This window comes from Methylocystis sp. L43 (assembly GCF_015709525.1).
GTDB lineage: Bacteria > Pseudomonadota > Alphaproteobacteria > Rhizobiales > Beijerinckiaceae > Methylocystis.
This window is the reverse complement of sequence record NZ_JADNRA010000031.1, coordinates 169936-217368: the sequence shown is the minus strand read 5'-3', so window position 1 is coordinate 217368 and position 47433 is coordinate 169936. Positions and strand designations below refer to the sequence as shown.

The window sequence follows — 47433 nt, the reverse complement described above, 5'->3', positions numbered from 1 at the left end:
CGCCGTCGGTCTCGCCGTCGCGCAACATGCCGAGCAGAAAGTCGTCATTGCCGAGCACGGTGAGCGCGCCCTTGTCGATGATCGGCACGTCGTTGAATTCGAGATGGGTCTGCAGGGCGTGATGCGGCGCCATCGCCGGCTCGACGACCGTGGTGAAGCCCATCTGCGCGTAGAGACGGCCGGTCTCGTAGCTCGACCATTTGGCGGTCGACAGCGGCGTGTCGGCGAGCCGGGCGCGAATCGCGCGATGCAGCTCCGGCAGCAGCAGTCGCGCCGTGTTCACATTGCCGCCGGCGATGTGCGAATGGATGTCGATCGCGCCGGCCATGACGATATGGCCGGAGACGTCGATCTCCTTGTCGGCGCTGCGGCCTTCGGGGCGCTCGACGATGCGGCCGTCCTCAAACCACACGTCGCCGATCGCGTCCTGGCCGGTCGCCGGATCGACGACATGGCCGCCGCGCAAAACTGTCAGCGCCATGCGCCCTCCGAAACTTCCGCCATAATGGCGCCGATCGCCTGCGCCACGCTCGGCGCATCCGCCGGCGCGCTTGCCCTGCGCAGCGTCATGCCGCCGGTTTCCTGACTCATCAGCACCGCGTCATGCGTGACGCCGGGCTGACCGACTTTAATGAAAAGCCCGCGAGACGGCGAGCTATGCGCCGGCGCCAGCGTGATGAGCGGGATGTCGGCGCGGGACCAGGCGGGCTTCTCGCCGTCAAAGGCGGAAATCCACAGCGCCGCATCGGCCTCGCCGCTGTCGACGAGCCGCGAGGACTCGAAACGCCACGGGTCGTGCTCCGGATAACCACGGCCAAAGCCCGTGCGCGGTGGAAAGCCCGTCATCCAGCCCGCCGTCTGGGTCACGCCCGAAGCGCCGCTGCGGCCGCCGATATGAACGCCGGTGAATCGGGTCGCGGCGTTGAGCTCGATCACCAAAGCCTGCAGCATTTCGATCGCCAGCGGATCGAGCGTCGACGCCGACCAGACGAAGACGCCAAAGCGCGCGTTTCGCAGCGTCTCCACGAGGCCGTCGATGAGAGCGACTTTTTCGGCGCCCAGCGCCACCGGCCGTCCGCCGAAGCGCGCGCGCCACGCCGCCAACACGCCGGAAAGTTCCTGCTGAGAGGCCGGAATGACCTTTGCGCCAGGGACGGCCTTCGCTTCGTCGCCGTCCGGCCCGACCCAAATCACCTTGCGCGGCTGCTGCGCTTGCGCCCCGCGGCGCGGCGTCTCGGCAAGCGCAAGGCGCTCCAGCATCCCGGACCACGCTTGAGTCAGCCCCGGGCCGATCAGCACGACGCAGTCGCCGCGAAGGCGCGCTTCGTTCGCCGTCGTCGTGAACATGCCGAAGGAACGCTTGACGTCGATATCGGCGAGCGTTTCGCGCGACGCGAGATGATCGAAGGCGCCCTTCAGCCGCTCCGCCAAGAGGATCGCGGCGCGCGCGCCGGCGACGTCGGCGCCAAGGCCGGCGATGAGCGGAAAGGCCGCCCCGTTGAGAATTTTGGCGGCATGTCGATAGGCGTCGCCAAGCGCAATCGCCTTGCCGTCGAGCGTTGCTGTCTCCATTCCTACCCCGATTTGCGACCTGCCCTGGCCAAGCTCGAAAGCTTAACGGCTAAGTGAGCGCTATCCATTTGTTTTTTAGCGCCTACTCGCCGAGCCGGGCGGCTCCTCCCGCGTTTTGCTTATGCCTATCAGCCGTCACGGCGACTGTCGAGACGTTCGGCTGCGTCATTTACATTCGAGGCCCAACAGAAGCGTTCGGCTGTCGTCCGCAAGCGGCCGACATTGTGCGCCGCATCCCATTTGCGAAGCGGCGGCGATCATGTTAAATGCTGCGCCGAGCTTAAACCTGCGGGCGCGACGCGCCACATAAGCAGGCAGAGCCGTAGAGAGTCCTAATACGGAGGAAAAAATGGCCTGGACGACTCCCGTGATTGTCGAAGTTTGCGTCGGCATGGAAATCACCAGCTACGAGTCCGCCGAGATCTAATTTCGGCGCGGCCTTCGCTTCGTCGAAGGCGCCAACGAATTCCCGAATCGAGCCGGCAAGAAGAGCGCTGCGCGCAGCGGTTGCGCTTTTCGTATTGCCGGCTCGAATCATTTTGGCCAGCGTCGGCGAACGAGTGGCCGCGAACAGGAGCGTCGACTTGCGCGCGCCTTCTTTCCTCATCGCCCTCGTCTCTCCCCTTATCATCGCTGCGAGCGCCCAGGCGGAACCTCCGAACGCGAAGACTCTTCTTGAGGACGTGAAACAGAATTTCCAGCCGATCGTCGTTCCCTCCCCTGGCAATGATTCGGTAACGGCGGCGCGAATCGAGCTTGGTCGCCGGTTGTTTTTCGAAAACCGCGTGTCGATGGACGGCAACGTCAGTTGCGCGCATTGCCATTTGCCGGAGAAACAGGCGAGCGACGGGCTGCCGAAGGCGATCGGCGTGTTCGGCAAGGAAAATCCGCGCAACGCGCCGTCGATCTTCAACGCTGCGCTGAATTTCAAACAGCATTGGCGCGGCGAGCGCGAGTCACTTGAGGATCAGGCGGAAAAATCGCTGCTCGGCCCCGCGAGCTTCGGCAATCCCGATCAGGCGACGGCGATGAGCAAGCTGAAGGCGGTTCCCGCCTACGCCGGCGCCTTCGCCAAGGCGTTCCCCGGCGACAACGATCCAATCAACTCGAAGAATTGGGGCGTCGCGGTCGGCGCCTTCGAGCGTACGCTGCTGACGCCCTCCAAATTCGACGCCTTCCTCACGGGCGACGCTTCGGCGCTGTCGATGCAAGAACAAGCAGGGCTACGCAAGTTCATCGATCTTGGCTGCGCCTCTTGCCACAACGGCGCGGGCGTCGGCGGCGATTCCTTCCAAAAATTTGGCGTTGTGAGCGACTACTGGAAAGAAACAGGGGTCACGACGCCGGACAAAGGTCGCGCGGACGTCACCAAGAATGACGCGGACCTTTTTGTCTTCAAGGTTGCGAGTCTGCGCAACGTCGCGCAGACGGCGCCCTATTTTCACGACGGGTCGGTCGCGGACCTGACGAAAGCCGTCAAAATCATGGGCAAGACGCAGCTCGGGCAGGATCTGTCGGAGAAGGACGCCGCCGACATTGTCGCCTTTCTCGGCGCGCTGACCGGTCCGGTTCCGCCGAATTATTCTGCGCCGGAGCCCTATCCGGACGCACAAGGAAAGTAGGCGTGGACGCACCCTCCCCTTGAGGGGGAGGGTCGCATTGCGAAGCAATGCGGGGTGGGGTGACGACGCAAAAGCCATCTAAGAAAAGAATGCATGTCGCCTCCCGAACTCAACTGCGAGGACTTGCGACCCTGCTCCACCCCACCCCGGCGCTTCGCGCCGACCCTCCCCCTCGAGGGGAGGGTGAATGCGCGCCTCTCAGGTCAGCTTGTGTTCGAGCGCGATGCGCATCAGCTCCATCGGCGTGCGGGCGCCAAGCTTTCGTTTCATGATCGAGCAGCTGTTAGCGATCGTCTTGTAGGAGACTTGAGTCGCATCGGCGATCTCGGCCATCCCGAGCCCGCGTCCGAGCATTCGCAAAATCTCCAGTTCGCGCGCCGTCAACGCGGAGAGCGGACTGGTCGCCGCGCCGCTCTTTTCGAAGGCGAGCCGATTGGCGATTTTGGGCATGAGAAATACGCCGCCGGACGCAACCTCGCGCACCGCCGTCAGCAAGAGATAGGGATCGTCGTTCTTCGTCACATAGCCTTTGGCGCCCATCTGAATCGCGCGCGCCGCGAAGATCGGATCGTCGTTCATGCTGAAGACGACGATGCGGGCCTGCGGATCAGCTTCGAGAATCCGCCGCGTCAACTCAAATCCCGAAACCCCCGGCAGGCCGATGTCGACGACGGTCACGTCGGGCTTTTGCGCCGCGAAGACGGCAAGACCCGTCTCGGCGTCTCGCGCGTCGACGACGTCGATGTCGCCTTCGCCGGCGAGCATCGCCGCGCAGCCGGAAACGATGATCGGATGGTCGTCGACGATAAGAACGCGCATATTCGAGATGGCTCCACAAACTAGACTGCTTTAGCGGTAAGCCTGACATTGCCGGCATTGGGGCCTTTCGTAAAGCCGCACGCTTCTCTAGAGAATTGGCCCATGCTCCGAAGGCTCTCGCTTCGCCTTCGCCTGTCGCTGCTGCTCGGCGTCGTGCTCGCGCTGGGACTGGCGCTCGGCGTCGGCCTGCTCGTATTGCATGCGGGCGCGCGCGTTCGCGCCGAGGCCGACGGCGCGACGCGCCTCGCGCGCGATCTGGTCGAAGCGACGCTAACCCGGCTTGACGCCGCGCCAGACCCGCAGGCGGAGATCGCGCGACTGCTATCCGACGCGCGGCGGCTGCGCCATGTGCGCGTCATGCTCGCCGGAGAGGAGACGCCCGCGCGGGAGGACGTCGACCGCGCGCCGCAGTGGTTCACCCGGCTCGTGCTGCCGAACGCCGCCGTGACCCGGATCGAAACCGGCCACGGCGCCGCGATCATGATCGCCCCCAATCCCGCGGATGAGATCGCCGAGATTTGGCAGGAGATCGTTTGGCTCGCGATCGGCGGCGCGGGAATCGCCGTCGCCGCCTTCGCCCTCGTTTCGCTCGCCGTGTCACGAACGCTGCGTCCGGTCGCCACGCTCGCGGAGGGGCTGCAGCGTCTCGAGCGCGGCGAACATTCGATGCGCGTTCCCGCCGATGGCTCTCCGGAGTTCGTCATCATCGCCGAACGGATCAACGCGCTGGCCGCAACGCTGCAACGGCTCGACGAAGAAAATCGCCGGCTCGTGCGGCGCATGATCCATGTGCAGGACGAAGAGCGAAAAGACATCGCGCGCGACCTGCATGACGAGATCGGCCCTTTTCTGTTCACCGTGCGCGCCGGCGTCGGCGCATTGGCGCGCCGGGCCGCCGCCCCTGGGGTCGAGCCGGCGCGTCTGGCCGAAGATTGCGCCCGCATCGACGCGCAGATCGCCGCTCTGCAACAGGTCAACAGGCGCATTCTGGGCCGGCTGCGTCCCGCCGCCCTTGAGGAGATGGGGCTTGGCGACGCCTTACAGGCGCTCGCGCAAGGCTGGCGCGACGCCAATCCGAAGGTCGCCATCGCGCTGTCGCTGGACGGCGCCTCCGGGGACATCGAGGAGGCGACCGCGCTGACCGCCTATCGCATCGTGCAGGAAGCGCTCGCCAATGCGTTAAAGCATTCGGGCGCCAATCGGGTCGAGGTCGTCGTCAAGCGATCGACGGGCGCATTGCATATCGTCGTGCGGGACAACGGGGCAGGTCTCCAAGCGGCTCGTTCTCCGTCTTCAAGCGGTCTCGGTTTGCGCGGCATGGGCGAACGAGTCGGCGCGCTCGGCGGCACGCTCGCGCTTGCGAACGACGCCGGGGGCGGCGCGCGGCTAACCGCGTCGCTGCCGATGCGCGAGGGCGGAGCGGCGCGTCACTGAGCGACAATCCAGTCGCGCGCCTCATCGGCTTGCGCGGTCGGAAACGCCTTCATGTCGCCGGGCATCATGAAGCTGAAAAACTGCATCGTTTGCTTGATCCACTCAACGTCCGTGACAAGCGCGACCCGCTCCCACCGCGTGAGATGCTCCATTCCAACCCTAAAGTCCTCCCAGATCGCGCCCGGATCAAATCCCGAAAAATCAGGTGCGATTTCGTAATAGATCCTGACCTTGTCGTGTTTCTTGAGCGCATCTCGGACCGCCGGCACAAGAACCGCGTCATAATCCGCCTTCGTCACGCGTCCCCTGCAGACGATCGCAACGACGTTCTCGGGAAAGTTCGAGAGCTGTTCGATCACCGGCATTCTCCTCAATCTTTGCCGCGCAAGATGCGGCCATGCGCAAGGCTCCGCTTCGACTGCCGGCATCATCGCTCGAACCTCGCGGCCGACATCGCGTAACTGTGCTGTCCGCCAGAAATTTGAAGATCGCGCCAAAATTTAGGTCGAGCGATCATCGGCTCCTGTCAGGCTGGCGCCGCCTGCGCCACCGTGAGGGTCAAGCGCGTTCCGTCTCGCTTCTGCTCGGCCCTTCGCCTAACTGAGACTCAACTCAACTCGACTCGCATCGCGTCGCCCCTATATGCGGCTTAACGGTCGACGCACCGCATTCATGGGGTGGCGCGTGTACTCACAACATGTTGACTATCTCCCGCTGCCGCCCATCCTCTACGCGGTCTTCACGGGCGCGCTCATCGCGCTGTTCCTGCTGATTCAGTTTGGCGTGCTTCGCTATGCTTTCGGCCGCATAGGCCTGAGCTCCAAATATGCGACGCTCCTCCTCTTCGCATCGCTTCTGGGAAGCTATGTGAACATTCCGATCATGCACTTCGCCGACGAACGCGTCGTTCCTCAAGAGATGATCGACTTTTTCGGGAGGCGCTATGTCGTCCCAGAGGTCGTCGACTGGCCGGGAATGGTATTGGCGGTCAATGTCGGCGGAGCCATTATTCCCCTGTTTCTTTCGATCTATCTGCTCGCCCGCAATCGCATCTGGATCGTGGCGGCGCTTGCGACGGCGATCGTCGCTGTGGTTGTCCATTACTTTGCGCGGATTGTGCCCGGCGCCGGCATTAGCGTGCCGATCCTGGCGCCGCCGTTGTTGTCGGCGGCTCTCGCGATTTTGCTGTCGCGCGATTTCGCTGCGCCAGTCGCCTATGTCAGCGGCAGTCTCGGCACGCTCATCGGCGCTGACTTACTCAATCTTGATAAGATAGAGGGCATCGGGACGCCGATCGTCTCGTTTGGCGGCGCAGGAACGTTCGACGGGATTTTCGTGACCGGAATACTTGCGGTGCTGATCGCGAGCCTACCCTTGCGCCGAAAAACCACAGACGTTTCGGCGGCGACTTAACCCGATCCGCGCCGAGCCAACAAACGCCTGCGAGCCAGCGTGTTCGACGCGCGGAGATCGGGCGTCGATGACGATATTCGCAGTCGGATGACCGATGGCCATCCGCCTTTGCCGACGAGTCGGGAAATATTCCCGACTTATACGGGACCATGTCCGAAGTTTTCCGTTATTTTTCAGAAGTGTAGCCGTCGCGCAACAGACGGGAAATATTGCCGGTTTGTCGCCTTGCGCCACTACCGGCCGCGAGCCTCATAGCTATAAGTCGTTCGACAGGATTGAATGTTCCAGGGCTCTCAATGCGCTACGTCAAGCAGGTCTCGCTCATCGCTCTTTGCGCGTCTCTCGCCACAACAGCCCGCGCGCAGCAGGCGCTGCCGACGATCGAAGTGGGAGGCGCGCCTCTGCGTTCGAGCGCGCGGCCGCCTGTTCAGACGACGCCCTCCACCCAGCGCGCGCCGGCGGGTCGGGCGTCGGTGACGTCAGCGCCCGCGACGCCTGCTCCGCCGGCGTCTCCCATCGTGCGTTACGCTGTTCCAGCGGCGACCTACACGATCACCGGCAATGAGCTGCAGAACACGCGCGCGTTCAATCTCCCGGAGAATCTCGTTCGTCAGGCGCCCGGCGTCACCGTCAATGACGTAGCGGGCGGCCCGTTCCTGCCGGAAATCGATTTCCGCGGCTTCGTCGCCTCGCCCATCGCCGGAACGCCGCAAGGCCTCGCCGTTTATCAGAACGGCATTCGCATCAACGAAGCCTGGGGCGACAACGTCTACTGGGACATGATCCCGAGCGTTGCGATTGATCGCTTTACGCTTGTCACCGGCAACCCGCTGTTCGGCCTCAACGCCATCGGCGGCGCCGTCACGCTCGACATGAAAAACGGCTTCACTTGGCAGGGTTTCGAACTCGACGGGCGCTTCGGCAGCCGCGGCCGTCGCCAAGCATCCATGCAGCACGGTCTCATCTCTGGGCCGTTCGCCACCTACATGGCGATGGAGGCGCTAGGCGACGACGGCTACCGCCAGTTTTCTGGCGCGCACATCAAGCGCTTCTATGGCGATGTCGGCTACCGCGGCGAGAGCGGCGAGATCCACGCCAATGTGACGCTCGCCAATAACAAGTTCGGCGTTTCCGGGCCGGCGCCGGTCGATCTCACCAATCTCGACGAAAGCGCGGTGTTCACCACGCCGCAGACAATCAAGAACACGCTCTCGATGTTCGACATCAATGGCGTGTTTCAGGCGACGCCGACCTGGAAGCTCTTTGGCGACATGCATTACCGCGCCTTCGATCAGGCGAGGGTCGACGGCAATACGACCGAATTCGAATGCGAAGTCGACGAATCGCTCTGCGAGAGCGACGCCGGCGACACAAACATCCCCAATTTTTTCAACGGGCAGGTCGCTCTGGGGGCGATCGATAGAACCTGGACGCGTTCGCGCACCGTCGGCGGCACGGTGCAGGTCACGAACGACGATCTCTATTTCGGCTTCCACAACAAGATCACCTTTGGCGTCAGCTACGATCATGGTTGGACCGCCTTCTCCGCCAATGAGGAACTGGGGATCATTCAGCCCAATCTCGTCGTCGGCGGCTTCGGCTACATCGTCGAAGAGCAGGCGACCGGCATCTCCAGCGTCTCTGTGCGCGCGGCGAACGATTATCTCGGCGTCTATGCGCTCGACTCGCTGGATTTGACCGACGATCTAAAGGTCACAGCGGGCGCGCGCTTCAACCGCGCCAACATCGCGCTCTACGACATGAGAGGCACGACGCTGAACGGCAATGGCGTTTTCACCCGCATCAATCCTGTCGCGGGCCTGACCTACAAAATACTGCCGAACGTCTCCGCCTACGCCAGCTACTCCGAGGCGAACCGCGCGCCAACGCCGCTCGAACTCGGCTGCGCCGATCCCAACCGGCCCTGTCTTATCGACAACTTCCTCGTCGCCGATCCGCCGCTGAAGCAGGTGGAGGCGCAAACGATCGAAGCGGGCTTTCGGGGAGATCTTGCCGTTCCAACGGTCCTGCCGGCCTATGCCGATGCGCTGCCCGGCAATCTCAACTGGAGCCTTGGCGTCTTTCGCACCTATAGCTTCAATGACATTCTGAGCGTGCCGAGCGCGATCAACGGCCGTGGCTATTTCACCAACGCTGGCACGACCCTACGCCAAGGCGTCGAATCGTCCTTCCGCTACACGACCGAAAGGGTGAACGCCTTTTTGAACTATACGCACACGGACGCGACGTTCCGCTCGACGATCGTGCTCGGCGCCCCCGATAATCCGCTGACCGGGACTTTTGGCACCGGCGGCTCCATCCTGGTAACGCCCGGCGCAAATCTGACCTCAGTGCCGCGTCACCGATTCAAGACCGGAATTGATTTCGCCGTGACCCCGCTGTGGAAAGTCGGCGCCGACTTTCAATATTCTTCCGGTCCGTATATTCGCGGCGACGAAATCAACCTCGCCGGAAGGCTGCCGTCATACGGCATTCTCAATCTTCGCACGTCGTATCAGCTTGGCCCGAACATCCAGGTCTACGGCCTGCTCGAAAATGTCACCAACACCCGAGCGCGCAGCTTCGGCACGTTTTTCGACACGAATGACATCTCCTTCCTCGCCTTCAACAATCCGCGCATGGTCTCGCTGGGGCCGCCGCTCGGCGTCTATGGGGGCGTGAAGATCACCTACTGACGCCAGAGGGCACGAATGTCGCGGGCCGCTAGCCGGTGCGGCGGCGCCCGCGCTATATTGCGTGCGATGGCCTTACTCAGAGGGAGTCGCACATGAAAAAAGCATTGCTATTCGGCGCGCTCGCGCTTGCTGGAGTCACGGCGCTGCCGGCGACGTCCGCGCTCGCCAAGGCGACCGGCCCCGTCGCCGCGCTCGACACCGACGACGACGGAACTGTCGATCTCAACGAGATCAACAAGTCTGCGACGGACCTTTTCACGCGTCTCGAGAAGGACTCGGACGGGACGGTCGACATCAAGGAGATGAAGGGACGAGTCTCGAAGAAGGACTTCAAAACGGCCGATCCGGACAATGACGGCACGCTTTCAAAGGACGAATTTCTGGCGATGGTCTCCACCCTGTTCAAGGATGCGGATCCCGACAATGACGGCACGCTCGACGCCAAGGAGCTCGCGTCCAAGAAAGGCAAAGCCCTGCTTCGAGTGACCCGCTAAGCGGCTTTGTCGCAAGCGCTGGAGCCTGCAAAGGCCCTGTATGCCGCTGATTTTTTTGCGTGGGCGGCTTTCAGCCTTGAAGGCGCGCGCTAACTCACCGGCCTCCATCCTGCAACATGGAGGTCGGAAATGAAAACATCCCTTCTCTTTGGCGTCACGCTCGGCCTTGCGTGCGCCTTTTCGTTCGGCGGCGCCTACGCCGGCGCTTCCAGCTTAAACGAGAAGCAGAGCTCTCAATATGACCGACAGAGTCGCGACGACAACAACTATTACGGCTACGGCCGCCAGTCCACGGAACGGGACAGCGTATTGGATCTCGGCGACGTGAGGCGCTCGGCGCGAGAGGCGTTCAACGATAAAAAGGAAAACGGCACCGTCACCCTCCGTGACTTCGCGCCCTCCTCAACCTGGGACCGGTTCCGTTCGACCGAACAACTCAACGGCGAAAATTTGAATCGGCGCGAGTTTCTCTCGGCCATCGACGAGATGTTCGATGAGGTCGACCGCAACGGCAACGGCGTTCTCGACCATGATGAGTTGGATACGCCCAAGGGTCGGGCCCTGCTCCGGATCATCAGCTAGGCTGAGCGCCAGACAGACTTGATCCGGTTGCCCGGAGCGGTCATCTAGGGTGTATGAAACGCCTGGTCGCCGCTTTCTGGCTGCTCGCCGCGCTTCCCGCGGCGAGCGAACCCTTGATGACGAAGGTCGGCATGTTGCGCGAGCAACATTCCCAAGAGACCCTCTCGATCCTCGATCTTCCCGCTCCCGACGACGCGCTCGCCGGCGCGCTGCTCGGCGCGGCCGACAACAACACGACGGGAAAATTCACCAACCAGCGATTCGAAACCGTCGATGAAAGTGTCGATGACAGCGCCGACGTCGGCGCTGCGGTCGACGCGCTACTCGACAAAGGCGTCTCATTGATCATCGCCGATCTTTCGGCGGACCGTTTGCTGGCGGCGAGCGACCGCGCCAAAGCCCGCGGCGCGCTTTTGTTCAATATCTCGGCGCCGGACGAACGCCTGCGTGAGGCGGACTGCCGCGCCAATGTCATCCATGTCGCGCCAACGCGGTCGATGCTCGCTGACGGGCTCGCGCAATACCTCATCTGGAAGCAATGGCGCCGCTGGCTTCTTATCAAGGGATCGCATCCGAAAGACGAACTTTTGGCGCAAGCCTTCCGCAACAGCGCCAAGAAATTTGGCGCAAAGATCGTCGAGGAGCGCATCTATGAAGACACCGGCGGCGGACGCCGCAGCGATTCCGGCTCCGTGCAAACTCAACGGCAGATCCCGGTCCTGACGCAGAACGCGCCCGCCTATGACGTGCTGGTCGCCGCAGACGAGACCGAGGTCTTTGGCGGCTATCTTCCCTACCGCACCTGGGACGCGCGTCCCGTGGCGGGCTCCGGCGGGCTCATGCCGGCAAGCTGGGACGCCTCACATGAGCAGTGGGGCGCGCGGCAGTTGCAGAACCGCTTCACCCAGACGTTCCGGCGCCTGATGAATGCGCGAGACAATGCGGCGTGGGTCGCCATGCGGATGGTTGGCGAAGCCACAACGCGCACGGGCTCGAACGACCCCGAGAAGCTCCGCCTCTACCTGCTCGGCAACGACTTCTCCATCGCCGCATTCAAAGGCGTGCGGCTTACGCTGCGGACCTGGAACCAGCAGTTGCGCCAGCCGATCCTGCTTTCCGACCGGCGGATGATCGTCTCCGTTTCGCCGCAGGAGGGCTTTCTCCATCAAACGAGCGAGCTTGACACGCTCGGAGTCGACCAGCCGGAGTCGAAATGCAAATTGAAGTGAAGAACGCCCCCTCCCCACCCCTCCCCCGTTGCCGCGGGAGAGGGAGCAGATTCGGCCCCTCGCTCCTTTTCGCGAAACGCCGATCGTTAGCGTCCCCTCTCCCGCGAAGCGGGGGAGGGACAGGGAGGGGGTTGTTGGTCGCGGCGCTGCTTGCAACTGCGATCGCGCCCGCCCACGCCTACAAGGCCTACGTCAGCAACGAAAAGGGCAATTCCATCACCGTCCTCGATACGGAGAAGCTGGAAGCGACAGCGACCGTGAAGGTCGGCCGACGCCCGCGCGGCATTGCGCTCAACAAGGACGGCTCCGAACTCTATATCTGCGCCGGCGACGACGACGCCATACAGGTGCTCGACACGAAGACGCTCAAGATCACCGGAAAGCTGCCGTCAGGCCCGGATCCCGAGCTCCTGGCGCTCAGTCCCGACGGCGACGTGATTTATGTTTCGAACGAAAACGACAATCTCGTCACGCTGATCGACGTGAAGAAGAAGGAAATGATCGGCGACATTCCCGTCGGCGTCGAACCCGAGGGCATGGCCATCAGTCCCGACGGCAAGTTGCTCGTCAACACTTCGGAAACGACCAATATGGCGCATCTGATCGACACGCAGTCGAAAGAGATCGTCGCGAATATTCTCGTCGATGGGCGTCCGCGTTTCGCCGAGTTCAAGCGGGACGGGTCGGAGCTGTGGGTATCCTCGGAAGTCGGGGGCACCGTCGCGATCATCGATCCCGCGAAACGTGTGTTGAAGCAGAAGATCAGCTTTGACATTCCGGCGATGTCAAAAGAAGCGATACAGCCGATCGGCATTTCATTCACGCGCGACGGAAAACGCGCCTTCGTCGCGCTAGGGCCAGCCAATCGCGTCGCGGTGATCGACGCCGAGACAAAAAAAGTCGAAAAATATCTGCTCGTCGGTCAGCGCGTCTGGCACCTCGCTTTCACGCCCGACGAAAAATATCTGCTCACCGCCAATGGCGTCTCCAACGACGTCTCGGTGATCGACGTCGCATCGCTCAAAGTGGTGAAATCGATCCCGGTCGGGGCTTTCCCCTGGGGCGTCGTCGTGGCGCCGCAATGATAAGCGGGCCTGTGGCGGGACCGCCTCAATGACCGACGCGCTCGCGATCAGAAACGTCAGCCACGCCTATGGGACGCGCAAGGCCCTCGACGACGTCAGTTTTTCCGTTCCGGCCGGCAGCTTCACGGTGCTGCTTGGATTGAATGGCGCGGGCAAGAGCACGCTGTTCTCGCTGATCACGCGGCTCTTTGCGGCGCGCCATGGCGTGATTGACATCTTCGGCCATAACGTCATGCGCGAACCCGGCGCAGCGTTGCGCCAGCTGGGCGTCGTCTTTCAGGCGCGCACGCTCGATCTCGAACTCAGCGTGATGCAGAATCTCCTTTACCACGCAGCCCTGCACGGCATTGGCCCGATCGACGCGCGCCGCCTTGGCCAGGCGGCGCTGTCGCGTGCGGGCCTCGCCGACCGCGCCAAGGACAAAGCGCGCGCGCTGTCGGGCGGACAGATGCGCCGCGTCGAGATCGCGCGCGCGCTGCTGCATGATCCGCGGCTGCTGCTTCTCGATGAGCCTACCGTCGGGCTCGACATCAAGGCCCGCGCCGATCTCCTCGCGCTCGTCCGCGCTCTGGTGCGCGATCAACATCTCGGCGTTTTGTGGACCACGCATCTGGTCGATGAGATCGCCGACGATGATCAGGTGATCATTCTGCATCAGGGCAAGGTGGTCGCGACCGGCCGGGCGCGGGAGATCGTCGCGGCGCAGGGCGCGGCGACCATTGGCGACGCGTTCGCGCGCATGACCCAGACGCACAACCTCGCCCCGCAGAACGGGAAAAAGGTCGGCTGAGAGGAAGAACTCTTAAATGCTCGGCCTGTTGATCGTCCTTACCCTGATCGTGATCGTCTACGTCATTCTATCGCGGAAGCCGCTGCTCTTCGCGCTCCGTGCGGTAGAAGAAGCTGAAGCAAAGATCGTCGACGCGGAGTTCTGCCGCGATGGTGGCGAAAAGCCGCGAGACTATTTTCGTTGCAAGCTCGAATATGTTGTCGAAGGCAGGAGCTATCATTTTTTTGTTGAGCGTCAGTTCGAGCCTCGCATGGACGAACGGGTTATCATCGCTTATCCAAAAGGCCACCCCAAATTGGCGATCGAAGGTTCTCGACGCGATGTCGCGAGCTATCTGACTCGCTACGCCATTATCTCCTTCATTTTTTTAGCGTTCATTGTGCTTGCCCAGGCCACAAGGCAGTGAAGGGGTCACAAATGAAAACTCTTGCGCTGGCGAGCTTGCCATGACCACGGAAGCCGACCTTCCCTCCCCTTCCTCACTCGACGACGAAAGGGGATTCACCCTTCGCCAATATCTCATCTGTCTCTCCGGAGTCGTCTGGCGCGAGGGCCTGCGCTTTCTGCATCAGCGCGAACGCTTCGTCTCGGCGCTTGTGCGCCCGCTCGTCTGGCTCTTCATCTTCGCGGCGGGATTCCGGCAGGTGCTGGGCGTTTCGATCATCCCGCCTTACGAAACTTACGTCCTTTACGAGGTCTATATCGCGCCGGGGCTGATGGCGATGATCCAGCTGTTCAACGGCATGCAGTCCTCGCTCTCGATGGTCTACGACCGCGAAATGGGCAGTATGCGCACGCTGCTCGTCTCGCCCTTTCCACGCTGGTTTCTGCTCGGCTCCAAACTTATGGCCGGCGTCGCCGTCTCGATACTGCAGGTCTACGCCTTCCTGGTGATCGCCTATTTCTGGGAGATCGAGCCGCCAACGAAATGGGGCTATCTGACCCTGCTGCCGGCGCTCGCGCTCAGCGGCCTGATGCTTGGCGCGCTCGGCATGCTGCTGTCATCGCTGATCAAACAGCTCGAAAACTTCGCTGGCGTGATGAATTTCGTGATTTTTCCGATGTTCTTCGCCTCCTCCGCGCTCTACCCGCTGTGGCGCGTGAAGGAGTCGAGCCCCTGGCTCTATTACGTGTGCGAGGTCAATCCGTTCACGCATGCGGTCGAACTGATCCGCTTCGCCTTTTATGAGAAAGTCGAGTGGACCTCGCTCGCGATTGTCTTCGCCTACACGAGCGCGTTCCTGGTCGCGGCAATCCTCGCTTATGATCCAGGACGCGGCATGTTGATGCGCAGGGGCGGTTGAACGACGAGTTAGTCTGGCGACGTCGGCGCCGCGACTATTTCTTCTCGTCCTTCTTCGTGTTCTCCGCCGCGGCCTCTTCGACCACCCCAGGTGGCAGTTTGACGCCAGCGGCGAGCTGAGCGCCGAGCGCGATGGCGCGGGCTTCCGTCAGTCTCAAGGCGCAATAGCCGAAATCCGGCTCGCGCGCATAGGACCGGCATACTTCCTCGCGCCAGGAGGAGAAGCCCGCCTGCTCCTTCACAATGAAGTTGCGGATGGCTTTTTCCTTCTTGTACTGATCGTAAAGCGCGCGGAACGTGCTTCGCAAAGTCTTCTCGACACGCGCGCGGGCGCCGAGCATCTCTTCGCCCTTTTTGGGGTCGATTTCATCCGCGCTCATCCCCCAGAGTCCTTCGGGATCCGCGCGGCAACCCGCGTCCTTCAGTTCACAGGCCTTGCCCTCGTTGGTGACAAGAATCGCGCCGTCGAGAACGTCGAATGTGAAGGCGCAGGCTGGAAATGCGATCTGATAGCGCCGCAATCCGGTCTCGCTCTGGCGGGCCGTGAGCTTCAACGGCGTTCCGGCCACTTCGACTCGGCAGGCTTCGCCGGAGCGCCGCAAATCATCCCCGACGAGCGTGAGCTTGGCGACCTGCAGATCGGCTCCGGCGCGGGAGAAATTTATGGCGCTGCCCTCGCCGTCGCGTTTGATGATTTTTCCGACGATCGCGTCTTCGGCGGGCGCCTTCGGCATGATGGCCGGCCCCGCGGCCGCTCCCATCTCGCCGCCGACGCTTCTTTTCTTTGCGGGACTGGCGACCGTCCCTTCGGGAGTCGGGGCGACCGCCCCCGGGAGCACAAGCTGCGCTCTGGCCGGCGCGACGCCCACAGCAAGCAGCGCCGCCGCCCCGAGAACGCAAGCGCGACGCGCGGTCATCGTGCGAATCCGAAATTCAAACATAGCGATCGCCACCCCTCGGGCCGCAGCCCGGCCCTGCCCTTGCGGCGAGACGCGCGCTATCGAGGCGCCAGCACCATCACCATCTGCCGTCCTTCCATGGACGGTTCGAGTTCGACCTTAGCCAGCGTGGCGGTCTCAGCCTTCACGCGGGATAGAAGCCGATAGCCAATGTCCTGATGCGCGATTTCGCGGCCGCGAAAGCGAAGAGTGACCTTAACCTTGTCGCCTTCTTCGAAGAAGCGGCGCACCGCCTTCATTTTCACGCCGTAATCATGATCGTCGATGCCGGGCCGAAGCTTTATTTCCTTAACCTCGACGACTTTCTGTTTTTTGCGGGCCTCGGCGGCCTTCTTTTGCTCGGCGAAGCGAAAACGCCCGTAATCAAGAATTTTGCAGACGGGGGGCGTGGAATTGGGCGCGATCTCGACGAGATCGAGTCCCGCCGCTTCGGCGATGCCCAGCGCGTCCGGCAATTGGATGACGCCGTGATTTTTCCCCTCGGAATCGATTAGCTGCACTTCTCGCGCGCGAATTTCCCGATTGATGCGCGGCCCTTCCTTCTGGGGGGCTGCGATGCTCTTCATTGGACGGCGAATGGATCATCTCCTTCTCTTGGTCAAAAGCCGGCCGCTGAGCCAAAGGCGCAAAACAGCGACCGCCGGACGCAGGGGGTCCGGGACCATTGAACAGATTCCCACGCCAGCGCGCCAAGTCAACCGTTACTGGCGCCGACACGCTGCTTTTTGCGTCTGCGAGGGTCGAATATTTTATACAAAGCCCAAAATCAGCTCGTTAACTTTTTCCGGCGCGTCTTCGGGCGTCCAATGCGACACGCCTGGCAGCCGCTCGATCCGCAGATCGCGAACATAGCGTTCCGTGCCGTCAAGACAGGACTCGCCGAGCGCCACATCCTGCATCCCCCAGACCACAAGCGTCGGCGCATCTATCGGTTCATCGAGGTCTTCCGCCGCCAGAATGTCACGTCCGGCGGCGCGATACCAATTGAGCATGGCGCTGGCGGCGCCCGGCGCCGCGACATTGGCGCGGTAGATGTCCATCGCCTCTTTCGAAAAGACGCCGTCCCGGCCTGCGGCCCGTTGCATCAGCCACGCGGCGCCGGCGCCGCGCCGCGCGGACAGCAGTCGTTCAGGCAGCCAGGGCAGCTGAAAGAAGGCCGCATAGGCGGACTTCAGCTTCTGACTCCATTCCTGTTCGAGCGCGCGCCGGAAGCACAGGGGGTGCGGAATATTCAGAGCGACGAGAGCGTCGATCTTCCGCAGCTTGCGAATGGCGACGACCCAAGCGAGGAAACCGCCCCAGTCGTGGCCGATAAGCGAGACCGAGGCGGGATTGGCGGCGTCGATCAATCGGGCGACGTCGGCCGTCAGCGCCTCGAGGGAATAGGCGTCTTTCTCCGCCGGGCGCGTCGTGGCTCCATAGCCGCGCTGATTGACCGCCCAAACGCGATATCCGGCGGCGGCGAGCGGTCCGACGAGATGACGCCACATGACGGCGTGCTGGGGAAAGCCGTGCAAGAGCAGCGCGAGCCGATCGCCCGCGCCGGCCTCGAAAACCTCGAACTCAATTCCGTTAGCTGGAACGACCAGGCGACGCGCCCCGAGTAGCGTCGCCGCCGCGGACGTCACACCTGTCCCGCCAACGCCGGGCAGCTCGGACAGGGCGACCCGCCCGCCATCGCGGCGCAGCTCTCCGCAGACTCGCCGCCCGCGGCGGGACGCGCGATCAGCGACAACTGGCGCTCGACATGGGCGCCGCCGCACGCGGGGCACTCGGGAATCTCGTCAAAACGCGACAGGGTCTCGAACTGATGCGCGCAGTCACTGCAGCGATAGGCGAAAAGCGGCATTTGTCCCTCGGTCCGCCGAATTGACGATCCGCCGATTTTACCGGCCGGAGCGCCTCACGCAAGGCGGCGATTCGACATAGGCGAGCATCCACCGCGCCCGTCGCGCAACGGCGGGATCGCCGCCCGCCGCTCGACTCCGCAGCTCCTCTCGCAAGCCTGGGTGATTGACCTTTGTGGCCAGTCGGCAATAGCGCCGAAACTCCTGCGACGCGCGCCGCTCGACGATCGCGAGAGCAACCGCGCGCAGGCGCTTCGCCTGATGCTCGGTCAGCGCCATGCGGTTGATGAAACGAATGAGATCGGCCTTGGCGTAGCCAGAGCCGAAAAACATCGGATCGGCTTCAAGAAAGCGAATCACGCCCTCGAGTCCCCGCGCGTCGCCTGCTTTCAGTCGTTCGAGATCCTCTCCGAAATCACCCGGATAGGCGAGGCGCAATGCGTCATGAAAGCGCGCGATCGCCGCCTTCCAGGCGATCGTCGCAGGATCTTCCTCGTCATTGCGATTCTGGAGGCGCGCGAAAGTGCGGCCGATTTCCTGATGCGCCGCGCGCGCCGCCGCCGCCCGCTCCTCGTAATTGAAGCGCCCTTTCTTACCCATACATCTGCGAATGCCGGACCCATGAGGCGAAATATGCGTTTTGACGCACATGGAGGAGATGGCCCGCGCGTTCGCGCTGGCGCGCTAGATTCCGTGCAACGATTCGGATTGGAGAAAATCGGATGACCTACCGCGCGCCGCTCAACGACATTGTTTTTGCGCTTCGCCTCGCGGCCGGCGAAGGCGCGATCGAGGCCGACGGCGCCTACCGCGATCTCGCCGACGGCGTCGCCGAACAGACGCTGGCCGAGGCGGCCAAATTCGCCGAACAGGTTCTGCTGCCGCTCGATCAGATCGGCGATCGCGTGGGCGCGACATACGCCAATGGCCCCGTCACGACGCCTCCCGGCTGGCGAGAGGCCTATGCGCAATGGCAGGAAGGCGGCTGGAACGCCATCGCGGCGGGCGAGAACTATGGCGGACTGGATCTCCCTGCCCTGCTCAACGCCGGCTGCACGGAGATCTGGAACGCCGCCAATATGGCTTTCGCCGTCTGCCCGCTGCTCGGCCATGGCGCGATCGAGGCGATGGAGGCGCATGCGAGCGACGCGCTGAAGGACGTCTATCTGCGCAGAATCGTCAGCGGCGAATGGACCGCGACGATGAATCTGACGGAGCCCGGCGCCGGCTCCGATCTCGGATTGATGCGCACGCGCGCCGAACGCGCGCCCGACGGCTCCTACCGACTCTTCGGTCAGAAGATCTTCATCACCTATGGCGAGCACGATCTTGCGCCGAACATCGTGCATCTCGTCCTGGCGCGTCTTCCCGACGCTCCCCCCGGCACGCGCGGCATTTCGCTTTTCCTGGCGCCGAAATTCCTGCCCGACGAAACGGGCGGCCTCACGCGCCGCAATGATGTGCGGTGCGCCGGCATCGAACACAAGCTCGGAATTCATGGTTCGCCGACCTGCACCATGATCTATGGCGATGAGGGCGGCGCGGTCGCCTATCTGCTTGGCGAGGAGAACAAAGGCCTCGCCTGCATGTTCACGATGATGAACAACGCCCGCCTCTCGGTCGGACTGCAAGGCGTGGCGCTCGCCGAACGCGCGACGCAAAAGGCGCTCGGATACGCGCGCGAGCGCAAGCAGGGGCGCGCGCCCGGCGCCAAGGAGACGAGCGCCATCATCGAGCATCCAGACGTCGCGCGCATGCTGCTGACCATGGCGAGTTCAACGGCGGCGGCGCGGGCGATCTGCTACGAGACGGCCGCCGCGATCGATCGCGCGCATCGCGACAGCGATCCGGCGCGCGCGGCGGCGGCGCATGAACGCGCCTCTCTCCTGACGCCTGTCGCCAAGGCGTTTTCGACCGATATCGCCAATGAGACGACGTCGCTCGCGGTGCAGGTCTTTGGCGGCATGGGCTATATCGAGGAGACCGGCGTCGCCCAGCTCATGCGCGACGCGCGCATCTGCGCCATCTACGAAGGCACCAACGGCATTCAGGCGATTGATCTCGTGACGCGCAAGATTCGCGGCGGCGACGGCGTGGCGCTCGCGCGCGAGATCGACGACATGCGCGCCATCGCTGGCGAAGCCGATGTTTCACGCGAGGCGTTGCGCGAGACCGTCGAGGCGCTGGCGCAGGCGAGCGCTTTTCTCACCAAAGCCGAACTCGCCGACGCGCTCGCCGGCGCGACGCCCTATCTGCGCCTCTTCGCGCTCGCGCGCGGCGCGACGCTACTCGTCAAGGGGGCGAAGCGCGCGCAACGCGAATCCGATTCTAATGCGGCGCGCTACGCCGCGCTCGCCCGCTTCTTTGCCGAAAATATCGCGATCGCCGCGCCCGGATTGGCGAAGACCGTGATCGACGGCGGCGCTTCGGTGAACGAGTCGCATGCGGCGCTTGGGGAATGACGCCCCCTCCCCAACCCTCCCCCGCTTCGCGGGAGAGGGAGCGGGCCGCGCCTCGCATCGTCATTTCGCGCATGCCCGCGCGACTCCCGTTCGGGAAAAGCTGATCGCTGGGGTCCCCTCTCCCGCGGGGGAGGGACAGGGAGGGGGGTCAGGCGCCGATAAACTCCCGCAACGCCTGTTGCTGCGCGTCGCTCATATGAAGACCGAGCTTGGAGCGGCGCCAGAGAATGTCGGCAGCGGTCCGCGCCCTTTCTTTTTCGCGCAGATAGGCGATCTCCGCCTCGGTCAGGCCGCAGCCGAAGTCGCGGCCAAGATCGCTCAACTTCCGCGCATCCTTCAATATATCGACGACTCGCGTTCCATAGGCGCGCGCAAGGCGCAGCGCCAACGCATCTCCTAAAAAGGGCTTGTCGCGTTTGAGATCGGCAAGAAAGCTCTCGAAGCCCTCCGGCATGTCGCCGCCGGGAAAGATCGCGTCCGCCGTCCAGGCCTCGCCATGCGCGGGAAGAAAGCGCGAGAGTTCGCTCAGCGCATGTTCGGCGAGCCGGCGCGCCGTCGTGATCTTGCCGCCGAAAATCGACAGCGACGCCGCCGCGTCTTCCGGCGCATCAAGATCGAAAGCATAGTCACGCGTCACGACCGAAGCTTTCAGCGCCCCGTCGTCGTAGAGCGGCCGAAGCCCCGCGTAGCTCGACACGATATCGTCGCGGGTCGCAGGAACGCGCAAGAAATGGTTGAGCGAATTAAGCAGATAGTCCGTCTCTGCGTCGCTGATCGCCACGGCGCCGGGCGGACCTTCATAGGAGACGTCCGTGGTGCCTATGAGCGTGAACTCGCGCTCATAGGGGATCGCAAAGACAATGCGCCCGTCGGGGTTCTGCAAAATATAGGCGTGCGCGCCTTCGAAGAACTTTCTCAGAACGAGATGCGAGCCCTTCACGAGCCGCACATGTTTGCGTGAAGGGATGCGCAGCGCGTCTTCGATCACCTGCGAGACCCAGGGGCCGGCGGCATTGACCAGCGTGCGCGTTTGAATCGTCTCGCCGTCCGCGAGCGTCGCCCGCCAGCGGTCGCCCTGTCGCGCTGCGTGAACAAGCCTTGCGCCAACGCTGATCGTCGCGCCGCGTTCCGCCGCGTCGCGCGCGTTCAACACAACGAGGCGCGAATCGTCCACCCAGCAATCAGCGTAAGTGAAGCCGACGCGGTAAGCGTCGCGCAGCGGCGCGCCAAGCGCATCCTGCGAAAGCCTCACCATATGCGAGGCTTCGAGGCGCTTGCGGCGCGCAAGATGGTCGTAAATGAAAAGTCCGAGACGCAGCAGCCAGACGGGCCGCAGCCCCTTCTCATAGGGCAGGACGAATTTTAACGGCCAGATGATGTGCGGCGCGGCGGCGAGCAGCAGTTCGCGTTCGGCCAGCGCTTCATGCACGAGTCGAAATTCATAGAGCTCGAGATAGCGCAGACCGCCATGGATGAGCTTCGTCGACGCGGACGACGTGCCTTGCGCGAGATCGCCCTGCTCGACAAGCCTGACGGCGAGGCCGCGGCCGGCGGCGTCACGAGCAATGGCGCAGCCGTTGATCCCGCCGCCGACAATGAGAAGATCGTAGATCATGGCCGCCCTCGATTCGAAGCGGCCATGACTATAGCGTTAAACCTGCGGACGGTTCGCCTGCTTATGACGCGCGCCGCCATTTGCGGGGCGCTTCTGTCCATTGAAAGAGGCGCCCGGTCGCTTTGCCGCGGGACGCTGTCCCTCGCGCCGCGGATGCTGCGCGCCGTTGCGATGCGGCGCCGGCGAATTCGGCCTCTTCGGCGCCGGGCGCGCGGAGTCGCCGTCATCCTGGCGGGCGCCTTCGGCGCGCCGGTCAGTGAATTCAAGCGTCTGACGCGTCAGCTTCTCGATCGCGCGCAGCAACGGCCGCTCGCCATTGTCGCAGAGCGAAATCGCCTGACCGGTCGCGCCGGCCCGCGCAGTGCGGCCGATGCGATGCACATATGCTTCCGCGACTTCCGGCAATTCGAAATTGACGACATGCGTCACGCCGTCGACGTCGATGCCGCGCGCGGCGATATCGGTCGCGACAAGCACCCGCGTACGGCCCTTGCGGAAACCGTCTAGGGCGCGCAGCCGCTGGCTCTGGCTCTTGTTGCCGTGGATCGCGTCGGCGCCGACGCCGGCGCTCTCCAGATGCTGCGCGACGCGATCGGCGCCGCGCTTGGTGCGCGTAAACACGATCGCGCGCGAAATCTCGCGGTCGTTCAACAGTTCGACGAGCAGGTCGCGCTTGGCGCCGCCCGAGACGAGATAGACATGTTGCGCGACACGCTCGGCGGTGGTCGCCGCCGGCGTCACCGAGACTTTCGTCGGATCGCGCAGCATGTCGTCCGCGAGCGCGGAGATCTCGCGCGGCATCGTCGCCGAGAACAGCAGCGTCTGCCGTTGCTTGGGCAATTTCGCGACGATCTGGCGGATCGGAACGATAAATCCGAGATCGAGCATATGGTCGGCTTCGTCGAGAACGAGCACTTCGGTCGTCCCCAGCTTCAAACGGCCGCTGCCGAGATGATCGAGCAGACGCCCGGGCGTCGCCACCAGAACGTCGAGGCCGCGCGCCAGCATTTCATTTTGCGGACGATGCGACACGCCGCCGACGATGACGCCGACGCTTGGGCGAAAGAAATGGCCGTAAGAGCGGAAACTGTCGGCGATCTGCGCCGCGAGTTCGCGCGTCGGCGCGAGAATCAGCGCGCGCGCCGTGTTGGGCGCCGGGCGCCGCTTATCGGCGAGCAGCCGGTGCAGGATCGGCAGAGCGAAAGCCGCCGTCTTGCCGGTGCCGGTCTGGGCCACGCCGAGAAGGTCGCGACCTTGCAGAAGCGCGGGAATCGCCTGCGCTTGGACCGGGGTGGGAGTTGTGTAGCCTTCGCGCTCAAGCGCGCGGAGCAGGATCTCGTTCAAGCCGAGATCGGAGAATGTCATCACTTCAGTTGTTGCTTTCAGTTGTCGATTCGAGCCACGAGGACCGGCGAGGAGAGCGCCAGCTCAGGACCAAAAAAGAGTCGGCCCCGCGTAACGGGCCTCGGCGTGGGAAAAGGGGGCGCTCGACAGCTCGTCGACGAAAACGTCAACCTACGCGGCTGGAGCGCCTCATGCTGCGGCGCAGCGCAGTCTTCATACAGGAGCGTCGCCTCAGGGTCAACTTTCCGCGAGATCGCGGCGTCGGCCGCGACAAGCTTCGTCCCGGCTTCTATAAGCCAAACAGCGGAACGCCGGTGGATTTAGACCATGAACGCCATTGCAAATTTCGACAGCGCGGAAATTCTCAATACGTTTGTGTCGCTGCTCGTGGCGTTCGTTCTCGGGACCGCGATCGGCGCGGAGCGCCAGTATCGGCAACGCACCGCCGGGTTGCGGATTAACGCTCTCGTCGCGCTCGGCGCGTCCGCTTTCGTCGACCTCGGCATGCGGCTCATGGGCAATCAGGGCGCGACCCAGGTGCTGGCCTATGTGGCGTCGGGCGTCGGCTTTCTCGGCGCCGGCGTGATCATCAAGGAAGGCATGAATATCCGCGGACTGAGCACGGCGGCGACCGTCTGGTGCTCGGCGGTGACGGGCGGCTTCGCCGGCGCCGATCGCCCGGCGGAAGCCTTATTGCTCGCGGGTTTCGTGCTCGCCGGCAACACGATCCTTCGACCGCTCGTGCGTCTGATCGAACGTACGCCGATCGACGAAACCGCGACGGAAGCGATCTATGAAGTCCGCGTCACCACGAGCGGCGCCCGACGCGACGCCATTCGGGACACTTTGATCGAGCGGCTCGAAGCCGCCTCTTATCCGATCCAGGACATTGCTGAGAACGAACGTGAAGACGACGTGGAGATCGTCGCGACGCTCGCGACGTCGAGCGCAACGGGCGGACAGCTTGACGCGGTGGTCGACGCGCTCGCCGCCCTCGCCGGCGTCTCGCACGCGACCTGGTCCTCGCGAACGAGCGATTGAAATCGCGCCGCGAGTAAGCAGCGCCGCCCTCGCCCCGCGGTTCACGATTTTGACCCTGAGCGGACGCTTCCGTCGAAGCTTAGCCGAGACGGCTTGCGATTCGGGAATGCTCTTCCGCTGGCGCGCCGCATGGCCTAATGGCTACCCAAACTTCCTTTCCGGGCCCCCTGCACACATGATTCGTCTCGAAAACATCGGCAAACAGAACGGTCATCAGATCCTCTTCATCGACGCCTCCGCGACGCTGCTTAAGGGCGAGAGAGTCGGCCTCGTCGGCCCCAATGGGGCCGGCAAGACGACGCTTTTCCGCATGATTACGGGACAGGAGCATCCCGACGAGGGCCAGGTGGCCGTCGATCGGGGCGTGACCATCGGCTACTTCAATCAGGACGTCGGCGAGATGTCTGGCCGCAGCGCCGTGTCCGAGGTGATGGACGGCGCGGGTCCGGTCAGCGCGGTGGCGTCCGAGCTGAAGCAGCTCGAGGACGCCATGGTCGATCCTGACCGGGCGGACGACATGGAAGAAATCATCGAGCGTTACGGCGAGGTGCAGGGGCGCTTCGAGGAACTCGACGGCTACGCCCTGGAAGGCCGCGCGCGCGAAATCCTCGCGGGCCTGAGTTTCACTCAGGAGATGATGGACGGCGACGTCGGCGCGCTGTCGGGCGGATGGAAAATGCGCGTGGCGCTCGCCCGCATCCTCATCATGCGCCCCGACGCCATGCTTCTCGACGAGCCGAGCAACCATCTCGACTTGGAGAGCCTGATCTGGCTGGAGGAGTTCCTTAAAGCCTATGAGGGCGTGCTGCTGATGACGTCGCACGACCGCGAGTTCATGAACCGCATCGTCACCAAGATCGTGGAAATCGACGGCGGCGCGTTGACCACCTATTCGGGCAATTACGTGTTCTACGAGCAACAACGCGCGCAGAACGAGAAGCAGGCGCAGGCGCAATTCGAGCGTCAGCAGGCGATGCTCGCCAAGGAAATCAAGTTTATCGAGCGGTTCAAGGCGCGCGCATCGCACGCCGCGCAAGTGCAGAGCCGCGTGAAGAAGCTCGAGAAGATCGACAGGGTCGAGCCGCCCAGGCGCCGCCAGACGGTTTTGTTCGAATTCCCGCCAGCGCCGCGCTCCGGCGACGACGTGATCACCCTGAAGAACGTGCACAAGAGCTACGGCGCGCGGAGAATTTACGAGGGACTGAATTTTCAAGTGCGCCGCAATGAGCGGTGGTGCGTCATGGGCGTCAACGGCGCGGGCAAGTCGACGCTGCTGAAATTGGTGGCGGGCTCCTCGCTGCCGGACGACGGCGCCGTCGCCCAGGGCGGCAGCGTGAAAATGGGGTATTTTGCGCAGCACGCGATGGAGTTGCTCGATGGCGAGCGCACCGTGTTCCAGTCGCTGGAGGACTCGTTCCCTCAGGCAGGACAGGGTTCGCTGCGCACGCTGGCCGGCTGCTTCGGCTTCTCCGGCGACGATGTGGAGAAGAAATGCCGGGTGTTGTCGGGCGGCGAGAAAGCGCGACTCGTCATGGCGAAAATGCTTTACGACCCGCCGAACTTTCTCGTGCTGGACGAACCCACGAACCATCTGGACCTTGCGACCAAGGAGATGCTCATCACGGCGCTGTCGCAATATGAGGGCGCCATGCTGTTCGTCTCGCACGATCGTCACTTCCTGGCCGCGCTATCCAATCGGGTGCTGGAACTGACGCCCGACGGCGTTCACGTTTATGGCGGCGGCTACACGGAATATGTGGCGCGCACGGGCCATGAGGCGCCCGGCCTCCGTAGCTGACGGCAGGTGACCCGCCTCCCGCTGTCAACCCGTCTTGCTCCTGACTCTTTTCCCGCTTAGCGTCTTCGTCCGAGTGCCGGTCGATTCGTCGAGTCAGCTGTCGTGAACGCTGAAAGTTCACGCTTCCGAGGGATCAGAACATGGATCGGGACACGCATAGCGACATCGCTGAGTCCGCCCCCCTGGCGGACGAAGGGGCCGAATATCGCTCCTCCGCTTCCGCCGCCGGCAAAACGTCAATCAGCGCGCCGGCGCAACTCGTCTCCCAGGGCAAGCACCGCTTTTACGCGCTGGTGCTGCCGAGCAGCCTGCTCGCCGAAACCTGCACGGTCGAACCGAGGGTCGAGAATCCGGAAGAGGGCTTCCAGCGCCTGCTGGATCCAAAGCGCGCCACTTCAATCGCCAAATATATCGACGCCGGATTCGGCACGGTTCCGGGCGCCGTCGTGCTGTCGGCGCAGTCGCGCGCGCATATGCATTATGACCGCGCCGCCGGAACCCTGACATTCCGGCAGGACCCCCGCGCCTTCCTGATTATCGACGGACAGCACCGCATCTTCGGCTTCAAACTGGCGAAGCATGCGGTCGACGTCCCCGTGGTGATCTACAACAAGCTGAAGCGTTCGGAAGAATGCCGGCTGTTCATGGACATCAACACCAAGCAGCGGCCGGTGCCCAATGAGCTGTTGCTCGACATCCGCCGCCTCTCGGAAGTCGAGACGAAAGCCGACGCGCTGCTGCACGACGTCTTCGATCTTTTTCACACACGCGAGGACAGCGCTCTCAAGGGGCTGCTCAGCCCAGCGGAGCGGCGCAAGGGCACGATTTCACGCGTCACCTTCAACGCCGCGCTGCGCTCGATCAAGGGCGCCTTCGTCGACGCGCGGGCCGAGGAAGTTTATGCGGTGCTTAACGCCTATTTGCGCGCCTGCCGGCACGGTCTCGGATTGCACAACGCCGATGAGCAGATCACCCATCCGGCCCTGTTCAAGGCGCTGGCGCTGCTGTTCGCCAATGTCGCCGAGCGGGTCGCCGATCGCCACGGCGGAAAATACACGGTGACGAATTTCGAGGACGTGCTCATTCCCTTCTTCAAGCGATTGAAGAAATCGGATCTGCCGCGCGCCGGCATGAGCCATGTCGCGCTGCATGAGCATTACGGCAAGGCGCTAAGCGCCGGCTTCCTGATCAAACAGTGGCTCTTCTCTTGAGACGAATGGATCGACTTCCGTTTCCACATCGGGAACGCTGCGCATGGTGAGTCCATGCTCGGTCTTTTCCCAATGGAAGGGACGCCGCCAGAGTTCATAAAGCGCGCGCCAGGCGGCGATGCTCAGCATCATCAGCCACGCGGGCAGATAGATCAGCGCACGGCGAAACCGCGTCAGGCCGCAACGGCGCATCCCCATGGCGAGCGGCAAGATCAGGGAGATTGCGCCGGCGATCGCCAGAAAGCACCACAGCGTGCTCAAAGCGATTTCAAGCGGCCCGGCCGGCGCCAACAGAGCCCCAAAGATCGCATCATAGGCCACGCGCGCCGCCAGGAACGGGCCGAGCAAGGGACCAAACAATCCGCTGGCGAACATTGCGAGCACTGCGATCGCGCGCCGCGAGCCGAGATCGACGAAAAGCCGCATGGGCCGGCGGCAATGCACGATAAATGTCTGCATCCAGCCTTTGAACCAACGCGTGCGCTGTTTCACCAGCGCGCCGAAGACCGCCGGCGCCTCTTCGAAGGTTTGCGAGCCGAAGGTCCGCACCTCAAAGCCCGCGCGGGCGAGCCGCAGGCCGAGATCCGCGTCCTCGGTCACGTTGAACGCATCCCAGAAGCCAATGTCGCGCAAAGCCTCGATGCGGAAATGGTTCGACGTGCCGCCGAGAAAGAGCGGCATCCCCATCGCTGCGAGGCCCTTGTTGTAGACGTCAAAAAGCGCCGCATATTCAAGCGCGAACATCGCCGTCATCCAATTCAGCTCGCCATTGTCGATGACAAGGCTCGCCTGCAGGCAAGCGACGCTCGGCGGCGCGGCGGCGAAGAGCGTCGCGGCGCGGCGCAATTGGCGTGGCTCGGGCAAATCCTCCGCGTCAAACACCGCGACGAGCGATCCGCGCGCGAGCGGCATGGCGACGTTGAGGGCGCGCGGCTTGGTGCGCGGGGCGCCCTCGGGCGCAATCACGATCTCGTGCGGCGCATGCGGCGGATGCGCGCGCAACGCCGCAGCCGTTGGTTCATCGTCGGCTTCGATAACGAATTTTATGTCGAGCTTGGCTCTCGGATAGTCCAAACGGTCGATCGCTCGAGCGAGCTGGCGCGCCACGGCGGCTTCTTGATAAAGCGCAAGCACGATCGTGTAGATCGGCAGTTGCGCGTCGCTTTCGAGCGGTTCCGCGTCGGCGCAGCGTTGCAGGCTCGCCACGCAGGCGAAAAGCCTCAGAAACACGCCGCAAAAGAACACGCCTGCGAGAAGCAAGGACGATGCAAGGCGTAGAAAGAAGAAGGGCGCGTAAAGACTCGCCGCCAGTCCGACCAGCGCGACGAGCAGCAGTCCCACCTGTCCGCGCCGAAGGCCGCCGCGCGCGCATAGCTCCCTGTCCACGCGCTCGACGAGAAAGGCCGCGTTGCGCGCGACGTTGGCCGGATCGGCGCGGCGCACCGCCTCCAAGAACCGCGTCCGTGTCGTGATGGCGAAGAGCGGCCGGCCTCTTGCCGCACGCCGCGCGCTCATCAACCGGAAGACGCCGCTGCCGCTCGGCGCGAACAGCCACAGATATCCGCTCGAGGGATCCCGAACCCGCGCGTAGCCGCATTCGGCCGTCACAACGCCCGACGCGGCGACGTCGACAGAACTGTCGATAAAGTCGACGTTGAGATGCTTCGCCAGCGCGCGATAGAAGACATCCTCGCAGACGAGCCCTTCGGCGAGCAGCGCTTCGTCGGCGCAAACGCCCTGGCGGCGCGCCGTCGCGGCGGCGAATTGCAGCACTTGCTCCGGCACGCCATGCGCCGAGAGAAAGGCGATTTCGACGGGTATGGGTCTCGATACGGTCGAACGCGGCGGCGGCCGGCGAACGGGCGAGGAATCAGCAAGCGCCCGGCGTCTGAAAGGCTGAGAAGGAAGTTCGTCCTTGATCTGCGAAGCAGAGGAAGCAACACTATCGATCGGCACGAAATTCATGCAATAAATCCGGCAAGCGCACGCAGCCTGCGCGCGACTATCGACCTCCAGCAAGGGCCACGCAATCCTTTTATGCGCCGTCTCACTCAGCCGCGCCGACCCCGTCTTCTCGCCTCCATCCGTGCGGCGCTCGCCGTGCTGTTCCTGACGTCCAGCTTCGCGGCTGCGGCGGCTGACGGGGCGCCGCCCGCGCCGGCGCCCCCCGCGTCGACGCCGCCGGCCGCGAATGCGCCCTCATTTTGGGACCCCAACCGCACGCCGGAAAAGCCGGACGTCTCCGGACTGCGCCAGATCCGCTTTCTGACGGAGGACGACTATCCGCCGTTCAATTTTCTGCTCTCGGATGGGCAGGTCGCCGGCTTCAACGTCGATCTCGCCAGGGCGATCTGCGTCGAACTCGACACCGCCTGCACGATCCAGCGGCGGCGGTGGGATCTGCTCGTTCCCTCGCTCAACGACAATAGCGGCGACGCGGTCATCGCTTCGCTCGCGATCAACGATGAAACTCGAAAACAGGTCGATTTTTCGGGACCTTACATGCTGACGCCCGGCCGGTTCGCCATGCAGGCCGATACGACCCTGACGTCGGCGTCTCCCGCCGCTCTCGCCGATCGGCCGATCGCGGTGGTCGCGGGCTCGCGACACGAGGCGTTTCTGCAAGCCTTCTATCCGCGCTCGACCTTGGTGACGTTCGAAACGCCTGCCCTCGCCCGCAACGCGCTCAAGAACGGCCGCGTTCAGGCGGTTTTCGGCGACGCGATCGCGCTATCCTACTGGCTGAACGGGGCCGAGGCGGCCGGCTGCTGCGTTTTTCGCGATGGCCCCTTCACCGATCCGAAATATTTCGGCGAGGGCGTCGGCATCGCCGTGAAAAAAGGCAATGCGCCGCTGCGCCGGGCGCTGGATTATGCGCTCTCCCGACTCGCCCAGCGGGGCGTATTCGCCGAGCTTTATTTGAAATATTTCCCCGTGGGGCCGTTCTGAGCCGCGCCGCCCAGCAGTAGGGCGATGGCGCCGCGCGCGCGTCCGATGGCGGCGCCCAGCATCTCAGCCTTTTCGGCGACGCTCACATCGGCGCTGCGCAGCGCCTGTTCGTACGCCTCCGCCGCGCGTCCCACCTCAAAGGCGCCGATCGCCCGCGCCGACCCTTTGACGGTATGCGCGAGCGCGATGCGCCAGTCGGCGTCGCCCTGCGCGGCGAGCGCGCGCAAGCGTTTCGCAAATTGCGCCGCCTGTGCGTCGAAAAGTCCCAGCAGCTCCCGTTCGAGATCATGGTCGCCGAACGTCTGCCGCGAGAGATGGACAAGGTCGATCGGCGCCTCCCCGTCAAGCTCGGAAAACGGCTGCGGCTGAGCTTGGCAATTAACAAACGTGGAGTCCGCCAGTTTCGCCATCCCCATTCCTGTTCCCCTTGATATCTATCGCAAAGCGGTTCGTTTTGCAGTCCGCCGGAAAGGTCCGCCAGAAGGTCGCCCAACATCGAGACTGACGCGTCGACCCTGAAGGGCGCGTTAACGAAGTTTCCCGATACGGCCCGAGCGCATGTTTCAATTGCCCCGGATGGGCTGTAAAGTTTGGTTAATCTTTATTCAATGGCGGTCGCTGAGCGGTGGGCCGTGAAATCGGCCGGGCGACACGCGTCTGCGCCGCTGGAGAGGGCGAATGGCGACATCGGGAAAGATCCAGGACGCGGCGTCCGCCGCTCTGACGGCGATCGAGGAGGCGCTGGATATCGGCGCGCCGCCGAACGCCGCAGGCGCTGCGGATGAGGCGAACAACCGGTCCGGCCCGCCCCAGAGCCCGAGAGCGGAAGCGCACGCCGGGGACCAGCGAAAGCCAGCCTCGGCCTACGGCGAGCAGCAGAACCGCGTTCAACCGCAGACCGGAGCGATGGCGCCCGCCCTTGCGCCCGCGAACGACGACCGCCGCACGGTCGGCGAGTTGCGGCAGGCGCTGCAGATCAAGCCCAACCGCTCGATCATGGCGCTCACCTTCGCCTCCATGGGACTGTGGGCGGCCTGCTGGGCCTTGTATGTTTATTTCCATCAAGCCGAAATCCTCGACTCCGACGGATTGACGCTCGCGCCGAAGCCGGTTTTGACGCTCGCCGCGCTGCTCGCGCCTCTCGTCTTTCTCTTCCTCACCGGACTGATGGCGCGCCGCGCCCATGAGATGCGGCTCATCGCCAACTCCATGACCGAAGTGGCCATTCGGCTGATCGAGCCGGAAACGGTCGCCACCGAACAAGTCGTCTCGCTCTCTCAGGCGATCCGGCGCGAAGCCGCCTCCATGGGAGACGGCATCGAACGCGCGCTGGCAAGGGCCGGCGAATTGGAAGTGATCGTGCGCACCGAGGTGACCAACCTCGAACGCTCCTACACCGAGAATGAACGGCGCATTCGGCTTCTCATCGACGAGCTGACCCGCGAACGCGAAGCGATCGTCGTCAACGCCGACAACGCCCGTACCGCGCTCTTTGGCGCGCGCGAGACGCTGTCTCAGGAACTCGCCACGACCTCGGTCCATCTCGCCGAAGCGGTGAGCCAGGCAGGCGCGCGCGTCACCTCCTCGCTCGGCTCCAAGGGCGAGGAGATCCGGCTCGCGCTCGACGAAGCGGGCGACGCCTTTGAATCGACCTTGGCCAGTCACGGCGAAAGAGTGCTGATCGCCCTGACCCAGACCGGCGACGAAGTCGCGCAGAAAGTGACCGGCGCGAGCGAGGACGTCAGCCGCCGTTTCGCCGACGGAGTCGAGGAAGTTGGCCGCAAGCTGGAAGCCGCGAGCGAAGCGATCGCCGGCGATTTCGGCGCGCGCGGCGCGGATGTGCTCGAACGGTTCGAAGAGCTCGGCGCGAGTTTTTCCGAGGCGATCGGCGGCCAGGGGGAGCGGATCGTCGCGCAGCTCGCTGAGACCGGCGGCGCGCTTCGCGAAACGATCGAGACGCAGGGCGGCGCCTTTGAGCGTTCGCTCGCCGAAACCCAGGAACGGCTCACGACCCGCGTCGCCGAACATGTCGAAAACGCCAGGGCGACCTTCGAAACGGCGGAAACCCGAATCGTCGGCCTGCTCAAAGACACGCATCAGAAGGCGCAGAACGAATTCGAGTTGCGCGGACAAGCGCTTCATGACGCAATCTCGCGCAGCCTGAACCAGAGTTCAACGGCGCTTGTCGAACAGGTCGACGCCGTGCAGACGCGTTTCGTCGCCGCTGCCAGCGAAGCGGTGTCGGCGATCGGGGAGCACGGCGACCGAGTCAATGAAACGCTCGCCGAAAACTTCCAGGCCTTCGAACAGACCGTGCTCGGCCGCGGCGGCGAAGTTGCGGAACGGATCGCCGAACGCGGGCTGCAGATCGAGACCACTCTCGCCGAGCGGCTTGCCGCCTTCGAAGACGCCGTGGTGCGCAACAGCGCGGAAGCGGCCATGCGCGTCGCTGAACATGGCGACCGTGTCAGCTCAGTCATTTCGGACGGTCTAAGCGCGTTCGAAGACACATTCGCGCGCCACGGCGAGGAAGTCGTCTCGCGCGTCGCCGAACACAGCGAGCGGGCCGCGACGACCGTTGCGACGCAGCTCGCCGCCTTCGAGACGGCGGTTGCGCTACGCAGCGAGGAACTTTCGCAGAGCGTCGGCGAGCACAGCGAGCGCGCAACATCGGCGCTCTCCGCGCAGCTCGCCGCATTCGAAGAGTCGGTCAATAGCAGCAGCGGCGAAATCGCCGAACGGGTCAGCGAACAGAGCGAGCGCGCGACGGCGACATTGTCGGCTCAGCTCGCAGCATTCGAGGAAGCCGTCACGCAGCACAGCGACGACGTCGCGACGCGCGTAATCGAACATGGCGGACGCGCGACGTCCACCATTGCGACCCAGCTCGCCGCCTTTGAGGACACGGTCGCCCGCCACAGTGGGGAAATCGCGCAGCGCGTCAGCGAACATGGCGAACGGGCGACGTCGACGCTGACGTCGCAGCTCGCCGTCTTCGAAGAGACGGTCGTGCGCCACAGCGACGACATCGCCTTGCGCGTTGGCGAACAGAGCGAACGTGCGACATCGACGCTCGCAGCTCAGCTGGCCTCGTTTGAGGACGCAGTCACGCGCCACGGAGAACAGATCGCGCAGCGTGTCGGCGAGCAAGGCGAGCGCGCAACATCGACGCTCTCGGCGCAACTCACCGCCTTTGAGGACTCCATCAGCCGCCACGGCGACGAGGTTGCCGAACGCGTCGGCGAGCGTGGAGAACGCGCCGCATCGACCCTCTCCGCGCAGCTCGCCGCTTTCGGAGAAGCCGTCGAGCGTCACAGCGAAGAAATCACCCAGCGCGTCAGCGAACACGGCGAACGCGCCACGGTGGCCTTTTCGCAAGGCCTGTCGACGTTCGAAGACGTCGTCGCGCGCCAGGGCGAAGATTTGGCGGCCCGGGTCGCGGCCCGCACCGAGCGCGCCGCCGCAGAACTTGGCGGCAAACTCGCCGCCTTCGAAGACAGCCTCGCCCGCAACAGCGGACAGGTCAGCGACGCTGTCGCGCAGAGTCTTGAAGCGATCGAAAACGTGCTTGTGCGCCAGGGTGGCGAGATCGCGCAGCGCCTGGCGGCGCACGCCGGTAGCGCCGAAGTCGATCTCGCCGAAAAGCTAGGCTCCTTCGAAGACGCCGTTAAGCGTCACAGTGAAAGCGTGGCGTCGGTCGTCGGCGAACATGCGACGCGCGTCGACCAATTGCTCGACGAGCGGCTCAACGCGCTCGAGACGGCGGGAATGCTCGTCGCCAAAACCATGGAGACGACGCGCGAACTCGCGCTGCAAGAATTCGAGGCGCATGGCGCGGCGTTGCGCGACAAGCTTCGCCAAAGCGTCGCCGACGCCTCCTCGGCTCTCGCCGAAAACGCCACGACAATGCATGAGCGCTTCGCCAATACGGCGAGCGACGCCGTTTTGGCGATCGCCACGCAGGGCGAGCGGCTGCATGAATTGGTGAACGATCGATTCGGCGCCTTCGAGAACGCCGTCCTGTCAGAAAGCAAAGACGTCGTGGCCTCGCTGGCCGACCATGGCGAGCGCATCGCGGTCACGCTCGGCGAACAGCTCACCCAATTCGAGAATGCGCTGCTTCGCGACGGCGGCGAACTCGCCGACCGGGTCGGCGCGCAGGCCGAACGCCTCAGCGCCGAACTCACGCAGCGCTTCGCTGTCGTCGAAGACGTGATCGGCGGCAAGGGAACTCAGCTTGTCGACAATCTGACGACGCGGACGATGGACGCGGCCGCACGACTCGACGTGCAGGCGCAAGAGATAACGCATCGGATCGACGACCAGCTGCAGTCGCTCGACGAGACCATCCGTATGCAGGGCGGCGCGCTTGTCGAGAGGCTCTCGGCGCAAGTCGAGCATTACAACGCCCGGATCGGCGACAATTCTCGCCATTTCGCCGATGAGATCGACGCGAGACTGGCCGAAATCGACGGCGCGATCGAGAGCAAAGGCGGCCATCTGGTCGAAAAGCTCGGCGCGCGCGCGATCGACATCGCGTCGACGATGTCGAACAAGATCGAAGCCTTCGAGAACGTCGCCAACGCCAGAACAATGGAGGCGGCGGACCGTATCGACGAACTGGTCGGCCGCGTTGACGCGGGCCTGGGCGTCGGCGGCCAGATGCTGCAGGAGGCGCTCTCCAAACACGCGGCTGAAGTCGCGCGGGTGATGGAGGACGGCGGGCGCCAAGTCATGCAAACGCTCGACGCAAAGATCAAAGACGTCGACTGGGTGCTGCTCTCGCGCTCGAGCGAACTTGCCCATACGATCGCCTCCAGAACAGAGGAAATCAACGAAGCGCTGGGCGGACACGCGAAGGAGCTGGAAACGACCCTCGATGGACGCATCGCGCTGCTCGAGAACAATGTGATCAGCCGGCTCGGCGCCGTTTCTTCGGAAATTGACGAAGGAGGCCGACTGGTCGTGGACACGATCGGCGCCCGTCTGCAGGACATCAAAGACGTTCTCGCCGTCGCGCGGCGCGAATTCGATACGACGCTTCATGCGCACATCGGTGATCTCGGCCAGTCGCTCGCCGAACGCGTCGCGGAGATCAGCGGCGCGCTGGATGAGCGCCTCACGCAATTGCAGACCGTGCTCGACGCGCGCGGCGGCGCCGTCGCCCAGGAATTGACGACGATCGGCGATCTCGTGACGACCGCCGTTGAAAATAGTAGCGCCGCCCTTGTCTCGCGCCTTGGCGTCAAGCGCGACGAGCTGACGAACGCGCTGGACGCCTCCCGCGAGGCGCTGGCGCTGACGCTGGAGACCAGCGCGCAGACCTCGATTGCGGCTCTGCTGGAGACAAACGAAAAGATTCGCGCCGAGCTGCCCACCCTGCTCGACACGCTCGGCGAGACAAATGCCTCGCTCCATGCGGTCATCGATAAGACCGGCGGGAATCTGGTCACGCTCGAACATGAACTCGGCAGACGCCTCGCCGAGTTCCACGGCGCGCTCAACGAGGCTTCGACGCAAGTTGAACATATCAGCGCATTGGCTGGCGGAACGATGCAAGACGCCAACGCCATCGTCGCGGCGCTCGACGAACGACAGCACACGCTCGCGCAGAGCGCGGAAAAACTGGCGCAAAGCCAGGAGGCGCTCGACGCCGTGATGGCCGCCCGCCGCCGTTCGCTCGAAGATCTGGTGACGCTCATCGAAGGCCGGCGCGCCGAATTTGAAAGCGCCATGACACAGTTCAGCGAATTGATGGACCGTTCCTTCCGCTCGATCGAGACGCGGTCGCGCGACCTTGGGGGAGAGCTGAGCGAAACCTCCCGGCAAACCGCCGATCTGATCGAGACGCGCTTTGCGGCGGTGCGCGCCGCTGCGGAAGGCGAACGCGAGCAGACGTCGGAGGCGCTGCGCGCCGCCTTCTCGGAAACCAATGAAGAGATCACCCGTCTCTTCGGCGACGCGCGCTCGAAATTCGACGCCGCGACAGACGAGATTCGCGGCCTCGCGCGCAACATTCACCGCGAGATCGAGGAGACCCGCGAGGAGGTGCGGCGCGGCGCGACTGAAATTCCGCGCGAAACCGCGGAGCAGGCGGCGGCGCTGCGGCGGGTCGTCGGCGATCAGGTGAAGGCGCTGAACGAGCTCACCGACATCGTGGCGCGTTCGGGCCGCGTCTATGACATCGCCGAACAAAGCGCCCCTGCGCTCCGTCAGGCGGTCCAGGATCAGGGAGCGCACGCCGAGCGCCCAGCGCCAGGCGTCGCGCTGGCGGAGCCGACACGCGAGCCGCAAGGCGGATGGCTGAGCAACCTGCTTGCGCGCGCCTCCTTCGACGACGCCGCGCCGCAGCCGCCGCGCCAGGCGCGGTCGTTGGCGACGGCGGGCGCCCTCGACAGCCTGACGCTCGACATTGCGCGCATGGTCGACAACGCCGCCGTCGCCGAGCTATGGCGCCGCTATCAGCGCGGCGAGAAAGGCGGACTTTTCGGTCGCCGTCTCTATACCGCGCAAGGCCATCAGACCTTCGAGGAAATTCGTCGCCGCTATCGCGTCGATCAGGCGTTTCGCGCGACCGCCGATCGCTACGTCCAGCATTTCGAGGATCTGCTCATCGAGACAAGCCGCGGAGACCACGACGGCTCGCAAGCGCTCGACCTGCTGACGGGCGACGCCGGCAAGGTTTACACCATGCTCAGCCACGCCTCCGGACGCTTCGAATAGCTCAAACCCTATTCGATCGATTCCGGCGGCTCGGCGCCGATGCGCGCTTCAAAAGCGACTTCGGCGCGCAGATTGTCGAGATCGCGACCGATGGTCGCGACGGCCAGCAGCCGGTCGCCCTTGAAGTAGGAAACGGCGCAGTCGGCGGCGGCCGGATCGCCTGACATCTCCAGCCGATCCCACGACGCGGCGTTTCCGATATAGGAAATCGCCTCGTCGTAATGCTGGCTCCAGAAGAAGGGCGCGGCGTCGAACTTTTCCTTGCGGCCGAGAATGTTGCGCGCGGCCGTCTGTCCCTGACGTTCAGCGACCACCCAATGTTCGACGCGTATCCGCTCGCCCGTGATCTTGTCGGGCCAGCTGGCGATGTCGCCGGCGGCGTAAATATCAGGCGCGCTCGTCTGCAGATATTCGTCGACGAGCACGCCGCGGTCCACCGCGAGCCCCGCGGACTGCGCAAGCGAGAGATCCGGCTTCACGCCGACGCCGATGACCACGAGATCGGCGTCCAAGGTTGCGCCGCTTTTCAATTTGAGCGTGCGTTCGCCGATTTCCGTCGCCGTGTCCCCGAGATGGAAGATGACGCCGTGGCTCTCGTGGAGCTTTCTCACATGCGCGCCGATTTCGGGCCCGAGAATGCGCGCCATTGGGATCTCCTCGGGCGCAATGACGCGCACGTCGAGACCGCGGGCGCGCAGCGACGCCGCCACCTCCAAGCCGATGAAGCTCGCGCCGATCACGGCCACGCGGCGGGCGCCGGCGCAGGCCGCGATGAGACGGTCGGCGTCGCCACGCGAGCGCAGATAATGAACATGGCTCCGTTCGGCTCCCGGCGTCGGCAGCTTTACGGGAAAAGCGCCCGTCGAGAGAAGCAACGCGTCGTAAGACAGCGCCGCCCCGTCAGCGAAGGTCAGCCGCTTGCCCGCCGGATCGAGCGCTTCGACGCGCTGCCCCAGACGCAGTTGGACGCCGTTGTCTCGATACCAGGCCGGGTCGCGCAATGGCAGCCAGTCCGCCTGCGCGGTTCCGGCCAAATAGTCCTTCGAGAGATTGGGCCGATCGTAGGGCTCGGCCGGATCGGCGCTGATCAGCTCCAGAACGCCGTCATAACCCTCCGCCCTGAGCATCTGCGCAGCGGCGAAGCCCGCGGCGCCGCCGCCGACGATGACGACGCCGCGCGGCTCGGCGGCGCCCTTACGCTCAGGGCGCGCGGGGTCCGGCAGCCTTTCGCGCGCAAACACCTTTCCTTCGACCTGCTCGACCCGCCACCGCGGCAGCGGATCAAAGGCGGGCGCGCGCAACGCGCGGCCGCTGCGCAAGCTGAAACAGGCATGGTGCCAGGGGCACCGGATCGAGCCGCCGACTACGAGGCCCTCGGCCAAGGGTCCATGATAATGCGTGCAATGAGCGCCGATCACGAAGAACTCGTCCCCCTGTCGCGCCATCACCGCGTCCTCGCCGGCCACATGACCAAGCAACGGACGACCTTCGGAAATCTCGGCGGGAGCGACTCCCTGCGTGAAGTCGGGGCCCTCGGGTTGGTTGCGCCCCTCTTCCGTCATGTCGCTCTCCCTGTTCCGCGCCATCGCGCCCTGCGCGCCAGCCTATTGCCACGCTTACTAAAGAGGGCGGCGCTTGAAGAGAGGCAAGCCTCGGTCTGGACGGAAGCGATCGTGATTCGTCAAGAAACGAACATTTGTCACCTTTTTAACGACGAGAGGCGCTGTGAAATCAGCATCGGCGGCCGTGGAACCATCAAAAATTGTGACATTGCCGCCACACTGATTAGAACAAATTTTCGACAGGGCGCTTTTTGCTTAATGATTGAGCAGATGCGCGGACGTTAGGCTTGAACGGAACTTCGCTCGCGAGTGATATCAATCAGATCTCGCCTCCCAGACGGAGTTCCCTGCAATGAAGTGGCCCTATCTTTCGACCGTCGCTGCACTCTCGCTAGCAACCAGCGTCACAAGCGCTGCTTATGCTCAGTCGAAGCTGATGGAGGTCGACCCGACTCTCATCGAAGAGAATCAATCCGCGCCTCCGTCTGCTGCCGCGCCCGTCAGAAAAGGTAGGATCGTCAAGGGTCCGGCCGTGGCGCCGCCGCCGGCCTGGCTCGATACGCTGACCATCGACGGCTACGTCGAAGGCGGCATCGCGCTCAACTTCAATCAGCCGTTCAACAAGCTGAACTGGGGCCACCTCTACACGGACCGCGCGAACTGGCCGACGTTTAACGGCGCCCTCCTGACCGTGCAGCGTCCGCTTGATCCGAAGGCCGTAGGCTATGACTTCGGCTTCAAGTTTCAGGGCATGATCGGCGAGGACATGCGCTACAATCATTACCTCGGCGTTCTCGATTATGCGATCGCCTCGCGCACGCAGATCGGACCGATCGAGGCCAATGTCCAGGCGCATCTTCCCTGGATTAGCCCGATCAGCGAAGGCGGCGTCGACGTCAAGGTAGGCATGTTCGCCACCTACAACGGCGCGGAAGTGATCCCGGCGAAAGACAATCTGTTCTACAGCCACTCCTACATCTTCAACTTCGGTCCGTTTATTCACACCGGGGCGATGATCACGACTCACGTCAAGCCCTGGCTCGACGTTTATACGGGCGTGACCAGCGGCGTGAACACGAGCCTCGGGTGGCCTGGGGACAACAACGCCGCTGCGTCCTTCCACGGCGGTTTCGGCTTCAACCTGCTCGACGGCAATCTGACCATTATGGCGATCACCCATACCGGTCCCGAGAACCAGAGGCAGACCGACCCGCTCGGCGTCGGCTGGCCCGTCGGTTTCGCCAACGGCTTCCCCTTCACCGCGACCGGTTGGCCAAACGTCCTGACGGCGGGCTGGCCGCTCAACCAGGGCGGCTTCGGCGCCCCTGGCCTCTGCGCGTGCGACGTCAACACGGCGATCCGTTCGTTCAACAACCTCACGACGACCTGGAAGGCGACCGAGAATCTGACGTTCATCACCGACATCAGCTTCATGCTGGAAAGCGGCTGGAACAATAGCTCCTTCGGCCTGCCGCAAAAGGCGTGGGGCGCAGCCAACGCCATCACCGGCACGGGATTCTGGGGAACGGCGCCCGCCTATCCGATGGGCGCGCGCGCCTTTGGCATCGCGCAATATTTCTCCTATAAGATCAACGATATCTTCAAGCTCAACGGGCGCGCCGAATTCTATCGTGACAACAACAACTTCTTCGTCAGCGCCTATCCGGGCTATTACGACGCGGTCAATCTGGCGCATGGCTTCTGGTGTCCGTCCTGCATCAACCAGAACCTGGGAACGGGCCTTTACGCTAACAGGCCGCTCTACTCCGGCACGAGCTATCTCGCCTTCACGCTCGGTATGACGATTACGCCTGAACTGCCGGTCAAACTGCCCTACATCACCGGCCTGATCATCCGGCCGGAGCTGCGTTGGGACACGACGGTCAATGGCACCACGCCGTTCTTCAGCCGCAACGGCCTGAGCTCAAACCAGGGCATGTTCAATATGGACGTGATCGTTCCCTTCACGCTCCTTTAGACGCAGTTTTCAAGAGCGACCCAAGCAAGCCGCCCGGTCCGCCGGGCGGCTTTTTTATTGTGGAGGTTCGTCGTTTGCGTGAGTGCGCGGCTGATCGCGCATGAGAATTTCGACGTCCGAGTCCTTGGTCGACTGCACGCGGAAAGTTCCCTGGTAGGTTTTTCCCTCGTGGCGCGCGATGGCGACATATTCGCCTTCGGCCAAAACGAGCGACGGGAAAGCGCCGATCATCTCGCGGATGACGTCGCCGCCCGGCGTGAGCACCGAAAAGCTCGTATTGGCGAGCGCCTCGCCACCCGGCTGCTTGACGAGCTTCAAGGTCATGGTCGCCGCGCGATGGCGCAGGGTCGCCTCGATCAGCTTTCCGGCCGGGATCTTCAAATCCGCCGTAACCACGGAGTTGGTCTGATTCGTCCCGCCCTGAGCGCCCTGCCCGGTGTCGAGCAACGTGGACACGACGTGATAGGCGCCTTCGGGGAGGCAGATCACGTCATCGGAGTTGGCGTTGGCGAGAATGAGCTTCGCTTCGGAATTGCCGCGTTCCGGCACATAGATCGAAATTGAAAGCCGCTGCGCGGGAATTTCTGCGTCGCCCAGCTTGTCAATGAGCTTCAGCCCGCCGGCGTTCAGAACGACCCGCTCGGAAACATTGCCGCCCTCTATCGTGACGCGGCGCGTGACGCCGGCAAGCCCATAGGCGGCATGGACGATATAGGAGCCGTCCGGGAGCGGCAGCGTCGGGATCGCTTCCTCGGACTGCGCCACGAGCTTGTGCGATCCGTCCGGCTGGGCGCTCTCTTCAAAGATGCGCCAGACGAGCCCCGAGTGGACCGGCTGCTGGTCGTTGGCTGCAAGGGTCGCGCTCAGCCGCAGCGTAGCGCGTCTTTCGGTCGGCGGCGCGGCCGACTCGGCCGCATCGCCGGCGCTATGCGGCGGATGGGGACGGCGCGGCGGCTGTTGCTGCGCTTGCGCCGGTTCGGCGAGAAGCGCTGCGCCGGCGAGCGCCGCCGCGGCGGCCCGGCAAAGCGCGTCCAATCGGACTTTTTTCATCGACCTGTCTATGCCGATGATTGCGGTCTTTGTCGATTCTCGCCCGCCGGGAAGACCTCGTGGATGGCCGCGATCTGTCCGGGAAAAAGCGCCATCGCCCCCCGAAAACCGTCGCGGCGCGCCGCCGCATAGGCATCCTCTTCGCCGATTTGCACGGGCGCAGCGAGCGCCGGAACGCCGGCCGAGGCCGCCGCGAGTACGACAGCCCCGCGCGCCATTTGGACAGCGGCGCCGTCGCCGCGGGCGAGGCCCAGCGCCGCGCGCAGCCCGGCTTCGTCAAAGGCCAGCGCCGCAAGACGCGGCGAACCTCCGGCGAGGGAATGCAACGCCAACGCGGCGGCGGGATCGCCCCCAGCGAAGGCGCCGATCCGGGTCGCCCCATCGGCGCGGCCGGCTTGCGCCTCGCGCACGGCGAGCTTCACCAACATGCGCTCCAAGCTGGCGGCGCCGTCACAAGATGGAAGAAAGACGCCGTCCGGTCCCGGGCCGAACAGCGCGTCGAGGTCGGCCTCGATGAGATCGCTCTCGAGAGGGGCGACTTCCACGAAGAGCTTCGGGGCCGCGCTCTTGCCTCGCGTCTCATTAATCAGCGCGCAGGCGCGCGCGCGGGCGCTGCGCCGCGCCTCGTCCTCCGCGCAGGAGCCAAGCCGCAACAAAAGCGCGTCGGCGCCGCAATCGAGCGCCGCCGCGACATCCTCATCGCTGGCGTCGGACTCAAGAATCAAACAGGAGCGCATGCGGGCGGGGCTTTTCTCGGGAGACCTTTGATCCCTTTTAGCACGCGCTGCGGGGCCGCTGATCAGTCCGGGGCCTCGATCGCCTCCAGAACGAAGCGGATCAGCTCGTCGGTCGACGAATAGCTGATCCATTTCCCGCCAGGATAGACGACCGCGACGGGGCCGTGCTCGCACTGGCCGAGGCAGCCCGACTGCGACAGGCGCACGCCGTCGCGTTTGGCGAAGGGCAGCGCCTTGAGCGCTTCCTTCACCTTCGCCAGCGCCTCCTTCGCGCCGTGGTCCTCGCAGGCGGATCGGCCGTCGCGTGTGTTGACGCAGACGAAGACGTGGCGGCGGAAAGGTTTGATCGCTGATTCAGTCATCGTCCTTAGTATCCGAACTGCTCGCGCAGGATTCGTTCTTCCAGCGAATGGCCTGCATCGTGGAGCAGGATCAGAGTGGTGGCGTGGTCCATCACAACGTCCACATAAGCAAGGTCGCGGAATTCGTCATGATCGGCGACGACGGAGACGGGCCGCTTCGCCGCTTCGAGGACCTCGATCCGCACCTTTGCAAGATCGGGCAGCAGCGCGCCATGCCAGCGGCGCGGGCGGAAGGCGGAGATCGGCGTCAAGGCCATCAATGGCGCATCCAGCGGCAGGATCGGACCATTAGCGGAAAGATTATAGGCGGTGGAGCCGGCGGGCGTCGACACCAGCACGCCGTCGGTGACGAGTTCCGGCAGGCGCTCCTGGCCATTGACCAGAATGCGCAGCTTCGCGATCTGCGAGGTCTGGCGCAACAGCGACACCTCGTTGATGGCGTGCGCCGAAAACTCGTCGCCCCGCACATTGACGGCATGCATCAGCAAAGGGTGAATGATCGAAGGCTTGGACTCGGCGATCCGCTTGCGCAGCCCCGTCTCGCGATACTGGTTCATCAGAAAGCCGACGGAGCCGCGATTCATGCCGTAGATCGGCTTGCCAGCGTCCATGAACCGATGCAGCGTGCGAAGCATGAGGCCGTCGCCCCCCAGCGCGACGATGCAATCGGCCTCCTCAGGCGGGCAGTCGCCGTATTTTTCAATCAGGCGCTGGCGCGACTCTTCCGCCTCCGGAGCGCCCGAGGCGAGAAAAGCCAGATGCGCGCACGGCTTCTTCCCGTGACTCTGCGGATCTCCGGCGGCGCCCATCGCAAACTCCCTCTCACGCTCGCCGCAGCCGCCGCGATGCCTTCCGCATACACCGGCGCGAGGCCGGAGGGAACGGCGCCGGCGCCGAGGGCGATCGGGTGAAGGGTTTCCTCATCCTGAGGAGCGTGCGTAGCACGCGTCTCGAAGGACGAGGAAACCCGTGTTCGCGTATTTTTCCTCACCCTCGTCCTTCGAGACGGCGCCTTCGATCTCGGGCCTGCCCGAGATCGCCGTTAAATTCGCAAGTCGGGGTAAACGCGACTTGCGGGCGGCCAAGCTGAGGAACGGGCTCGATCGCCCGAGGATGAGCCGGCGTCCCGTCCGCCACCGCAGCGGCGATGTTAGCCGATCCGCCACGGTTTAAGTTACAAGGATGAGGACGAGGAAAACAATCCATCACCCGATTCCTCTGGCCGCGCCCGGCCCGCTCAACCTGTCTCCCCTTCGCCCCATAGCCAGGCGGCGCCGCGCACGCCGCCCGAGTCGCCATGCGCATTCGGCAGGATTTTCGTATCGAAAGCGTCGGTGACGGCGTTCTTCCCCACGCGCGCCGCGAGTCCCTCATAGATCCGCGAGATGTTGGAAAGCCCGCCGCCGAGCACGATGACATCAGGATCGATGAGATCGACGACCACCGCCAGCGCCCGCGACAGACGGTCCTGATAGCAGTCGAGGCTTGCGCGCGCGGCGGGCTCCCCGGCATCCGCCAGCGCGGCGATATCACTCGCAAGGCGCCGCGCGCCGGAGCGCTTCTCATAGTCGCGCGACAGGCCGGCGCCGCAAAGAAACGTCTCGACGCAGCCGCTGTGCCCGCAAAAGCAGGGGCTCCCGGGATATTCCTGCGGAGTCATCCACGGCAGCGGCGTATGGCCCCATTCGCCGGCGACGCGATTGCGCCCCTCGAGGATCTTTCCGTTGACGATGACGCCGCCGCCGACGCCGGTGCCAAGAATGACGCCGAACACTACGCCGGCGCCGCGGCCGGCGCCGTCGATCGCCTCCGACAGCGCGAAGCAATTGGCGTCATTGGCGACCCGCACCAGCCGTCCGAGCGCCCGCGCGAGATCGACGTCGAGCGGCTTGCCGTTGACGACGGCCGTGTTGGAGTTTTTCACGAGGCCGGTGTGCGTCGAGATCGCGCCAGGCGCGCCGACGCCCACGACCCCGCGCCGCCCGATATGGGATTCGATCTCGCGCACGAGAGTCGCGACGGCGTCGACGATCCCCGCATAATCATCCGCGGGCGTCGCGACGCGGCGACGCGCCAGCGTCTCGCCCGCGGCGTCGAGCGCGATCGCCTCGATTTTGGTGCCGCCGAGATCGACGCCGATGCGGATGGCGTCGCGCGTCATTTCACGCGGGCGCGATCGAGGTTTTGCGCGCCTGCGAGCGCGGCCCCGGCGGCGGCGTCGATCTGCGCCGAATCGAGATCGAGACCGTCAGTCTTGGCGCCGGTCCAGTTTGCGCCGGTCAAATCCGCGCCCGCGGCGTCGGCGCCCTTCAAATTCGCCTCGGAAAAATCCGCGCCCGCGGCGTGCGCGAAGCGCAGATCGGCGCTCGCGAGATTGGCCTTGTGAAAACGCGCGCCTTCGAGCACGGCCGAGCGCAGCACCGCGCGCATCAATCCCATCGACTGGTTCTTCATATCGGCGGAGAGATCCGCTTCGCTGAAATTGGCGCCGCGCGCCGATGCGCCGGTCAGATCGCCGGCAAGACGCGCATGCGCGAAGTCTGCGCCGTCGGCCTTTATACGCTGCATTTGCGAAGCGAAGGCGTGCGCCCCCTTCAGCGATGCGCCGGTGAGGTTGGCTTCGATCAGCCAGGCCTGATCGAGGATCGCATCGTCGAGCCGCGCGCCGGCGAGCGACGTCTTGTTCATGCGGGCGGCGTGAAAGTCGACGCCGTGCAGATCGAGTCCGGAAAGATCCAGCCCGTTGAGGCTTTTTTCCGAAAGATCGATCTTATGTCCGCTCTCGCGATGCTGCAGCGCCGCTTCGACGTCGGCGCGCGTCAATTCAGCCTTGGAATAAGCCGGCTGCGCAAGATCGACGCCTTGCAGCATGTCCTGCGCGCGGAGGTCTTGAGCGGACAATGACGCGACGCAGATAAGGACGAAGCTCAGACCCATACGCATACGCACGAACTCGTCCTTCTGCCGGCGCTTATGCCGCGTCGGCGTTGCGATCAGCCGAAGCGCCGCCGCTCAGAGCTTGCGCCTGCTCGACCCATCCATTGCGCTTCACCCGCCCCGCCGCGCCGATCGACGCCTCGATCCATTTGACGTTGTCGTCGCTCCAGCCGGCGATCTGATCATAATGGAAAACCCCGAGCGCGTGCAGTTTCTCGACGCTCTTGGGTCCGACGCCCTTGATCTTGGCCAGATCGTCCGCTGTCTCGTTGCGCGGCGCGGACAACGCGGCAGGCGGAGCGCCCGGCGTCATTTTGCCGCTCGGCGCGCGCATTTGCGCGGCTTTTTCATTCAGCGCCTTGGCGGCAAAAGCCGCCGCCTCTAGCGCCGGCTCAACGCTCGTCGCCGTCTCTGGCTGCGCAGTCGCGACGATCTCATCTTGCTCATCTTGCGGTAGGGGCGACGGCGCGACGGTCGATTCGCAAACGTCGCGCGTCGCGCCGCGCAATACGACGATCGGCCGTTTGGCGACATAAGCAGGCGCGGACTGTGTCGTCTTGAGCGCGCCGCCGACCGGCAGGCCGATGAGATAAGCGAGCGCCGCGATCAGCAACACGTCCATCGTCAGCGCCGCGCGCCCGTCAAGGAGCCCCAGCCAGGAGGCGGCTGCGCCCGCGCCGAGCGTCACGGCGATCGCGATGATATTCCAGCCGGGCGCCGCAGGGGCGTCCTTCGCCGGCGAGGTCGTCACATAGCCGGCAAGCGCGCCAAGCCCGCAGGCGGCGGCGAACCAAGGCCAGCCAAGCGTCAGCAAGTAGGACATCTGCCGTCTCCTTCTCTGGCGCTACTTGACGACGATTTCGACGCGGCGATTGCGCGCGCGATTTTCGTCGCTGTCATTGGAAGCGATTGGGCGCTCGCCGCCATAGCCGACGGCGCTTATTCTGAACGGGTCGACTCCGGCCTTCGCCAGGCGTTCGACGACCGCCTGCGCGCGACGCTTGCTGCGCCCCAGATTCACTTCGGCGATGCCGATGTTGTCGGTGTGCGCCGCGATTTCGAGAGTGGCGCCCTGGCAGCGCAGCGCCGTCGCGGCGATCGCATCGATGAGAGGCGCGGATTCAGCGGCGATCGCTGAATCGTCGGACGCAAAGACGATTGGCGATTTGGTGAGAAGCTCGGAGAGCGCCGCGCCACATTGGCTCGCAACAAGCGGCGCGCCGACGATGCGGGTCGACAGCTGCGCTTCGCCGCGGAAACTCTGCGGCAGCGCGTCGGCGAAGCTCGCCGCAATCTCGGCGCGCGCGCTCTGATGACGCGCGACGCCCGCGAGCGAGATATTCGAGTCGCTGATCGCAAGCTTGCCTTCGTCGAGTCGCGCGAGCGCGGCAAGGGCATGATCCGTCGCTTCCGCGAAGTTCTGCGGCGCCCCTTTCGCGATAACGAGCCGATCAACGACCTTCGCGTCGAAGAAATTCCTGCGCGCTGTTTCGACGAGGCGATTACGGACAGCCTCATCTGGCGCATAGCCGGTGAGCGTGATGTCTCCGCCGGCGCGCTGGGCGCTGAAAACATACGGCGTCATCGGACCCGCCATGACGTCGAGCCGCGCGATCTCAAATCCTGAAGGCAACCGCGCTTTCGCGTCGGCCCGGATCGTCTCGCCCAATATGTTCTGGCGCCCCTGCCCTTCGATGATGATCTTGCCATCGGATACGGCGACTTTGCCTTGCGACAGCTTGCCGAGTTCGCCGACCGCGAACGCAAGCGCGCCGGCGAAGTCTCCGGCCGGCGCGCCGGCGCCGAGCTGAATCGCATC

Annotated in this window: 40 protein-coding genes (1 of these 40 only partly in view); 18 read left to right on the top strand and 22 right to left on the bottom strand. The window is 64.3% G+C overall.

Going from position 1 to position 47433, the window contains the following annotated elements; all coding sequences use genetic code 11:
* Together IYX23_RS12470 and IYX23_RS12465 are read right to left on the bottom strand one after the other, a co-directional pair.
* A partial coding sequence (locus IYX23_RS12470) for an amidohydrolase family protein (protein ID WP_196398848.1) occupies nucleotides 1-481 on the bottom strand: 481 nt, incomplete at its 3' end.
* Nucleotides 472-1572: a formylmethanofuran dehydrogenase gene (locus IYX23_RS12465; protein WP_196393053.1), complete on the bottom strand. Its 1101-nt coding sequence runs from the start codon at nucleotides 1570-1572 to the stop codon at nucleotides 472-474. The genes IYX23_RS12470 and IYX23_RS12465, both read right to left, overlap by 10 nt.
* Nucleotides 1573-2156: 584 nt before the next feature.
* On the opposite strand from IYX23_RS12465, the gene IYX23_RS12455 reads away from it, so the two are divergent.
* Complete coding sequence (locus IYX23_RS12455; RefSeq protein ID WP_246716746.1) at nucleotides 2157-3194, top strand: cytochrome c peroxidase; 1038 nt, start codon at nucleotides 2157-2159, stop codon at nucleotides 3192-3194.
* A gap of 198 nt (nucleotides 3195-3392) precedes the next feature.
* Here IYX23_RS12455 and IYX23_RS12450 read toward each other — a convergent pair whose 3' ends face one another.
* Complete coding sequence (locus IYX23_RS12450) at nucleotides 3393-4013, bottom strand: response regulator transcription factor (RefSeq protein ID WP_196393051.1); 621 nt, start codon at nucleotides 4011-4013, stop codon at nucleotides 3393-3395.
* A gap of 102 nt (nucleotides 4014-4115) precedes the next feature.
* On the opposite strand from IYX23_RS12450, the gene IYX23_RS12445 reads away from it, so the two are divergent.
* The gene (locus IYX23_RS12445) at nucleotides 4116-5447 is read left to right on the top strand and encodes an ATP-binding protein (RefSeq protein WP_196393050.1); all 1332 of its coding nucleotides are present in this window, start codon (nucleotides 4116-4118) and stop codon (nucleotides 5445-5447) included.
* On the opposite strand, the gene IYX23_RS12440 is transcribed toward IYX23_RS12445, so the two are convergent.
* Nucleotides 5441-5812, bottom strand: coding sequence for an STAS/SEC14 domain-containing protein (locus IYX23_RS12440; protein ID WP_210330594.1), 372 nt, complete (start codon nucleotides 5810-5812; stop codon nucleotides 5441-5443). The two genes, IYX23_RS12445 and IYX23_RS12440, sit on opposite strands and share 7 nt — an antisense overlap.
* 319 nt (nucleotides 5813-6131) lie before the next feature.
* Between IYX23_RS12440 and IYX23_RS12435 the strand changes: the two genes are divergently transcribed.
* The 9 genes from IYX23_RS12435 to IYX23_RS12395 all read left to right on the top strand — a co-directional run bounded on the left by IYX23_RS12435 (nucleotide 6132) and on the right by IYX23_RS12395 (nucleotide 15040).
* A complete protein-coding gene (locus tag IYX23_RS12435; RefSeq protein WP_196393048.1) occupies nucleotides 6132-6860 on the top strand; it encodes a DUF1614 domain-containing protein in 729 nt (242 codons plus the stop codon).
* Between the two features lie 296 nt (nucleotides 6861-7156).
* Complete coding sequence (locus IYX23_RS12430) at nucleotides 7157-9556, top strand: TonB-dependent receptor (protein ID WP_196393047.1); 2400 nt, start codon at nucleotides 7157-7159, stop codon at nucleotides 9554-9556.
* A 92-nt stretch (nucleotides 9557-9648) separates the two neighbouring features.
* Complete coding sequence (locus IYX23_RS12425) at nucleotides 9649-10050, top strand: EF-hand domain-containing protein (protein WP_196393046.1); 402 nt, start codon at nucleotides 9649-9651, stop codon at nucleotides 10048-10050.
* A gap of 129 nt (nucleotides 10051-10179) precedes the next feature.
* Nucleotides 10180-10632 carry a hypothetical protein gene (locus IYX23_RS12420; RefSeq protein WP_196393045.1) on the top strand — a complete coding sequence of 151 codons (453 nt, stop codon included), beginning with the start codon at nucleotides 10180-10182 and terminating at the stop codon, nucleotides 10630-10632.
* Between the two features lie 53 nt (nucleotides 10633-10685).
* Nucleotides 10686-11861: an ABC transporter substrate-binding protein gene (locus IYX23_RS12415; RefSeq protein WP_196393044.1), complete on the top strand. Its 1176-nt coding sequence runs from the start codon at nucleotides 10686-10688 to the stop codon at nucleotides 11859-11861.
* 131 nt (nucleotides 11862-11992) lie between these two features.
* Nucleotides 11993-12946: a YVTN family beta-propeller repeat protein gene (locus IYX23_RS12410; RefSeq protein ID WP_196393043.1), complete on the top strand. Its 954-nt coding sequence runs from the start codon at nucleotides 11993-11995 to the stop codon at nucleotides 12944-12946.
* A 28-nt stretch (nucleotides 12947-12974) separates the two neighbouring features.
* Nucleotides 12975-13736 (top strand): ABC transporter ATP-binding protein, encoded by a 762-nt coding sequence (locus tag IYX23_RS12405; protein ID WP_196393042.1) that lies wholly within the window; start codon nucleotides 12975-12977, stop codon nucleotides 13734-13736.
* Nucleotides 13737-13752: 16 nt separating this feature from the next.
* Complete coding sequence (locus tag IYX23_RS12400; RefSeq protein ID WP_196393041.1) at nucleotides 13753-14142, top strand: hypothetical protein; 390 nt, start codon at nucleotides 13753-13755, stop codon at nucleotides 14140-14142.
* Between the two features lie 40 nt (nucleotides 14143-14182).
* Nucleotides 14183-15040 carry an ABC transporter permease gene (locus IYX23_RS12395; protein WP_196393040.1) on the top strand — a complete coding sequence of 286 codons (858 nt, stop codon included), beginning with the start codon at nucleotides 14183-14185 and terminating at the stop codon, nucleotides 15038-15040.
* 34 nt (nucleotides 15041-15074) lie between these two features.
* Here IYX23_RS12395 and IYX23_RS12390 read toward each other — a convergent pair whose 3' ends face one another.
* From IYX23_RS12390 to IYX23_RS12370, 5 genes are all read right to left on the bottom strand, one after another.
* Nucleotides 15075-15956: a hypothetical protein gene (locus tag IYX23_RS12390; RefSeq protein WP_196393039.1), complete on the bottom strand. Its 882-nt coding sequence runs from the start codon at nucleotides 15954-15956 to the stop codon at nucleotides 15075-15077.
* Nucleotides 15957-16036: 80 nt separating this feature from the next.
* A complete protein-coding gene (gene infC / locus IYX23_RS12385; protein ID WP_018408763.1) occupies nucleotides 16037-16564 on the bottom strand; it encodes a translation initiation factor IF-3 in 528 nt (175 codons plus the stop codon).
* A 183-nt stretch (nucleotides 16565-16747) separates the two neighbouring features.
* Complete coding sequence (locus IYX23_RS12380; RefSeq protein ID WP_196393038.1) at nucleotides 16748-17626, bottom strand: alpha/beta fold hydrolase; 879 nt, start codon at nucleotides 17624-17626, stop codon at nucleotides 16748-16750.
* On the bottom strand, nucleotides 17623-17847 hold the full coding sequence (locus IYX23_RS12375; protein ID WP_196393037.1) for a zinc ribbon domain-containing protein: 225 nt from the start codon (nucleotides 17845-17847) through the stop codon (nucleotides 17623-17625). The genes IYX23_RS12380 and IYX23_RS12375 overlap by 4 nt, the downstream gene beginning before the upstream one ends.
* 37 nt (nucleotides 17848-17884) lie before the next feature.
* Nucleotides 17885-18445, bottom strand: a complete 561-nt coding sequence (locus IYX23_RS12370; protein WP_196393036.1) for a hypothetical protein — start codon at nucleotides 18443-18445, stop codon at nucleotides 17885-17887.
* A gap of 122 nt (nucleotides 18446-18567) precedes the next feature.
* Here IYX23_RS12370 and IYX23_RS12365 point away from each other — a divergent pair, with 122 nt between their 5' ends.
* A complete protein-coding gene (locus IYX23_RS12365; RefSeq protein WP_196393035.1) occupies nucleotides 18568-20307 on the top strand; it encodes an acyl-CoA dehydrogenase in 1740 nt (579 codons plus the stop codon).
* 148 nt (nucleotides 20308-20455) lie between these two features.
* Here IYX23_RS12365 and IYX23_RS12360 read toward each other — a convergent pair whose 3' ends face one another.
* Together IYX23_RS12360 and IYX23_RS12355 are read right to left on the bottom strand one after the other, a co-directional pair.
* Nucleotides 20456-21922, bottom strand: coding sequence for a glycerol-3-phosphate dehydrogenase (locus tag IYX23_RS12360; RefSeq protein ID WP_196393034.1), 1467 nt, complete (start codon nucleotides 21920-21922; stop codon nucleotides 20456-20458).
* Nucleotides 21923-21958: 36 nt separating this feature from the next.
* A complete protein-coding gene (locus IYX23_RS12355; protein WP_196393033.1) occupies nucleotides 21959-23287 on the bottom strand; it encodes a DEAD/DEAH box helicase in 1329 nt (442 codons plus the stop codon).
* Nucleotides 23288-23593: 306 nt separating this feature from the next.
* Between IYX23_RS12355 and IYX23_RS12350 the strand changes: the two genes are divergently transcribed.
* The 3 genes from IYX23_RS12350 to IYX23_RS12340 all read left to right on the top strand — a co-directional run bounded on the left by IYX23_RS12350 (nucleotide 23594) and on the right by IYX23_RS12340 (nucleotide 27316).
* Nucleotides 23594-24307 (top strand): MgtC/SapB family protein, encoded by a 714-nt coding sequence (locus IYX23_RS12350; RefSeq protein WP_196393032.1) that lies wholly within the window; start codon nucleotides 23594-23596, stop codon nucleotides 24305-24307.
* Between the two features lie 175 nt (nucleotides 24308-24482).
* The gene (locus tag IYX23_RS12345; protein ID WP_196393031.1) at nucleotides 24483-26105 is read left to right on the top strand and encodes an ABC-F family ATP-binding cassette domain-containing protein; all 1623 of its coding nucleotides are present in this window, start codon (nucleotides 24483-24485) and stop codon (nucleotides 26103-26105) included.
* Nucleotides 26106-26245: 140 nt separating this feature from the next.
* Nucleotides 26246-27316, top strand: a complete 1071-nt coding sequence (locus tag IYX23_RS12340; RefSeq protein WP_196393030.1) for a DGQHR domain-containing protein — start codon at nucleotides 26246-26248, stop codon at nucleotides 27314-27316.
* Here the strand turns inward: IYX23_RS12340 and IYX23_RS12335 are convergent.
* Nucleotides 27275-29281 (bottom strand): glycosyltransferase family 2 protein, encoded by a 2007-nt coding sequence (locus IYX23_RS12335; protein ID WP_196393029.1) that lies wholly within the window; start codon nucleotides 29279-29281, stop codon nucleotides 27275-27277. The genes IYX23_RS12340 and IYX23_RS12335 overlap by 42 nt on opposite strands.
* Before the next feature lie 72 nt (nucleotides 29282-29353).
* Between IYX23_RS12335 and IYX23_RS12330 the strand changes: the two genes are divergently transcribed.
* A complete protein-coding gene (locus tag IYX23_RS12330) occupies nucleotides 29354-30265 on the top strand; it encodes a transporter substrate-binding domain-containing protein (RefSeq protein WP_196393028.1) in 912 nt (303 codons plus the stop codon).
* Here IYX23_RS12330 and IYX23_RS12325 read toward each other — a convergent pair.
* Nucleotides 30232-30675 (bottom strand): Hpt domain-containing protein, encoded by a 444-nt coding sequence (locus tag IYX23_RS12325; RefSeq protein ID WP_246716743.1) that lies wholly within the window; start codon nucleotides 30673-30675, stop codon nucleotides 30232-30234. The two genes, IYX23_RS12330 and IYX23_RS12325, sit on opposite strands and share 34 nt — an antisense overlap.
* Nucleotides 30676-30943: 268 nt before the next feature.
* Here IYX23_RS12325 and IYX23_RS12320 point away from each other — a divergent pair, with 268 nt between their 5' ends.
* On the top strand, nucleotides 30944-36988 hold the full coding sequence (locus tag IYX23_RS12320; RefSeq protein ID WP_196393026.1) for an apolipoprotein acyltransferase: 6045 nt from the start codon (nucleotides 30944-30946) through the stop codon (nucleotides 36986-36988).
* A gap of 8 nt (nucleotides 36989-36996) precedes the next feature.
* Here the strand turns inward: IYX23_RS12320 and IYX23_RS12315 are convergent, their stop codons facing one another.
* The gene (locus IYX23_RS12315; RefSeq protein ID WP_196393025.1) at nucleotides 36997-38550 is read right to left on the bottom strand and encodes an FAD-dependent oxidoreductase; all 1554 of its coding nucleotides are present in this window, start codon (nucleotides 38548-38550) and stop codon (nucleotides 36997-36999) included.
* Nucleotides 38551-38902: 352 nt separating this feature from the next.
* Here IYX23_RS12315 and IYX23_RS12310 point away from each other — a divergent pair, with 352 nt between their 5' ends.
* Nucleotides 38903-40528 (top strand): outer membrane beta-barrel protein, encoded by a 1626-nt coding sequence (locus IYX23_RS12310; protein WP_246716741.1) that lies wholly within the window; start codon nucleotides 38903-38905, stop codon nucleotides 40526-40528.
* A gap of 54 nt (nucleotides 40529-40582) precedes the next feature.
* Here IYX23_RS12310 and IYX23_RS12305 read toward each other — a convergent pair whose 3' ends face one another.
* The 8 genes from IYX23_RS12305 to IYX23_RS12270 all read right to left on the bottom strand — a co-directional run.
* Nucleotides 40583-41578, bottom strand: a complete 996-nt coding sequence (locus tag IYX23_RS12305) for a hypothetical protein (RefSeq protein ID WP_196393024.1) — start codon at nucleotides 41576-41578, stop codon at nucleotides 40583-40585.
* Between the two features lie 8 nt (nucleotides 41579-41586).
* On the bottom strand, nucleotides 41587-42303 hold the full coding sequence (locus IYX23_RS12300; protein WP_246716739.1) for an aldolase/citrate lyase family protein: 717 nt from the start codon (nucleotides 42301-42303) through the stop codon (nucleotides 41587-41589).
* A 74-nt stretch (nucleotides 42304-42377) separates the two neighbouring features.
* On the bottom strand, nucleotides 42378-42677 hold the full coding sequence (locus IYX23_RS12295) for a (2Fe-2S) ferredoxin domain-containing protein (protein ID WP_196393022.1): 300 nt from the start codon (nucleotides 42675-42677) through the stop codon (nucleotides 42378-42380).
* Nucleotides 42678-42682: 5 nt separating this feature from the next.
* Nucleotides 42683-43486: an NAD kinase gene (locus IYX23_RS12290; protein ID WP_196393021.1), complete on the bottom strand. Its 804-nt coding sequence runs from the start codon at nucleotides 43484-43486 to the stop codon at nucleotides 42683-42685.
* 428 nt (nucleotides 43487-43914) lie between these two features.
* A complete protein-coding gene (locus tag IYX23_RS12285) occupies nucleotides 43915-44838 on the bottom strand; it encodes an ROK family protein (RefSeq protein WP_196393020.1) in 924 nt (307 codons plus the stop codon).
* The gene (locus tag IYX23_RS12280; protein ID WP_196393067.1) at nucleotides 44835-45614 is read right to left on the bottom strand and encodes a pentapeptide repeat-containing protein; all 780 of its coding nucleotides are present in this window, start codon (nucleotides 45612-45614) and stop codon (nucleotides 44835-44837) included. The genes IYX23_RS12285 and IYX23_RS12280 overlap by 4 nt, the downstream gene beginning before the upstream one ends.
* A gap of 34 nt (nucleotides 45615-45648) precedes the next feature.
* The gene (locus IYX23_RS12275; protein ID WP_196393019.1) at nucleotides 45649-46437 is read right to left on the bottom strand and encodes a hypothetical protein; all 789 of its coding nucleotides are present in this window, start codon (nucleotides 46435-46437) and stop codon (nucleotides 45649-45651) included.
* A 21-nt stretch (nucleotides 46438-46458) separates the two neighbouring features.
* Nucleotides 46459-47433 carry the 3' portion of an OmpA family protein gene (locus IYX23_RS12270; RefSeq protein WP_246716736.1) on the bottom strand. Its footprint extends 777 nt past the window's final position, so the window shows 975 of its 1752 coding nt (coding positions 778-1752); the start codon falls outside the window, past its right edge; its stop codon occupies nucleotides 46459-46461.

What these genes read in the sequence shown, in the direction of transcription:
- IYX23_RS12465 (WP_196393053.1), bottom strand. Translation starts at nt 1,572, where the DNA reads ATGGAGACAGCAACGCTCGACGGCAAGGCGATTGCGCTTGGCGACGCC.
- IYX23_RS12450 (WP_196393051.1), bottom strand. Translation starts at nt 4,013, where the DNA reads ATGCGCGTTCTTATCGTCGACGACCATCCGATCATCGTTTCCGGCTGC.
- IYX23_RS12445 (WP_196393050.1), top strand. Translation starts at nt 4,116, where the DNA reads ATGCTCCGAAGGCTCTCGCTTCGCCTTCGCCTGTCGCTGCTGCTCGGC.
- IYX23_RS12440 (WP_210330594.1), bottom strand. Translation starts at nt 5,812, where the DNA reads ATGCCGGTGATCGAACAGCTCTCGAACTTTCCCGAGAACGTCGTTGCG.
- IYX23_RS12430 (WP_196393047.1), top strand. Translation starts at nt 7,157, where the DNA reads ATGCGCTACGTCAAGCAGGTCTCGCTCATCGCTCTTTGCGCGTCTCTC.
- IYX23_RS12425 (WP_196393046.1), top strand. Translation starts at nt 9,649, where the DNA reads ATGAAAAAAGCATTGCTATTCGGCGCGCTCGCGCTTGCTGGAGTCACG.
- IYX23_RS12420 (WP_196393045.1), top strand. Translation starts at nt 10,180, where the DNA reads ATGAAAACATCCCTTCTCTTTGGCGTCACGCTCGGCCTTGCGTGCGCC.
- IYX23_RS12415 (WP_196393044.1), top strand. Translation starts at nt 10,686, where the DNA reads ATGAAACGCCTGGTCGCCGCTTTCTGGCTGCTCGCCGCGCTTCCCGCG.
- IYX23_RS12405 (WP_196393042.1), top strand. Translation starts at nt 12,975, where the DNA reads ATGACCGACGCGCTCGCGATCAGAAACGTCAGCCACGCCTATGGGACG.
- IYX23_RS12400 (WP_196393041.1), top strand. Translation starts at nt 13,753, where the DNA reads ATGCTCGGCCTGTTGATCGTCCTTACCCTGATCGTGATCGTCTACGTC.
- IYX23_RS12395 (WP_196393040.1), top strand. Translation starts at nt 14,183, where the DNA reads ATGACCACGGAAGCCGACCTTCCCTCCCCTTCCTCACTCGACGACGAA.
- IYX23_RS12390 (WP_196393039.1), bottom strand. Translation starts at nt 15,956, where the DNA reads ATGACCGCGCGTCGCGCTTGCGTTCTCGGGGCGGCGGCGCTGCTTGCT.
- infC (WP_018408763.1), bottom strand. Translation starts at nt 16,564, where the DNA reads ATGAAGAGCATCGCAGCCCCCCAGAAGGAAGGGCCGCGCATCAATCGG.
- IYX23_RS12375 (WP_196393037.1), bottom strand. Translation starts at nt 17,847, where the DNA reads ATGCCGCTTTTCGCCTATCGCTGCAGTGACTGCGCGCATCAGTTCGAG.
- IYX23_RS12370 (WP_196393036.1), bottom strand. Translation starts at nt 18,445, where the DNA reads ATGGGTAAGAAAGGGCGCTTCAATTACGAGGAGCGGGCGGCGGCGGCG.
- IYX23_RS12365 (WP_196393035.1), top strand. Translation starts at nt 18,568, where the DNA reads ATGACCTACCGCGCGCCGCTCAACGACATTGTTTTTGCGCTTCGCCTC.
- IYX23_RS12360 (WP_196393034.1), bottom strand. Translation starts at nt 21,922, where the DNA reads ATGATCTACGATCTTCTCATTGTCGGCGGCGGGATCAACGGCTGCGCC.
- IYX23_RS12355 (WP_196393033.1), bottom strand. Translation starts at nt 23,287, where the DNA reads ATGACATTCTCCGATCTCGGCTTGAACGAGATCCTGCTCCGCGCGCTT.
- IYX23_RS12350 (WP_196393032.1), top strand. Translation starts at nt 23,594, where the DNA reads ATGAACGCCATTGCAAATTTCGACAGCGCGGAAATTCTCAATACGTTT.
- IYX23_RS12345 (WP_196393031.1), top strand. Translation starts at nt 24,483, where the DNA reads ATGATTCGTCTCGAAAACATCGGCAAACAGAACGGTCATCAGATCCTC.
- IYX23_RS12340 (WP_196393030.1), top strand. Translation starts at nt 26,246, where the DNA reads ATGGATCGGGACACGCATAGCGACATCGCTGAGTCCGCCCCCCTGGCG.
- IYX23_RS12335 (WP_196393029.1), bottom strand. Translation starts at nt 29,281, where the DNA reads ATGAATTTCGTGCCGATCGATAGTGTTGCTTCCTCTGCTTCGCAGATC.
- IYX23_RS12330 (WP_196393028.1), top strand. Translation starts at nt 29,354, where the DNA reads ATGCGCCGTCTCACTCAGCCGCGCCGACCCCGTCTTCTCGCCTCCATC.
- IYX23_RS12325 (WP_246716743.1), bottom strand. Translation starts at nt 30,675, where the DNA reads ATGGCGAAACTGGCGGACTCCACGTTTGTTAATTGCCAAGCTCAGCCG.
- IYX23_RS12320 (WP_196393026.1), top strand. Translation starts at nt 30,944, where the DNA reads ATGGCGACATCGGGAAAGATCCAGGACGCGGCGTCCGCCGCTCTGACG.
- IYX23_RS12315 (WP_196393025.1), bottom strand. Translation starts at nt 38,550, where the DNA reads ATGACGGAAGAGGGGCGCAACCAACCCGAGGGCCCCGACTTCACGCAG.
- IYX23_RS12310 (WP_246716741.1), top strand. Translation starts at nt 38,903, where the DNA reads ATGAAGTGGCCCTATCTTTCGACCGTCGCTGCACTCTCGCTAGCAACC.
- IYX23_RS12305 (WP_196393024.1), bottom strand. Translation starts at nt 41,578, where the DNA reads ATGAAAAAAGTCCGATTGGACGCGCTTTGCCGGGCCGCCGCGGCGGCG.
- IYX23_RS12295 (WP_196393022.1), bottom strand. Translation starts at nt 42,677, where the DNA reads ATGACTGAATCAGCGATCAAACCTTTCCGCCGCCACGTCTTCGTCTGC.
- IYX23_RS12290 (WP_196393021.1), bottom strand. Translation starts at nt 43,486, where the DNA reads ATGGGCGCCGCCGGAGATCCGCAGAGTCACGGGAAGAAGCCGTGCGCG.
- IYX23_RS12285 (WP_196393020.1), bottom strand. Translation starts at nt 44,838, where the DNA reads ATGACGCGCGACGCCATCCGCATCGGCGTCGATCTCGGCGGCACCAAA.
- IYX23_RS12280 (WP_196393067.1), bottom strand. Translation starts at nt 45,614, where the DNA reads ATGGGTCTGAGCTTCGTCCTTATCTGCGTCGCGTCATTGTCCGCTCAA.
- IYX23_RS12275 (WP_196393019.1), bottom strand. Translation starts at nt 46,437, where the DNA reads ATGTCCTACTTGCTGACGCTTGGCTGGCCTTGGTTCGCCGCCGCCTGC.